Below are 56086 nucleotides of genomic sequence, written 5' to 3' on the forward strand. Positions count from 1 at the left end.
CATATCGGCGACCGGCGCCTCCGCGACGACCGGAACGCTGGCAGGCGCCTCGGTCATCGCGGCGTCATCCTCCGTCGGCTTGTCCGGCGCGACATCCCCATGCGGCGCTTCGGCATCTTCGGTTGGGCGCAGGACGAGATTGCCCTTTTCGAACCGAGCCTCGACGCGCCGTTCGATTTCGCGTTCGGCGATACGAGCGAGCATTTCGGCATCCGGAGTGGGTGGTTCGGCGCCGAAATAGCGATCATCCTGCGCGAGATCGCGGAAGTACTCCGCAATCGCCTTCATAGTGTCGAACGAGCGGTCAAACCCTTCGAGCGTACATGAGAAGGTGCCGTAGGATACGGTGAGTATCTTGTTCGAACTCATCATAACATCACTCGCTTTCCAAATCTCTGCATCTGCCCTGTTAGCATGTTTACCAAGACCAAAGCGCAACGAATCTGTGCCTCTGACGGTATCATTTCATGGCGCGATTGTGATTTGTTTCGCGAAGCGCCATTAAACCGCCATGAATGGCTCTATTGTTCGCTCCGATGGCACGGTGCTCCTCGTTGGTGGCGCCGGCGGCGACAATCGGCAACTTCGGCAGCTATTGGTCGAGGCGGCGCAGGTTGTCGCGGCCGATAGCGGCGCGGACTGGCTTCACGAGATCGGGCATACGCCGGATGCCCTGATCGGCGATCTGGATTCGGTGTCACCGGCTGCGCGCGGCGCGCTTCCGCCGGACCGTGTCCGCCACATCGCAGAGCAGGACAGCACCGATTTCGACAAGGCGCTGCGATCCATTGACGCTCCGCTGACCATCGGGATCGGGTTCCTCGGCCGGCGCGTGGATCATATGCTGGCGGCGATGACAGTGCTGTGCCGCTACCCGCAGCGCGCGGTTTTGCTGGTTGGGGAGGACGATGTGATCGTTCACCTGCCGCCGCATCTCGACATCTCCCTGCAGCCCGGAACGCGCGTTTCGCTTTTCCCGATGCGCGAACTTCGGGGCCGCTCTACCGGGCTGACATGGCCCATCGACGGATTGAGTTTTGCGCCGGATACGCGCACCGGCACGTCGAACCGGGCACTTGGCCCGGTTTCATTGACCATGCAGATGCCCGGGATGCTGCTTATTCTGCCGGCGTCGGAACGGTCGGCGTTGCAATCGGCTCTGGCGCAGTGCGACGCGATGTGGCCTGCTCCCTGAGCACGATATAGAGACCCGAGGCGATGGTGATGCTGATGCCGATTGTGGCCAGAGTGTTCGGCAGATCCCCGAACACGGCAAAGCCGATGACCGTCGCAATGGGAATTTCGAGATATTGCATCGGCGCCAGCGTTGCCGAAGGTGCATAGCGCAGCGACCAGGTCATGAGCAGATGCGCTGTCGTGCCGCTGAGCCCGATCGCGCCGAGCAGCGCCCAACTCGTCAGTCCCGGCGCGGCGTTCCATTCGAGCGCCGGCACGGGAGGGTGCGGCAGAACGAACAGGACAGGCGCGATGAGCACGACCGCCATCACACCGGACACCGCCTGCAACCCGATGGGATCGGTCTGCTTGGCGATCTGGCGCGTGATCAGCATGAAAAGCGAGAAGTTCAAAGCAACGCCGAGCGGCAGGAGCGCCGGCCAGCCGACCTGTTGAAACGACGGCTGCACGACCAGAAGCGTGCCCGCGAACCCGACGGCGCAGGCGATGAGCCGCCGCGACCCGACCTCTTCCTTCAAAACATAATGACCAAGCACGAGCATCATGAACGGCATGACGAAAGCGATCGCCACGGCATCGGCCAACGGTAAGTAATAGAGCGCCGTGACCATCATGCCGATCCCCAGGATCAGCATGAGCGTTCTGAGAAACGTCACCGCAAAAACGCTTGGCGACATCCTCCAGGCTCGGCCCGTCACCGCGACGATGGGAACCAGCACCAACGCCTGAACCGCGAAGCGGACCAGAAGAAGCTGCCCGAGCGACACCCGTTCGGAGAGGATCTTGGCCAGCGCGTCGCCCACCGGGGCGGCGATGCAGAAGCCGAGCATCAGGAGTATTCCGAGGAGGGGGCGATCTTGCGTCATTGAGCGACGCTACTCTCGGTTGAGTGCCGCTGTCAACGCTCCCGTAAGCGTCATTCCGCTAAGTCATGGTTTTGCGTCAAGGGGAAAGCATAACCCCTCAGCAATTGGGAATGTTCACTGCCAGACCGCCGAGCGACGTTTCCTTGTAGCGCTCATGCATGTCCTCCCCCGTCTGGCGCATCGTCTCGATGGCCGAATCGAGCGGCACGAAATGCGTTCCATCCCCGCGCAAGGACAGGCTGGCCGCAGACACCGCCTTGATCGCGCCAAGCCCGTTGCGCTCGATGCAGGGCACTTGGACCAGCCCCTTGACCGGATCGCAGGTCATGCCGAGATGGTGCTCCAGCGCGATTTCCGCCGCGTTCTCGATCTGCGCCGGCGTGCCGCCCATCACCGCGCATATCCCCGCAGCCGCCATCGCACTCGCGCTGCCGACCTCGGCCTGGCATCCGGCCTCGGCGCCGCTGATCGAGGCGTTGTATTTGACCAGCCCGCCGATTGCCGCCGCCGTCAGCAGGAATTCCGGGATCCGCGCACGGCTCGCGCCCGGCACATGGTCGAGCCAATAACGAATGGTCGCCGGCACCACGCCCGCCGCCCCGTTCGTCGGCGCGGTGACGACCTGCCCGCCGGCGGCGTTCTCCTCGTTCACCGCCATCGCGTAAACGCTCATCCAGTCATTGATTGTGTGAGGCGGGCTTTGGTTCAGCCCGCGATCGGCGATCAGCTTGTCGTAAATGCCCTTGGCCCGCCGTTTGACGCTCAGACCGCCGGGCAGCGTGCCATCGGTCCGAAGCCCGCGGGTGATGCAATCGTCCATCACGTCCCAAAGCCTTTGGATCCCGCTATCGAGCTCTTGCGCGCTTCGCCGGGACAGTTCGTTCGCCCGTTTCATCTGGGCAATGCTCAGCCCGGTCGCGGAGGACATGCGCAGCATCTCGGCGGCCGATTTGAACGGGTAGGGCACCGGCGGGCCGTCATCGGTGTCTTTGCCGGCGGCAAGTTCCGCCTCGGTCATCACGAACCCGCCGCCGATGGAGAAATAGGTTTCCTGAAGGATCACGTCGCCCTGCGCGTCCGTGGCCCTCAGCACCATCGCGTTGGCGTGGCCGGGCAGGTTCGGACCGAAATCGAAATGCAGATCGGTTTCCGGATCGAAACACAGCGGCTCAAGACCTTCGGGAATAAGCCGTTTTTCCTGCCGGATACCTGCCAATGCCGCTTCGGCAGCCGCGTTATCGTAGGTTTCAGGCACGAAACCGGCCAGTCCGAGTATCGTCGCCCGATCGGTCGCATGGCCGACGCCGGTGAAGGCAAGCGATCCGTGCAGCGTCGCGTTCACGCCCGATGCGCGGAACGGGGCCGCGCGGAGACGGTCGAGGAAGCGGGACGCGGCGACCATCGGTCCCATCGTGTGCGACGAAGACGGACCGATACCGACCTTGAACATCTCGAAAACCGATAGAAACATGCTCTTCGCGCTCCTTTCCCTGAAGGTTTCAGGCTCTTTACCGTGCCGCGCCCGCGTGCGTTGCACGGAAAACGTCATTCGGGGATGAAAATGCGTTGTGCCTAAACGCCCTGTTTACCTTCTCGGGCCAAGCTGACGGCATGACATCATCTGCGGGGGCACGCAACATGACGAACGGGATCGACAAACTCGCCTGGATCGGCACGGCGCTGGCGATACTGGCATGGGCCTTCGCGCCCCATCTGGTGAACGCGGAGCAGGTGGCGTTGCCTTTGGCAAGCCCCGTGACGACAACGCTCCTTCCGCCCGCCGGAAGCGCGGCGCCCGGCAGCGCCCCGGCCCCGGCATTCGCGCCGCCCTGATGGGTGTAGGCGCGGCTTTTCGGTCTCGCCCATTCGGCAACGAACCCCTATAAGGCGCGCAGATCGATCAAGGAGCTGCCCCATGACCGGAGAATTGTCACCCATCGACAAGGCCAAGTTCGTCGCCGCCAGACGCGCGGCGGATCTGGTGGAGAACGATATGCGTGTCGGGCTCGGCACCGGATCGACCGCCGCCTGGCTGGTGCGCCATCTGGGCGAGCGGGTGCAAAGCGAAGGGCTGCGCATCCAGGGCGTGCCGACCTCCAGCCGCACCGCCCGCCTGGCGCGTGACGTCGGGATCGAGATCATCTCGCTCGACGAAGCGAAAATGCTCGATCTGACGATCGACGGGGCCGACGAGTTCGATGCCGATCTCAACCTGATCAAGGGCGGGGGCGGTGCGCTCCTGCAGGAAAAGATCGTCGCGGCCGCCAGCGAACAGGTCGTGATCATCGCCGATGCCGCCAAGGAAGTCGGAACCCTTGGCGCCTTTCCCCTCCCGATCGAGGTGATCCCCTTTGGCTGGACGACAACACAGATGCTCGTCGAGGAGCTTCTGGTTTCGGCCGATGTGATGGGGCGCAAGATCACCCTGCGCATGAACGGCGAAGAGCCGTTCCGCACCGATGAGGGCAACCATATCCTCGATCTTCACCTGAGCCGCATCGGAAACGCGCGCCAACTCGCTATGGCGCTAAACCAGATGCCCGGCGTGGTGGAAAACGGCCTTTTCATCGATCTATGCGACAAGGTGATCGTCGGCTATCCCGATGGGCGGGTCGAGACGCGCGATATCAATGCCGGGACGGTGAGCGAGGATCGCGTAGATCTGGTCGAAGACGAAAACCTGTTCTCCGATCTGGGCGACTAGGGCCGCCGGCCCGGCCGTCTGGCAATCCCGGAGCGCCTGTGAAATATCTCTGCGAGGCGATCAAAGGAGCAGGGCATGAGCGAATTCGACTACGATCTATTCGTGATCGGCGGAGGGTCCGGCGGTGTGCGCGCCGCGCGCGTCGCGGCGGGCGAGGCCGGGGCGAAAGTGGCGCTGGCCGAGGAGGATCGCTACGGCGGCACCTGCGTCATTCGCGGCTGCGTTCCCAAGAAACTGATGGTGTTCGCCAGCGGCTATGCCGGCGTGACCGAAGAGGCGGCCAGCTTCGGCTGGAATATCGAGCCGGGCGCGTTCGACTGGCCCGCCTTCCAACAGCGGCTTCATGCCGAGCTCGACCGGCTCGAAGGGGTGTATCGCAAGCTGCTCGCCGGCTCGGGCGTCACGGCTTACGATGCCCGCGCCCGGCTGCGCGATCCGCACACCGTGGAGCTGTCCACCGGCGAGACGGTGACCGCGAAACACATATTGATCGCCACCGGCGGCCGCCCCGTCCGGCCTGACATGCCGAACGCGCATCTTGGCATCGTGTCCGACGATATCTTCGATCTGGAGAAGTTGCCCGAAACCATCCTTATCGTTGGCGGCGGCTATATCGCTTGCGAATTCGCCTGTATCCTCAACGGGCTGGGCGTGAAGGTCACGCAATATTACCGCGGCGCGCAGATTCTGCGCGGCTTCGATGAGGAGGCGCGCGGCCTGATAGCGGAATCGATGTGCGAGAACGGGATCGATCTGCACACCGGTACAAATATTGTCGAGATGCACCGCGTTGCCGATCTGGGCGAAAACGGCTCGGACGGGATGGGCGCGCCGGTCGAGGATGTCCAGTTCGGCGGCGCCGCGACGACCGACACCCCCGGCGGCGGCCCGATTCGCGTGAAGGCGACGAATGGCGCGGTCAACGATTTCGATATGGTGCTCTTTGCCACCGGGCGCCGGCCCAATACCGACGATATGGGGCTCGGCGAGCTTGGCGTGGCGCTTGGGCGCAATGGCCAGATCGAGGTCGACGAATACAGCCAGACCGGCGTGCCGTCGATCTTCGCGATCGGCGATGTGACCGACCGGGTCAACCTGACGCCCGTGGCGATCCGCGAGGGCATGGCCTTCGTCGAAACCGTGTTTCACGGCAACCCGACCCCGGTGGATCACGCGCTGATCCCCTCGGCAGTCTTCACGCAGCCCGAATTCGGCACGGTCGGATTGAGCGAGGAAGCCGCGCGCGAACAGGAGCCGGTCGAGATCTATTGCACGTCCTTTCGCCCGATGCAGACCGCGTTTGCCGGGAAGCCGGACCGCGTGCTGATGAAACTCGTGGTCAGCCGCCAGACACGCAAGGTTCTGGGCTGTCACATTGTCGCGCCGGCGGCGGGCGAAATGATCCAGATGGCCGGCATTGCCGTGAAAATGGGCGCCACCAAGGAAGATTTCGACCGCACGGTTGCGGTGCATCCGACGATGGCCGAGGAGATCGTGACCATGCGCAAACCGACGCGGACAGCTTGAAATCCGGGCAATCGCGCACAGCTTAGAAAGCGAAACTTACCATAAATGACTTCTGAGAGGGGAAAGCATCAGATGGCAGGCAATAGTGGCGGCCCGTGGGGCGGCGGCGGCAGAGGAGGCGATGATCGCGGCGGGGATCGCCCGCGTGGCGGTCAGAACGGCGGCGGGCGCGGCCCGCAGGACAATCAGCCACAAATTCCTGAAATCGATGAGTTGATGAAAAAGGGCCAGGAACGCCTGCGCGTTCTGATGGGCGGTCGCGGCGGCAATAATGGCACCGGCGGCTCCGGCGACGGGGGCGACGGGTTCAAGTTCACCGGCGGTACCATCGGGCTGATCGCCCTTGCGGCGGTCGCGCTCTGGGCCTGGACGAGCTTCTACCGCGTCCTGCCCGAAGAACAATCGGTCGAGCTTTTTCTCGGCGAATATTCCTCCACCGGCCAGCCGGGCCTGAACTTCGCGCCCTGGCCCTTCGTGACTGCAGAGGTCATTCCGGTCACGCGCGAGCAGACCGAGGATATCGGCGTGGGCGCGCGCGGCTCGGATGCCGGGCTGATGCTGACGGGCGACGAGAATATCGTCGATATCGATTTCCAGGTGGTCTGGAACATCAACGATCCTGCGAAATTCCTGTTCAACCTGCGCGATCCGCGCCCGACCATCCGCGCCGTGTCGGAATCGGCCATGCGCGAGATCATCGCGCAGTCCGATCTGGCACCGATCCTGAACCGGGATCGCGGCGCCATCGCCTCGCGTCTGGAGGAACTGATCCAGTCGACGCTCGACAGCTATGATAGCGGCGTGACGATTATTCGTGTGAACTTCGACAAGGCCGATCCGCCCGAGCCGGTGATCGCCGCGTTCCGCGACGTGCAGGCCGCCGAACAGGAGCGGGACCGGCTGCGCAATGTGGCCGACGCCTATGCCAACCGCGTTCTGGCCGAAGCGCGCGGTGAGGCGGCGCAACTTCTCGAACAGGCCGAAGGCTATCGCGCCCGCGTCGTCAACGAAGCACAGGGTGAGGCGAGCCGGTTCCTTGCCGTTCTGGGCGAATACAAAAATGCGCCCGAAGTCACACGCAAGCGTCTTTACCTCGAAACGCTCGAAGACGTGTTCGGGCGTGTGGACAAGATCATCCTCGACGAGAACCCCGAAAGCGGCGGCAATGGCGTCGTGCCCTATCTTCCGCTCAACGAATTGCGTCGCAACACGACGAACAACACTGAAGAGGCGAATTGATGCGCAAGACAACCTACCTGCTGCCGGTTGCTGTTCTGGTGATCGCGGGCCTGCTGTCGTCCATCTTCATCGTGGATGAGCGCGAGAACGCGCTGGTGCTGCAGTTCGGCCGTGTCGTTTCGGTCAAATCCGATCCCGGTCTGGCATTCAAGATTCCACTCATTCAGGATGTCGTGCGCTATGACGACCGTATTCTGAGCCGCGATATCGATCCGCTGGAAATTACCCCGCTTGATGATCGCCGCCTCGTGGTGGACGCCTTCGCGCGCTACCGCATCGCGGATGTCGAACGCTTCCGTCAGGCCGTTGGCCCCGGCGGGATTCCGGCCGCCGAAACACGGCTCGATTCGATCCTGCGCTCCGAAACGCGTGAAATTCTCGGTTCGGTCAGCTCGAACGACATCCTGAGCACCGACCGCGCCGCGCTGATGCTGCGCATCCGCAACGGCGCCATCGAGGAAGCCGAGGCGCTCGGCCTCGAGATCGTGGACGTGAGGCTCAAGCGGACGGACCTTCCGGCCGAGAACCTCGACGCGACCTTCGACCGGATGCGCGCGGAACGCGAACGCGAGGCGACGGACGAGCGGGCACGCGGCAACGAGGCCGCGCAGCGCGTGCGCGCGCAGGCTGACCGGACGGTCGTGGAACTGGTTTCCGACGCCAATCGCCAGGCCGAGATCATCCGCGGTGAGGCCGATGCGCGCCGCAACTCGATCTTCGCCGATGCCTTCAATCAGGATGCCGAATTCTTCGAATTCTACCGCTCCCTGACGGCCTATCAGCGTGCTCTGCAAGGGTCGAATTCGACCTTCGTGATGGCCCCGGACAGCGAATTCTTCAACTACCTGAAATCTGCGGAAGGCGCAGGCGGCGGGATCTCGGTAGAAGACGCGGCGCGCGTGGCCATTCCTGCGGCGCCAGGGGCGGAAAGCACCGCTGTGCAACTCGAAGGTGAGCCGGAATCGCTTGAAGACGTCGAGGCCGAGCCGGAGCCCGAAACCGAAGAGCCCGCACCCGAACCCGCGCCTGAGAGTCAGGCCGGGAATTGATCGACGCGGTTCTCACCGGGCTTGCGCTCGTATTGATCGTGGAGGGGCTGGCCTATGCGCTGGCCCCTTCGCTCATCGAACGTATGCTGGAAGCGATGCGCGACATGCCGCTGGACGCACGCCGGCTTGTCGGGCTCGCGGCTCTTGGCATGGGCATCGTGTTGCTGTGGATCCTGCGCGCGGTTTGACCCGGCGCAGGCGTTTCCGCTACAGTCACAATCAACTCACATCCGCTTGAAGCGCCACATTCGCGATTGCGTGTTGCCGGTCCGCACCTAAATTGGCCGCATGGAACGCCGGTGATGGTTTCTGCCGCATCACCCAAGACGAAGGAGTTTCCCTTGAACACACAGGCAATCACACTCGAACGGGATCGGACAACGCCGCTGCGCCTGTTCTGGCTGGCCTCGCTGTCGATCTTTCTCATCCTCGCGGGGTCGCTGAGCGCGAGCGCCCGCGAAAGTTTCGCCGATCTGGCCGACAAGGTCAGCCCGGCCGTGGTGAACATCACCACCTCAACAACCGTCCCCGGACGCACCGGGCCGCAGGGAATCGTGCCGCCCGGATCGCCCTTCGAGGATTTCTTCCGCGAGTTTCAGGATCGCGGCGGACAGGGCGACCGCCCGCGCCGATCCTCCGCGCTCGGATCGGGGTTCGTGATCTCCGAAGACGGCTATGTCGTGACGAACAACCACGTCATCGAAGGCGCGGATGAAATCCTTGTCGAATTTTTCGAAGGGTTCGAACTGCCTGCCGAAATCATCGGCACAGACCCGAACACCGATATCGCGCTGCTCAAGGTCGAAAGCGAGGAGCCGCTCGGCTTCGTCAGCTTCGGCGACAGCGACACCGCGCGTGTCGGCGATTGGGTGATGGCGATGGGCAACCCCCTGGGGCAGGGCTTTTCCGTCTCCGCCGGGATCGTATCGGCCCGCAACCGTGCGCTGAGCGGCACCTATGACGATTACATCCAGACCGACGCCGCGATCAACAGGGGCAACTCGGGCGGTCCGCTTTTCAACATGGATGGCGATGTGATCGGCGTGAACACCGCGATCCTGTCGCCCAATGGCGGCTCCATCGGGATCGGCTTCTCCATGGCGTCGAACGTCGTCACGCGCGTCGTCGACCAGCTCAAGGAATTCGGCGAAACACGCCGCGGCTGGCTCGGCGTGCGCATTCAGGACGTGACCGACGATGTTGCCGATGCGCTCGGTCTGGCATCCGCCAAAGGCGCGCTCGTGTCCGACGTGCCCGAAGGGCCGGCGATGGAAGCTGGCATGGAAGCCGGTGACGTGATCGTCAGCTTCGACGGTGTCGAGGTCGAGGACACGCGCAGCCTCGTGCGCCAGGTCGGCAACACCGCCGTCGGTAAATCCGTCCGCGTCGTCGTCAACCGCGACGGGGAAACCAAGACGCTTCTCGTCACGCTCGGCCGGCGCGAGGAAGCCGAGGCCGTTCCGGCCGCGCAACGTCTCGACGGTGACGAAACCCCATCGAGCAAGGACGTGCTGGGTCTGACGCTCAGCCCGCTGAACGCGGAAATCCGCGAACAGCTGGAACTGCCCGACAGCGCCAAGGGTCTCGCGGTCATGGATGTCGATCAGAGCTCCGAAGCCTTCGAGAAAGGCATGCGGGCCGGTGACGTGATCACCGAAGCCGGACAGGCACAGGTTCTTGCCTTTGGCGATCTCGAAGACCGGATCGACGAGGCGCGCGAGGCAGGCCGCAAGTCGATCCTGCTTCTGGTGCGCCGCGGCGGCGATCCGCGCTTCGTCGCGCTGTCTATCGAGAACAACGACTGAGCCAATTTGCGAAATCAAGCTGAAAAGGGGCGCCGCGCTTGGCGCCCCTTTTTATCGCGGCACATCAATAGCAGCCGGAATGATCCTCGCCCGCGCCGTGCAGATAGATCACCGATGGCGATGCGCCGAAGCCGCACACGAAAACGCCCACGAAAAACGGCTGACCGTTTCGCGCCATTTGCGCAAGGCTGCCGCGACCGTTCTGCCCGGCCGCGACCATCTGGGGAATACGCGCGCGCCAGCTGCGATCGGCAAAGACCGGATCGAACTCGTCCTGCGCGTGCCGGATGCCGAACCGATGGAAATTGGCACGGTCCTGCTGAAGCACCCCGCCCAGATTGCGCAGAGGCTGACCTTGGGAACTGCGCATGTCCTCGGGGCCGATATAAGCCAGATAATAGGCCAGTTGGTTCCAGTCCTGCGCTGCCGCAGGCGCGGCCAGGCAGGTAAACAAAGCTGTGATGAAAACGCGTAAAGACATGGCGACCTCGAAATGGCTGAAGAAATGCGCTGAGAAAAACAGCTCCAATCCTGCCGCAGAGTGAGAGTCGCTTCAAGAGACCGCGTCGCGCGCGCGGTTTTCCGACCTCGGAAAACCCTTGATGCGCCCAAGCATCAACACGCGCTATGTGCTGGCGTATCCCAATGCCCGCACGGCATCGCGGATCTCGTCCAGAATGGCCGGATCGTCAATCGTCGCCGGCATCTTGAAATCCTCGCCATCGGCGATCTTGACCATCGTGGCCCGCAATATCTTGCCCGAGCGCGTCTTGGGAAGCCGCTCCACCACGGCGCACAGCTTGAACGCCGCGACGGGTCCGATCTTTTCCCTGACCATGGCGATACATTCGCGCGCAATCTCTTCATGCGGGCGGTCCACACCGGACGTCAGGCAAACGAACCCCAACGGCAGTTGCCCCTTGAGCGCGTCGGAAACGCCGATCACCGCACATTCCGCAACATCGGGATGCGCGGCCAGCACTTCCTCCATCCCCCCCGTCGAGAGCCGATGGCCGGCCACGTTGATGACGTCATCGGTGCGCGCCATGATGTAGAGATAGCCGTCTTCGTCTACCATGCCCGCATCGCCCGTCTCGTAATAGCCGGGGAAATGCGACAGGTAGGATTTGCGGAACCGCTCCTCGGCATTCCACAGGTTCGGCAAGGCTCCCGGCGGCAGGGGCAGCTTGACGGCAATCGCCCCCAGCGTGCCCGGCGTGACCTCATGACCTGCCTCGTCGAGGATATGCACATCATAGCCGGGCATCGGAACCGCCGGCGATCCGATCTTGACCGGAAGCTTCTCGATCCCGACCGGGTAGCCTGCGATGGTCCAGCCGGTTTCGGTCTGCCACCAATGGTCATAGACCGGCTTGCCGCTGATTTTCATCGCCCATTCGATCGTATCGGGATCGGCGCGCTCGCCGGCCAGGTAGATCGCGTTCAGGCAGGAGATGTCGTATTTCTTTACGAACTCCCCCTCGGGATCGACCCGCTTGACGGCGCGGAACGCCGTCGGCGCAGTAAAGAAGCTGCGCACGTTATGCTCGGAAATGACGCGCCAGAACGTGCCGGCATCCGGCGTGCCGATCGGCTTGCCCTCGAAGACGATGGTGGTGTTGCCGTGAATGAGCGGCGCGTAGCAGATATAGCTGTGCCCGACGACCCAGCCCACATCCGACGCGGCCCAGAACACGTCGCCGGGATCGACATTGTAGATGTTCTTCATCGTCCAGTTGAGCGCCACAAGATGCCCGCCCGTATGCCGGATCACCCCCTTCGGCGCCCCGGTGGTGCCCGAGGTATAGAGGATATAGGCCGGGTGATTGCCCTCGACCGGCACGCATTCGGCAGGCTCGACACCGTATTGAAACCCGTGCCAATCCACATCGCGGCCTTCCTCCAGATGGGCGACCTCCTGTTCGCGCTGGAAGATCACGCAGAAATCCGGCTGATGGGTTGCCTGCTCCAGCGCGCCATCGAGCAGCGGCTTGTAATGCACAACGCGCCCCGGCTCGACGCCGCAGGAGGCGGCGATGATCGCCTTGGGTTTGGCGTCGTCGATCCGCACCGCCAACTCGCTCGATGCAAAGCCGCCGAAGACGACCGAATGGATCGCGCCCAGACGTGCGCAGGCCAGCATCGCCTCCAGCGCCTCGGGCACCATCGGCATATAGATGATGACCCGGTCGCCCTTTTCCACCCCCTTGGCGCGGAGCGCGCCCGCCAGTCGGGCCACGCGGTTGCGCAGATCGGCATAGGTGATCTTGTGCAGCGTGGCGGTGATCGGGCTGTCATGAATGATCGCGACCTGCCCGCCGCGCCCGGCCTCGACATGACGGTCAACGGCGTTCCAGCAGGTATTCGTCAGGCCATCGGCGAACCATTCATACAGGTCCTCGCCCACCCGGCTCAGCGCCTTTTGCGGCGCGCGTGTCCAGTCGATTGCCCCGGCCTGCTCCATCCAGAATCCTTCCGGATCGGCTTTCCAGGCGTCGTAAACCTCTGTGTATCCCATCCCTCGCTCCTCCACGGCTCGTTTTCCGATGGGTAAGGCGATGGACGCCATGCAGCAAGTGCCGCGCCGGACCGCGCGGCAGATCGCCGCAAAAACTTTGCAGATCAATGCCGCGCAGCAGCCACGGTTTTGCAAAGCCCGCCGGATTATACGCGCAACCACATGCCGGATCACGATTTTGCAAAACTGCAAACCCGAAACTGCAAAACAGCGCGACTCGCCACCCGGATCAAAGCTCCTGTCGCGGCGTGGCGACCAATCCCAGCGCCCGCGCCGTGGAGAGCGACAACAGCCCGCTCGGCAGGTTTCGCGCCGCCTGATAGCGCCGCACCGCCCGCCGCGTGGCAAGATCCATTTCGCCGCTGACAGTCCCGCGATACAGCCCGCGCGCCGAAAGCGCCCGCTGGAGCGACCGGACAAGCTCCGGCGTCAGCATGTCGGGGCAGGGGGTCTCGAAAATCACCTCGGCGCGCTCGCGCACGATCCGCTGCGCTGTCTCGGTCCGATAGCGCGCGCCCCCGCCATCCGCATCGCCCGGCATCACTTCGACCTGCCGCGTCACGGTTTCGATCTCGGCAGGGGCGATATCGCGCACCCAGCAACTGCCCGGCTCGGCCCCCGGCGGCGGGGCGATCCGCGCGGATGCGAAATCGGGCACGCCCGCAGAGGCTTCACCACCGCGATCGTCCGGCGCGCAACCCGCCCCGATCAGGCCGATCAGCGCGGCGCTCCAGAAGGCCCGGAACTTGGTCGGGGAACGGATCACGGAAAATCGCTGCGCCTGCTGCTTGTTGCTGCCCGCCCGCAGCCTAGCCGCTTTGTCTGCACGGCGAAAGCGCTTCCGCCCCTTCCTCGAGAAGCCGGTCGAGAAGCGCCGAGATATCCTCGATCTCTTCGGCGATGACATGGCAGACATCGCCCTCCCGTTGCACCCGCCCCGTCACGCGCAACATGCGCCCGGCGATCACCGCACGGCGAAACCGCTCATACATCTTGCGCCAGACGATGACGTTCACCGTGCCGGTCTCGTCCTCCAGCGTCAGAAAGATCACCCCCTTGGCCGTGCCGGGCCGCTGCCGCAGGATCACCAGCCCCGCCACCGCCACGCGCGCCCCGTTCGGCGGCAGCGGAAGCTGCGCGGCGGTCAGGCAGGACGGCGGGCGCGGCCAGTCCCGGCTTGGATCGGGCGCATATGAACAAAGATTCGACATGGGAACAAAAATAGAACACATGTCCGCCCATGCAAGCCGCTTCCGAACGCTCGAAAGGGGCTGGCACAGCGCGCCGCACCGCATTAGGTATAGCCGCGATCAGGAAACGGGAGAGCGCTGGAATGGCAAAGATCACCTATATCGAGCATGACGGCACAGAGCATGTCGTGGATGTCGCCAATGGCCTGACCGTCATGGAAGGCGCACGCGACAACAATATCCCCGGCATCGAGGCCGATTGCGGCGGTGCCTGTGCCTGCTCGACCTGCCATGTCTATGTCCATCCCGACTGGATCGAAAAACTGCCGCCGCGAGACGACATGGAAGAGGACATGCTCGATTTCGCCTTCGAACCAGACCCCGAACGCTCCCGACTGACCTGCCAGATCAAGGTCTCCGACGCGCTGGACGGACTTGTCGTGCAAATGCCGGAAAAGCAAATCTGACAGGCCGCCATCCGGCCTGCTTTCTTTCTTCTTGCCCCAAATATCCCGGGGGGTCCGGGGGGCTGGCCCCCCGGGTGCAGGTCACATCCAGCCCGAAGACCGGATCAAAGCTGCGCCATCACCTCGTCCGACGCCTCGAAATTGGTCGTGACGCGCTGCACGTCGTCATCGTCCTCCAGCGCATCGATGAGCCGCATAAGAGATTGCATCCCGTCCAGATCGAGCTCGGTCGTGGTGGTCGGCTTCCAGACGAGCCGCGTCGACTCCGACTCTCCCAGTTCCGCCTCCAGCGCGGTCGCCACCTCGTTCAGATCGGTATCGGCACACCAGATGACATGCCCGTCCTCGGAGGATTCCACATCCTCCGCACCGGCCTCGATCGCCGCCATCATCACCGTGTCGGCATCGCCCGCATCGGCGGGATAGGTCACTTCGCCCTTGCGGTCGAACATGAACCCGACCGATCCGGTCTCGCCGAGATTGCCGCCGTTCTTGGTGAAGGTGGAACGCACGGTCGAGGCGGTGCGGTTGCGGTTGTCGGTCATCGCCTCGACGATCACCGCAACGCCGTTCGGGCCATAGCCCTCGTAGCGGATTTCCTCGTAGTCCTCGCCCTCGCCGCCGGAGGCCTTCTTGATCGCGCGCTCGATATTGTCCTTCGGCATCGAGTTGGACTTGGCTTCCTTGATCGCCAGGCGCAGGCGCGGGTTTTTGTCCGGATCGGGGTCGCCCATCTTGGCGGCGACGGTGATTTCCTTGGAGAGCTTCGAAAAGAGCTTGGCGCGCACCTTGTCCTGACGGCCCTTGCGGTGCTGAATGTTTGCCCATTTGGAATGGCCGGCCATGGTGTTCCTTCGTGTCAGTGTCATGTATCGGAATATGCCGCGTGCTTACCGCAGAACGCGGCTCGGGAACAAGTGTTCGCGTTTTGCCGCTTGCGCAAGCCGCAGCGCCGCGTATGACGGCCCGATGAGACCCTTTCTGCTGCTGCAACTCCGCCCCGAGACCGATGCCAGCGATGGCGAATACCGCGCCTTTCTTGACAAGGGGGGCATGGTGCCGGAACAGGTGCACCGCATCTGCCTTGACCGTGAATTCTTGCCCAAAGATCTGCGCCTTGCGGATTATGCCGGTGTGATCGTCGGGGGCGGGCCGGGCTGCGTGTCGGACGCGCCGGGCGACAAACATCCCGTCGAAGCACGGATCGAGGCGGAAATCCTCTCGCTCATGCCGCAGATCACCGAGGATGATGTGCCGTTTCTGGGCTGCTGCTACGGGATCGGTATCCTCGGTCATCATCTGGGCGCCGATGTGTCCAAGCAGCGCTACGGCGAGCCGGTCGGGCCGGTGGCGTGCCGCATCACCGCCGATGGCTCGCGCGATCCGCTGCTCGGTGATCTTCCCGACCGGTTCGACGCCTTCGTCGGCCACAAGGAAGCCTTGCAGGCCTTGCCCGAAGGCTGCGTGCATCTTCTTGCCTCGGATCCGTGCCCGTTCCAGATGATCCGCTACGGGCAAAATGTCTATGCCACGCAGTTCCATCCCGAGGCCGATGCCGGCGTGTTCGAGGAACGCATCCGTATCTATCGCCACAAGGGCTATTTCGACCCCGCCGAAGCGGATGATCTGATCGCCATGTGCCATGCCGGCAATGTCACCGTTCCGGTCGAGATTCTGCGCCGCTTCGTGGCGCGCTATGGCTGACACCGTTTCGACCGGCGGAAACGCTCCGATGCGTCGACGCATCGGCGGGCTATAGCGGCCATATGAGCGGAATGAGGGCCGAGGCGAGCATACCCACGCTGAGGTTGAGCGGCACACCGACCTTGAGAAAATCCGAGAAGCTGTAGCCGCCAGGCCCGTAGACCAGCGTATTGGTCTGATACCCGATGGGCGTGGCGAAAGCGCAGGACGCCGCCACCATCACTGCGACGACGAGCGGGCGCGGATCGAACCCCATCGTCTGGGCAAGGCCGATGGCGATCGGGGTGATCACGACGGCGACCGCGTTGTTGCTGACAAGCTCCGTCAGGATGCTGGTCAAAAGGTAGATCGCCCAGACAATGGCCCAGGGCGGCAGGTTCGCCAGATAGGGCGCCAGTCCCTCCACGATCAGCGTGACAGCGCCGGAAGCTTCCAGCGCCGCACCAATGGCCAGCATCGCGAAGATCAGAGCGAGAAGCTGGCCCTCGACGAAGGAGAAGGCCTCTTCCGAATCGACGCAGCCGGTCAGCAGAACGACGGCGACCGCGATGATCGCAAGCGGCAGGATGGGCGCGACCCCAAGCGCGGCGAGCGCGACCAGCCCCACCAGCGCGGCCAGCGCGATGGGTGCGTGACTGCGCCGGTAGGCGCGGGCCGAGGGTTTGCCGACGTCCACGAGGTTGAGCTCTTCGGCCATGCGCTGGATATCCTCGGGCGCGCCTTCCAGAAGCAGCGTATCGCCGACCCGCACCACAAGATCGTCGAGTTGCCGGCCGATATTCTGGTTCCGCCGATGCACGGCGAGCGGGTAGACACCGTAGCGCCGGCGCAGGCGCATCGAACCGAGCCGACGCCCCACCAGCTTGCAGACCGGTGTGATCAACACCTCCACCGTGGTCGTCTCGACCGCTGAAAGCTGATCGACGCGGCGCAGCTCCTTGTTGCTCTGAAGGCTCAGAAGCTCGGCGATTTGCGTGCGCAGAACGACCCGGTCGCCGACCTGGAGCTGCACATCTTCCAGATTGCGCCGAAGCGACGCATCGCCCCGGATCACGTCGATCAGCCGCACGCCCTCGCGCTGGAAAAGCTGCACGCCAAGCACCTCGCGCCCGATCAGGTTGCTGTCGGGCGGGATCACGGCTTCGGTAAAGAACTTCATCTTCGAGCGATCCGAGAGCATTGCGGCCATGCTTGTTCTTTCAGGCAGCAGGTAGCGGCCGAAGGCCCAGAGATAGAACATCCCCCAGGCGATCAGAACGAGCGCGAGCGGTGTGACTTCGAAAATGGTGAACGGTGTGAGCCCCTGCGACCGTGCAACCCCATCCACAAGCAGGTTGGTCGAGGTGCCGATCAGTGTCAGCGTGCCGCCCAGGATCGCCGCATAGCTGAGCGGGATCAACAGCTTGGACGGCGCGACACCGAGCGTTTTGGACAATTGCACGAACAGCGGCAGCATCACCACCACCATTGGAGTATTGTTCATAAAGGCCGAGCCGATGATGACAACGGTGAGGATCCCCGCCATCGCGCGCTTCGGACGCCGCTCCGCCGCCCGCTGCGCGGCGGTGGTAAAGGCGGCAAGCGCGCCGGTGCGCACCAGCGCCCCCATGACGAGAAACATCGCCGCGATGGTCCAGGGCGCCGGGTTCGAAAGCACCTCCAGACCCGCGCTATAGGGCAGCACGCCGGTCGCCAGAAGAACCCCGACGCCGCCTATGGCAACGACCTCGGTCGGATAGGTCTCGCGCAGGAAAAGCACGAACATCACCGCCACCGTGCCCAGCGCGATCATCGCCTGGGTGGATTGCCCAATGTCGAGATAGGTCGTCAGCACCGGCGCCGGTTCCTCATCGCTGGAGCGTCACTCTGACCGGGATCGCAGGGTTGCACAAGGCTTCGCGCCGTGACCGCCCGGATCAAGGCGCTGTCGGCTGCAGCCGTCCGCCATCGCGGACCATGTGAATGGCTGTGGCGCGCCCCGTTCTGTCGTCGGTTTCGACCATCACGCCGCACAGTGTGGCATCTTCGAGCGCCGGCTGAAAGCGCGTCTTGCCCATGCCTGTCACGAAACGGCGCATCGGTTCGGTCTTTTCCATGCCGATGACGGAATTGTAATCGCCGCACATGCCCGCATCGCTCTGGAACGCGGTGCCGCCGGGCAGGATTTGGGCATCCGCTGTCGGCACATGGGTGTGCGTTCCCACGACGAGGCTGGCGCGCCCGTCGCAGAAATGGCCCATCCCCATCTTCTCGGAGGTCGCCTCGCAATGCATATCTACAAGGATCATCTGCGCCTGCCCGCCAAGGGGATGGGCGCGCAGCACCGCATCGACCGCCGAGAAGGGATCGTCGAAAGCGCGTTTCATGAACACCTGCCCAAGCACCTGCAGCACGAGGATCTTGCGACCCCGCGCATCGGTGAAAAGGCGATGCCCGCGCCCCGGCACCTGCTTGGCGAAATTCAGCGGCCGCAGGATGCGCGGCTCGCTGTCGATATAGGACAGCATGTCCTTTTGATCGAAGGCGTGATCGCCCAGCGTGAGGCAATCGGCCCCCGCATCGAGCAGGGCTTCGGCATGTTTGCCGGTCAAGCCGGTGCCGCCCGACGCGTTTTCCCCGTTCACCACGCAGAAATCGATCTTGAGCCGCTCGCGCAACGCGCGCAGCCGCTCCGTGATCGCCCTGCGGCCGCTGCGGCCCATCACATCGCCCAGAAAGAGTGTTCTCATGTCCAATGGCTTAAAAGCCGCCGCAGCGAAAGCAAAGCCCGAAATCGCCGCGCGCCGCCCGGATCAGAAAAGCGTTCCCTGTTCGGGCGGTTTCGGTCTGGCCTTGGGCGCGGGTTTCGAACCTGCTCCGATGCTCAGCCGACCGTCGGCGAACTCGATCTCAAGCGCTGCCGCGCTCTTGGCGGCCTTTTGCGTCGTGACCACCTCGCCATCGCCGCGCACCACGGCATAGCCGCGCCGCAGCGTTTCGCGATAGCCCAGCGTTTCGCGCAGCCGGTCGAGCGCATCGATCCGCGCGCGCCAGTCCCTGACTTGCGTTTGCCCTGCCGCCGACATGCGCCGCGAAAGTGTCTCCAGCCGCTCGCGTTTCACCGCCAGATCGCGTTCGATGGGCTTTATGGTCAGCCGGTCCGCCCGCCGCGCCAGCGCCTCGCGTTTTCTGTCGACAAGGCGCAAGAGGCAGGGTGCCAGACCCTTGGCGACATCCTCGAAGCGCCGCCGCTCTTCGGCCACGCTGCGCGCCAGAAGGCCGGGGCGCAGCGATGCGGCGCTTTCGATCAGCCGTCCGCGTCGCAGATCGACCGAGCGCGTCAGCGCGCGGGGCAGGCGGTCGGCCATCAGGTCGAGCCATTGCACCGGGCCGGACAGAAGCGCGTCGGGGCGCGGCAGGGCACGGGCCAGATCGCGCAGGCGCTGGTCGCGGGTCTGCATCCGCTGGAGCATCGCCCGGCTCATGCGTCCCTGCGCGTCGCCGACCCAGCCAAGCAGCTCCAGCCGCACCGGCACCGCGATTTCAGCTGCCGCAGTGGGCGTCGGCGCGCGCCGGTCCGAGACGTAATCGATCAGCGTCGTATCGGTCTCGTGCCCCACCGCCGAGATCAGCGGAATGTCGGACGCCGCCGCGGCGCGGGCCACGATTTCCTCGTTGAAGCCCCACAGATCCTCGATGCTGCCGCCGCCGCGCGCCACGATCAGCAGATCGGGCCGGGGCAGCGCGCCGCCCGGTGTCAGCGCGTTGAACCCGGCGATGGCGCGGGCCACCTCGGGCGCGCAGGCCGCGCCCTGCACGGCGACGGGCCAAATCAGCACCTTGCGCGGAAAGCGGTCGCGCAGGCGGTGCAGGATGTCGCGGATCACCGCACCGGAGGGCGAGGTGATGACGCCGATCACATCCGGCAGATAGGGCAGGGGCCGCTTGCGTGCCGGATCGAACAGCCCTTCGGCAGCCAGCGCCTTCTTGCGCTTCTCCAGCATCGCCATCAGCGCGCCTTCGCCCGCCACGGTGACTTCATCGACATTGAGATTGTATTTCGACTGCCCGCCGAACGCTGTCATGCGCCCGGTGACGACAACCTCCAGCCCTTCTTCGGGCACGACCGAAAGCTGGCCGATCTGGCCTTTCCACGTCGTGCAGGCCAGCACGTTCCGGTCATCCTTGACGTCATAGTAAAGGTGCCCCGAGCGCGCGCGGAACACGCGCCCGACCTCGCCGCGCACGCGGATGCGGCCGAACTCTCCCTCCAGCGTCTTCTTGACCGCGCCCGACACTTCCGAGACGGTGTATTCCGGCATGTTCTGTCCCGGTCGGGGATCGTCGATCAGTTCGGACATGGGGCCTCGCTTGCTCTTGCCTGCGCGCGACCCTAGAACGCACGCGCACAGAGGTGAAGCATCGACGAAGGGCGCGCGCATGAATATCCTGATCCTTGGCGGCGGCGGGCGCGAACATGCGCTGGCCTGGGCGGTGATGCAGAATCCCAAATGCGACAAGCTGATCGTCGCGCCGGGCAATGCCGGGATCGCCCAGATCGCAGATTGCGCGACGCTCGACATCGAGGATGGCAGCGCGGTGGTCGATTTCGCGCAGGATCACAGCATCGATTTCGTCATCATCGGCCCCGAAGCGCCGCTGGCCGCCGGCGTCGCGGATGACCTGCTTGATGCGGGGTTCAGCGTGTTCGGTCCTTCGGCCGCCGCCGCGCGGCTCGAGGCGTCCAAGGCGTTCACCAAGGAAATTTGCGCGGCCGCAGGTGCACCGACGGCGGACTACGGGCATTTCACCGATGCCGCTTCGGCCAAGGCCTATGTCCGCGCGCAGGGTGCGCCCATCGTGGTAAAGGCCGACGGTCTGGCCGCCGGCAAGGGGGTGATCGTGGCGCAAACCGTGGCCGAGGCGGACGCGGCGATTGACGAGATGTTCGGCGGCTCCTTCGGCGGCGCGGGGGCCGAAGTGGTGATCGAGGAGTTCATGGCCGGAGAGGAGGCCTCGTTCTTCGTGCTCTGCGACGGCACGGACGTTCTGCCCATCGGCACCGCGCAGGATCACAAACGTGTCGGCGAGGGCGATACCGGCCCAAATACGGGCGGCATGGGCGCGTATTCTCCCGCGCCGGTGCTGACCGATAAGGTGGCGCAAAAGGCGCTCGATGAGATCATCAAGCCGACCGTCGCCGAGATGGCACGGCGCGGCACGCCCTATCGAGGGGTGCTTTACGCCGGATTGATGATCGAGGACGGCGCCCCGCGGCTGGTGGAATACAACGCCCGTTTCGGCGATCCCGAATGTCAGGTGTTGATGATGCGGCTCGGCGCGCAGGCGTTCGATCTGATGCAGGCCTGTGCTGAAGGCCGGCTTGCGGGCGCGCGGGTCAACTGGGCGGACGATCACGCGATGACGGTGGTTCTGGCCGCCGAGGGCTATCCCGGTGCATACAGGAAAGGCAGCCCGATACGAGGCTTGCGCGATTACTCGGACGATCCGTTCCAGATGATGTTCCACGCTGGCACGGCGAAACGGGACGGCGAGATCGTTGCCGCCGGTGGCCGCGTGCTGAACGCCACCGCGCGCGGCGCGACGTTGCAGGAGGCCCGCGAGCGCGCCTATGCGCAGGCCGCCAGCGTCGATTGGCCCGAGGGGTTCTACCGCTCCGATATCGGCTGGCGCGCGCTCTGATGACGTCAGCGCTCGCGGGCTTCGCGCTCGGCTTTTCGCTGATCCTCGCCATTGGCGCGCAAAATGCGTTCGTGCTGCGGCAAGGCTTGCTCAGATCGCATGTCTTTGCCGTTTGCCTGACATGTGCCTTGTCCGATGCGGTGCTGATCGCCGCCGGGGTCGCGGGGTTCGGTGCGCTGACGCAGGCGGTGCCGGGTCTGGAACTGGCGATGCGGCTTCTGGGGGCGGCATTCTTGATCTGGTATGGCGCGCGCACCTTCCTCAGCGCGTGGCGCGGGGGGCAGGTGATGCAGGCGGGAGAGGCGGCAGGATCGCTGCGCCGGGCGCTCGTGACCTGCCTCGCGCTGACATGGCTCAACCCGCATGTCTATCTCGACACGGTGGTCCTTCTGGGTGCGGTCGCGGCGCAATACGACGACCGGTTGAATTTCGCGCTGGGCGCGATGACGGCAAGCTTCGTGTTCTTCTTCGGCCTCGGTTACGGCGCACGGCTCCTTGCACCGCTTTTCGCCAAACCGCGTGCGTGGCAGGTGCTGGACGTGGTGATCGGTTTGGTGATGTGGGCGATTGCGGTGAAGCTGCTTTCGATGTGACGGACGGCAGGTCGCCCGCCATCGCCAACTCGAGCCCGGAGATCCCCCTCGGGCCTGCTCCGAGCCCTTGCCATTGCCGCGCCCATCCGATCCATTGCCGGCATGAATACGGCGCGTCCTGCAAGTTCGGTGAATCCGGTCCGGGGCATCCTTTGGATGGTCGTGACAGGGCTGTGCTTCGTCGCGGTCACGGCGCTCGTGAAATCGCTGGGCGGGCGGATCCCGGCAGCGGAATCGGCCTTTCTGCGGTATCTGATCGGACTGCTCTTCCTGATTCCGGTCTGGCGCCAGCTGGCCGCGCTGCGGCTTTCGGGGCGGCAGAAACGGCTTTTCGCGGTGCGCGGGCTCTTCCATACCTTCGGCGTGATCCTGTGGTTCTTCGCGATGACGCGGATCCCGATCGCCGAAGTCACCGCGATGAATTACCTCAATCCGGTCTATGTCACCATCCTCGCCGTCTTTCTTCTGGGCGAGACATTGGCGCTGCGGCGCGCGTTGGCGGTGGTCGCGGCTCTCATCGGGGCGCTCATCATTCTCCGGCCGGGGTTTCGGGAGCTCGATGCGGGGCATGTCGCGATGCTGGGCACGGCGCTTTTCTTCGCCTTCAGCTATCTAACGGCCAAGATCCTGTCGGACGAAGTTCCGGCGAGCATGATCGTCGCGTTGCTGTCGATCACCGTCACCATCGGACTGGCACCCTTCGCAATCGCCGTCTGGGTTACGCCGAACCTCGTCGATCTGGGCGTTCTGGCGGCTGTTGCCTGTTTCGCAACAGCGGGCCATTTCACCATGACGCTTGCCTTCGCCGCGGCGCCCGTGACCGTGACCCAGCCGGTGACCTTCCTGCAACTGGTCTGGTCCGTCGCCATCGGCGTGCTGCTGTTCGCCGAGCCGGTCGATCCCTGGGTCATCTTGGGCGGTGCGGTGATCATGGGCTCGGTCGCCTTCATCACCTGGCGCGAGGCGGTGCTGCGCCGCGCGCGCGTGACCCCGGTGGTGAACGAAACGAAAGGATGATCCGAGAGTCATCTTTCGGCCCCATTCATTGTTTCCGTTTCCGAAAAACACCCTTTTTTGTTCCAAAATCGGCCAAGTTCCGCCGCCAGAAGAGAGGGGTAACGTACGAGGAGACACCATGTTTGCGGAAACCAGCACACAGACCGATCTGGGCGCACTGCGCCACTTTCTTGTCGCCGAGCGGCAGAAAACCCTGTCAGACACCGAATGGAAATTCCGCATGCGCGGCTATGGCTATCACGTCAAGCGCGTGTCGGGCGGGGTGATGGTGGCGCGGATACCGCAGAACGAAATCCTCGGCTGCGTGAAAATGTAGGGCACGTGTCGCAATCCGTCTCGCGCACGCGGCCGGGCTGGTCTATAGCGCGGGAATGGAACGGTATATCGATATCCCGAAGGTCTGGCTTCTCGCCGCGCTGATCTTGGCATGGCTGCAAAAGACATTTGTCGGCTTCGGGCTAAGTTTCGGCCCGGTCTGGGCCGATCTGGTGGGCGGATTGCTTGTCGGCGGCGGGCTGGTGCTGATGGCTCTTGCGGCCTACGAACTGCGCCGCCATCGGACCACCGTCATGCCGCATGAAACCGCAAGCGCGCTGGTGACGAGCGGCATTTATTCGCGCAGCCGCAATCCGATCTATGTCGCCGATTCGCTGATCCTGACGGGGATGATCCTCTTTTGGGACGCGGTGTTATCGCTCCCACTCGTTCCCATCTTCGTCTGGGTTATGGAAACGCGCTTTATCATCCCGGAAGAAAACCGCCTGCGGCGCAATTTTCGTGCGGATTATGCCCGTTACGAGAAACAAACGCGACGTTGGCTCTAGAAGCCTGCGACCAGTTGTTCTAAACGCCCTCTTCAGACGGCAGGCGCATTGTGCGCTTTAGGTCAGCATTATAGACCCAATGCCGGAAAACGTGTCGCAACGGCAATGCGCAATGAAGCATAGGGGGACGGTTCAGGTGAAAATCGGAACGCCAAAGGAAGTGAAGAAGGGCGAGGCGCGCGTCGCGATGACGCCTGATTCCGCCCGTCAGCTGCAAAAGCTGGGGTATGACTGCATCATCGAAAGCGGCGCGGGCGCCGCGGCAGGCTATGACGATGCTGCCTACAAGGATGCCGGGGTCGAGATCGCCAAGACCGCCGCCGCGCTCTGGGAAGCCGCCGACGTGATCGCCAAGGTCGCGCCCCCCACCGAGACCGAGGTGAAGCGCACCCGCGAGGGACAGCTGCTCATCTCCTTCTTCTACCCGGCGCAGAACGAAAAGCTGATGAAACAGGCCGCCGAGAAGGGTGCGTCGGTCATCGCGATGGACATGGTGCCGCGCATCAGCCGTGCGCAGAAGATGGATGCGCTTTCCTCCATGGCCAATATCGCCGGGTATCGCGCGGTGATCGAGGCGGGCAACAATTTCGGACGTTTCTTCACCGGGCAGGTGACAGCCGCCGGCAAGGTGCCGCCCGCCAAGGTTCTGGTCGTCGGTGCAGGTGTGGCCGGGCTTGCCGCCATCGGCACCTCGACGGCGCTGGGCGCGATCACCTATGCGTTCGACGTGCGCCCCGAAGTGGCCGAACAGGTCGAATCGATGGGCGCGGAATTCGTGTTCCTCGATTTCGACGAGGAACAGCAGGATGGCTCCGCCTCGGGCGGCTATGCGTCTGTCTCCTCACCGGAATTCACCGCAGCCCAGCTTGCCAAGTTCCGCGAACTGGCGCCCGACATGGACATCGTCATCACCACGGCGTTGATCCCCAACCGCGAAGCGCCCGAGCTTTGGACCAAAGACATGGTCGAGAGCATGAAACCCGGCTCGGTGATTGTGGACCTCGCGGCGGAGAAGGGCGGCAATTGCAAGCTGACGGTCAAGGACGAGAAAATCGTCACCGACAATGGCGTGACGATCATCGGCTACACCGATTTCCCGTCCCGCATGGCGACGCAATCGTCCAACCTTTATGCCAACAACATCCGCCACATGATGTTCGACCTCACGCCCGATAAGGACGGACAGGTCAATCACGACATGGATGACGATGTGATCCGGGGCGCGACAATCGCGCACAACAAGGAAGTCACCTTCCCGCCGCCGCCCCCCAAGGTGCAGGCCATCGCGGCCAAGCCCAAGGAAAAGCCCAAGGAGCTGACGCCCGAGGAAAAACGCGCGAGCGAGATCGCCGAATTCAAGGCGCAGACCAAGCGGCAGGTGGGCCTGCTCGCTCTGGGTGGCGCGCTGGTTCTGGCGGTCGGGCTCGTCGCGCCGGCCAGCTTCATGCAGCATTTCATCGTCTTCGTGCTGTCGGTCTTCATCGGCTTCCAGGTGATCTGGGGCGTCGCCCATTCGCTGCACACGCCGCTGATGGCGGTGACGAACGCGATTTCCTCGATCATCATCCTGGGCGCGCTGATCCAGATCGGCTCGAATTCGTGGCTGATTATGTTCCTTGCCGCGCTGGGCATTTTCATGGCCGCGATCAACATCTTCGGCGGCTTTCTCGTCACGCGGCGCATGCTCGCCATGTTCCAGAAATCCTAAGGAGGCCGCATCATGGAATTCGGATTCACCATCGCGGCCTATGCGGTCGCCGCTGTTCTCTTCATCCTGTCGCTGGGCGGCCTGTCGAACCAGGAAAGCGCCAAGCGCGCGGTCTGGTATGGCATCGTCGGCATGGCGATTGCCGTTCTGGCCACGCTGTTCGGGCCGGGGCAGGGGCTATGGCTCGTCTCGCTGGTGCTGATCGCGCTGGGCGCGGCGGTAGGCTATCAGCTTGCCACGCGCGTGCAGATGACGCAGATGCCCGAGCTTGTGGCGATCATGCACAGCCTTGTCGGCCTTGCAGCGGTCTTCGTCGGCTTCAACGCCGATCTGATGATCAACCACATCGCGCAGGTCTACGAGGCAAACGCGCTCATCCTCGGCGCGGTCGGACCTGACGGCTACACTGCCATCGGCCTCCCGGCGGCGGTCTATAACGAGCTGTCCTCCTTCGGCCAGCTCATCGCCAAGAAATCCTCGGTCGAGATCACCATCCTTCGGGTCGAGCTGGTGCTCGGCATCTGGATCGGAGCCGTGACCTTCACAGGCTCAGTGATCGCCTATGGCAAGCTGGCCGGAAAGGTCGATACCTCCGCCAAGAAACTGCCGGGCGGGCATCTGCTGAACGCCGGCGCGGCGGCACTGTCGCTGATCCTGGCGCTGATGTATCTCGGCGGCTCGGGCAGCTGGACGCTGATCCTGCTGACCCTGCTGGCGCTCTTCATCGGCTATCACCTGATCATGGGCATTGGCGGCGCGGACATGCCGGTCGTTGTCTCCATGCTCAACTCCTATTCCGGCTGGGCCGCGGCAGCCATCGGCTTCAGCCTCGGCAATGATCTTCTGATCGTGGTCGGTGCGCTCGTCGGCTCGTCCGGTGCGATCCTCAGCTACATCATGTGCAAGGCGATGAACCGCAGCTTCATCTCGGTGATCCTCGGCGGCTTTGGCGGCCCGGCGGGCGAGCAGCAGGCGGTCGAGGGCGAACAGGTGCCGATCGACGCCGACGGCGTGGCGCAGGCATTGGACGAGGCTGACAGCATCATCATCATCCCCGGCTACGGCATGGCGGTGGCACAGGCGCAGCAGAACGTCGCCGAACTCACCCGCCGTCTGCGCGCCAAGGGAAAGTCGGTGCGTTTTGCCATCCACCCCGTCGCGGGCCGGTTGCCCGGCCACATGAATGTGCTTCTCGCAGAGGCGAAAGTGCCCTATGACATCGTGCTGGAAATGGACGAGATCAACGACGATTTCCCCGACACGGATGTCGCCATCGTCATCGGCTCCAACGACATCGTGAACCCGGCGGCGCAGGACGATCCCAACAGCCCCATCGCCGGAATGCCGGTGCTGGAATGCTGGAAGGCCAAGCAGGTATTCGTCTCCAAGCGCGGGCAGGGCACCGGCTATTCGGGTATCGAGAACCCGCTGTTCTTCAAGGACAACACGCGGATGTTCTACGGCGATGCCAAGAAGTCTCTCGAAGATCTTCTGACCCGGATCGACTGACGATCTGTCACAGCGCATCGACACAGCCCCGGCCTCGCGCCGGGGCTTTTTCGTCCGGCATTGCCGATTGCATACCAAGGTGCACCGATAACGCGCTGGAAACAAAAGGGATTTTTCTTTACTTACCCCCCCGGCTGCGCCTATTTCGAACCCTACCCAACCGGAGCGCCCCATGCCCCCGATCCAGGACCACCCCCTGCGCTACGCTCTCGCGAATGAACTGCACGCGCGCCCTTTTCCGGCGCTCGACGCGCCCTGCCGCGCGGTCTTTCTGGCGATCAAGCAACCCAAATCCGCCGCCGCACGCGACAAGACCCAGGATATCGAACATCTCAAGGCGCTGCTCGATCGTTACGGCACCGCACATCCGCAACCGGGCGCCACGCATTTCTCGGGGCAGATCGGCCAGCATGTCCTCAAATGGGAACAGCATACCGAATTCGTCACCTACACCGTCTTCCTAAACGGCCTCGCGCCCAAACCCTTCGATCCCGACGATATGAACGTCTTTCCCGAGGATTGGCTGGCCGGTGCCCCCGGCACGCGCATCACCTCTGCCCTGATCCGCGTGGAGGACCGGCCCGAGGAAACACGTATCGCGTCGCTGCTGACCGATTGGTTCGTGCCCGAAAGCCTCGCCGTCAGCCGGGTTCTGGACGATGAGGCGATCATCGCCGGCGATTTTCGCATCGATCCGGCCGGTCATCTGCGCTTCGCCGTTTTCGTGCGCCAAGGCATCGGCCAACGCCGTGCAGGCCGCATCGTGCAGCGGCTTTGCGAGATCGAAACCTACAAGACCATGTCGATGCTCGGCTTCACCCGCACGCGCGAAATCGGCCCCCGCATGGGCGAGATCGACAATGAACTGACCCGGCTGATGGCGACGATGACCAATGGGGACGGGCAGGAAGAGGACCGCCTGAAGGCGCTGCTCGCCGTTTCGGCCGAACTGGAAAGCCTCTCGGCGCAGACCTCCTTCCGCTTCGGCGCGACGGGTGCCTATCAGGCCATCGTTTCTCAGCGTATCTCGGTCTTGCGCGAAACCCGCTTCGAGGGGCGCCAGACCTTTGCGGAATTCATGATGCGGCGCTACGATCCGGCAATGCGCACGGTCACATCCGCCGAAACCCGGCTTTCGGCCATGGCCCAGCGCGCCATGCGCGCGGGCGATCTTTTACGCACACGTGTCGAGGTCGCGCGCTCCGCGCAGAACCAGCAATTGCTCCAGAGCATGAACCAACGGGCGGATCTCCAGCTGCGCCTTCAAAGGACGGTCGAGGGTCTTTCGGTGGTCGCGATCAGCTATTATGCGGTTTCGCTTGCGGGCTATCTACTCTACCCGGCCGCCGAGCGCCTCGGCATCGGCCGCGGCACGTTGATCGCGGCGGTCACGCTGCCGATAATTACGCTTGTCTGGCTGGCGATCCGTCATATTCGAAACAAGGTGGAACGGCGTTAAGTATCCGGTCCTCTGGCTTCTTTGGGCGCTAAATACCTCGGGGGGTGGCGCTTTGCGCCGGGGGGCTGGCCCCCCATTTTCCATTGATGGAAAATCCGGATGCGTCACGCATCCGATCCGCACCCAAGGCGCACGTCCGTTTCGGCATTCAGCGATGCGGCCAGCGACAGGAACCGCGCTTCGGCAACCTCGCCGTAAAGGGGCGCGGATTTAGGCGTCAGCTTGAGCCGCAACAGACGTTTGCGCGGCTTCCATTCCAGAACCGTGCCATCCGCGCTCGTATCCGACATCCAGAGCATCGCTCCGAAGCGCAGCGCCTTGCCGAGCACCTCGGCCTCCTGCGTTTCCTTGTCGGAAATCAACCCCTCGAGATCCTCGAACCGCGTGCCCGTGCGCTTGTTCTTGTAGCGGTGCAAGAGCGCGAGCCCGAGAAATACCCGTTCGGAATGTTTCAGCCCGCCCAGATTGGCGCGCGTTGCGTTGTCGAAGCAGGTCTCCGCGCGGTAATCGGGATGCGCGCGCCAGCTTACATCGTGGAGCAGGCAGGCGGCTTTCACGAGCCGGATCCGGGCGGGATCGGCGCCCGAGAACAGCGGCGAGACAAAGCGGTAGAGCTTCTTTCCGAACCCGGGCAGCCGCGCATCCTTGGATTCGGCGAAGCGGCAGGATTCGATCAGCGGATCGCGCTCGCGCAATTCCTGCGGCATCTGCTCGTAGAGCAGCCCCTCGCGGATACCATAGCTTGATATCGCGATATCCTTCGGTCGGAAGGTTTGCACCAGTCGCTTCAGAACGTCCGCGGCATAGGGCACAAGGCTCATCCGCGCATAGGATATACCGCAGGCCTGCCGCAGCTCCTCTATATCGGAGGATTTGATGAACTTGACGGTGTCGCTGACGGAACGGCGGTCCATCCGGTATTCGTGCAGGACATGCAGCGGGTAGTCGCGGCGCAGCATGTCGACCCGCGCGATCGCCCGCCAGGAGCCGCCAACGAGGAACAGCCGGTCCGGTTGCGGCCCCATGTGATCTGCAAGCTGCTGCATGACGTCCCGGATATGCGCGTCGCGGCCCTTTTGCCCTCCGGGCAGATCGCGCAGTTTCAGCGGGCCGAGATTCGAGCTGATGCGCCGCCCGACACGTCCTTCGGCCATCTCGGCCAGTTCCATCGAAGAGCCGCCAATATCGCAGACCAGCCCGTAGCTGCCGGGCCAGCCCAGCAGAACACCCTGCGCCGAAAGCCGGGCCTCTTCCTCGCCGCCGATGACCCAGATGCGCAGGCCCGTCTCGCGCAGCACATCGGCGCGGAAATCCGGCCCGTCCTTCGCCTCGCGCACCGCGGCGGTCGCGACGACCGTGAGCGGCGGCAGGTTCATGCCTTCTGCCAGCGCCTTGAACCGGCGCAGCGCATTGAGCGCGCGCGTACGGCCCTCGGGGTTGAGCCGGCCCGTTTCCGACATGCCGGCCCCCAGCGCGCACATCAGCTTTTCGTTATAGAAATAGGCGGGCGAGCGCGCCGCGCCGTCGAAAACCACGAGTCGCACCGAGTTCGAACCGATATCGACGACACCGACGCGCGCGAGCGCGCGCGCTTTCGGTCCATCGAAGAGCGGCCTGCCGAACGGGCCATGCGGGTCACCGTCGGGGTCTGAGATCACGCCCATAAGGCCTCCCGGTCAGATCGCGTGCAAGTTGTCAAAGCGGGCGCAGCAGGTCAAGGAAACTCGCCTGCGGGACCGGCTTTGTTTTCGGCCGTTGCACGGGGAATAAAATAAGTATTTGCCATATCAATTCGCGCCTGCTACCGAATAGGTAAATTCTATACTGATTAGAGGGGCGCCGACATGACACTTTCCGAAGCATTTCTCTGGCCGGGAACCAAGGTATGCGAACGCCTCGGCGTCGATCCAGAGGGCGAAGCCGGACTCATCCGCTGGATGGTCAACACGCTGGTCTACCTGATCGTCAGCCTGGCGCTGGTATGGGTGCTGGTCGTTTGATCTGCGCCCGGCTGCGCCTGTTACCCTGCATCCCGGCGGGCGAGATATCCGGCGATCGCATCGAGCGCCGCGCGCACGGGCTCTTCCCGCCGCGTATCGTGGTGCGAAACGAGCCATTGTTCACTGCGTAGCGCAGCGATCGGATCGGACAGGCGGACCAGACCGTCCATCCGGCTCCCGATGAACATCGGAAGCACGACACGTCCGACCCCGGCCCGCGCAAGCGTGCAAGCCAGATGCGGGCTGTTGGCCTTTGTGACGATGCCGCTGCCGTGGTTTTCCGTGATCCAGCGGCTAGACGGCGTTGCGGGAGCGCCCCATGATGGACCGATCCACCCCGTGACAGTGGAGTTCGCGCCATAGACGGCGTAGTCGACCCAGCCGATCTGCTGGCGTGCCACCCAAGGCTGTTCCGGGCGCCGATTACGCACCCCGATATCGATCTCGCGACGGGCGATATCGAGGTCGAGATCGCAATAGACAAACTCGGGAACCCATGGCGCGCTTTCGCGCCAATACTCCGGCAACCGCTCGGCCAGATCGAGCGCTGTCCAGGTGCCTGCGGAAATGCGAACACAGACCGGCCCATCGGCTGCGTCGCGCCACTGGGTAATCTGACGCGCCGCTGCTTCCATGCCTCGTGTCTTCTGGACGAGCGCCTCTCCGTCGCGGGTCAACGCGTATCCTTCGGCGCCGTGGCGGAACAGGCGCCGTCCGAGATCGGCTTCGAACGCCTTCATCCGGCGGCTCAGCGTGGCAGCGCTGATGCCGAGCTCAGCTGACGCCCGCGCAAGGCCGCCATGTTGCGCGATCGCCGAGAAATACGCCAGATCGTTCCAGTCGGGGCCGGCTTTCATTTTCAAAACTCCACATCCGGTTTTCCGGTCTGATCGAGGCTGACGCGTATGGCTAGCTTGCAACGGGCAACCGGACACCGGAGACACCCAATGATGCCCGTCATTCGACCCATTGATATACCGCGCCAGCCGCTTACAGAATATCGAAAGGAACAGGCGGCCTTTGCGAAAATGAAACTCGACTTGCAAAATGGCCCGCCGCCCGATCCACGACCGGCGCGCCTGTGGCACTGGCTTTTTCGGCGGCAGCCGGGGTCGGGCGCGCGTGGATCGACGGGCGCCTGACATACGGGCCTGAACGCATCAATCGTCCGACGTATGCGTCAGCTTGGGCACATCGGATGCGCCCGCCGAACCGCGCCCCGAAAGCGACGGGTTCTCCATGAAGAAACGGTGGCAGTTGAAGGCGAAGCTGCCTTCGTCCCATTGGGCGCGGCGGAAATGGCCGTCCGGCTGCATGACCCAGCTTTGCGCGACATCGGCGAGGTTCGCCGCCATGATCTGGCTGACGATCTGCGCCTTGACGGTCGCGTTCTCGATCTCGACCAGCGTTTCGATCCGGCGGTTGAGATTGCGGCCCATCCAGTCGGCCGATGACATGAACACCCGCGCCTTCTTGTGCGGCAGCCCGTGGCCGTTGCCGAAACAGACGATGCGCGAATGTTCGAGAAACCGTCCGACGATGGATTTGACGCGGATATTCTCGCTCAGCCCCTTCACGCCGGGGCGCAGACCGCAGATGCCGCGAATCACGCAGTCGATCTGCACGCCGTCCTGACTGGCTGCATAAAGCGCGTCGATCATGTCCGGCTCGATCAGCGAGTTCATCTTCAGCCAGATCCGCGCCGGTTTGCCCGAACGGGCGTGTTCGGCTTCCGCCGCGATCATCTCCAGCATTTTCGGCTTGAGCGAATGGGGCGAGATGGCGAGGTTTTCCAGCCCTTCGGGCTGGGCATAGCCGGACAGGTAATTGAACACCTTGGTGGCATCGCGCCCCAGCTTGGCGTCGCAGGTGAAAAGGCTCAGATCGGTGTAGATGGTTGCGGTGATCGGGTGGTAATTGCCGGTGCCGTAATGGGTGTATGTGACCAGCCTGTCGCCTTCGCGGCGCACGACGATGGAGATCTTGGCATGGGTCTTCCATTCGAGAAAGCCGTAAACCACATGCGCGCCAGACCGCTCCAGCCGCCGCGATTGCCGGATATTCGCAGCCTCGTCGAACCGGGCCTTGAGCTCGACCAGCGCGGTGACGGATTTGCCATCCTCCGCCGCTTCGCAAAGCGCCGCGACGATGGGCGACTGGCGCGAGGTGCGATAAAGCGTCTGCTTGATCGCCACCACGTCGGGATCGCGCGCGGCCTGTGCGAGGAACCGCACCACCATGTCGAAGGTCTCGTAGGGGTGGTGCAGCAGCATGTCCTTTTGCCGGATCGCGGCGAACATGTCGCCGTCATGATCCTGCACCCGTTCGGGCACGCGCGGGCTGAAGCTGGGCCAGAGCAGATCGGGCCGCGCATCGAGCACAAGCTCGCGCAGGTCGGCGACGCCGATCATTCCGGTGAGTTCGATGACGTCATCCTCGCGCACCCGCAATTCCTGCATCACGGTGGCGCGAAGCCCTTTTGGCGCACCGGCCGATACGGTCAGCCGCACGACCTCCCCGCGCCGCCGCCGCTTGAGCGCGACCTCGAACTCGCGCACCAGATCCTCGGCCTCTTCCTCGACCTCGATATCGCTGTCGCGCAGGACGCGGAATCCGAAATGATCGCGCAGCTTGTAGCCGGGGAACAGCCGGTCGAAATGCAGCAGCAGCACATCTTCGAGAAACACGAAGCGATGCTCGCCCTCCGGCGCGGGCAAGGCCACGAACCGCGCCACTTGCGCCGGGATAGGAAGAAGCGCTTGCAGACCCGTCTTGTCGCCGCGCCGCTCAAGCTGCAACGCGAGGCAGTAGCCGTTATTTGCAATGAACGGAAAAGGATGCGCCGGATCGACCGCAAGGGGCGAGAGCACCGGAAAGACCTGGTTGAGAAACACGTCCTCGAGATGCGCGAGGTCGGCCTCGTCCAAATCGTCCCGGTTCACAATGGCGATACGTTCCGCCTCCATCTGCGCACGCAGATCGCCGAGGATGCGCTGTTGAGAGGCCATCAGCTTGCGCGCATCCTCGTTGATCAGAACGAGCTGTTCCGCCGGGGTCAGCCCGTCCGCCGCCGGTGTGGTGTTCCCGGCCTGCGCCAGTTCGCGAAGCCCCGCGACCCGAACGGTGTAGAACTCATCGAGATTGGTGGCCGAGATCGACAGGAAACGCAGCCGTTCGAGCAAGGGCACGCGCGGGTTCTCGGCCTCTTCGAGCACGCGCCAATTGAACCCCAGCCAAGACAATTCGCGGTTCACGAAACGTCCCGGCCCGGCGAGATCGCTATCGGCAAGCTTCACCGGGGCAGGGCGTTCGGCGTTCAGAAAATCCGCACTGGTCATGCTATCCCCCGCTATTGGCGTCATGAACGGCACCGCTGCGGGGCCGCCCCTAGTCTGGCGCGCTTTGCTCGGGGAATTCAAGCGCATCCATCGCCTTGCGCGCGAGGGCGCGTGTCACACCCTTCGGCGTGCCAAGCGCCTCGCGGTCCAGATGCTCCACGATCCGCCCTGCCGCATCGAAGGAGCGCGGCATCCTGCGGACCAGATAGGGGATGACATCGGCCATCGGCACGATCTGGCGGTCCGCGAACAGCTTCGCCAGAACGGCCGAAAGCAGCAGATCGTCCGGCGGTGCCATGCGGGCGACGGTGCTGCCGGCCATGCGGCTTGCCAGATCGGGCAGCGCCAGCCCCCAGCGCGATGGCGGCGCGCTCGCTGTCAGAAGAAGCGTGCGGCCATTCGCCAGCACAAGATTGTGCAGATGAAAGAGCGCCGCCTCACCTTCTGCGTTCCCCGCGATGCGCTCCACATCCTCGACGCAGATGTCGCTTGCGGCAAGATCCGGGATTCCGGCCTCCTCCAGATCGGTTGCGGCAATCTTGCGCCCGCCGCTCTCCGCGCTCCAGACATGGACGAGATGGGTCTTGCCGGATCGGGGCGGCCCGGTCAGCACCAGCTTGCCGCCCGGCCAATTCGGCCAGGTATCGATCAGCGCGAGCGCGACCGCGTTGCTTTGAGTGACGTAGAAATCCCCACGCCCCAGAGCCGGCCGGGAGGGGATTTCGAATTTCATCTGCTCGGGCATCTAACCGTTATCCTGCCCGCTCTCGCCGCGATAAAGCTGGCTTTGCTTGTAGCGCTCGGCGGCAAAGCGGGCGATCACGCCGATCGCGGCAGCCACCGGCACCGCGACAAGCATGCCGACGAAGCCGAAGAGCGTGCCGAAGATCGAAAGCGCGAGGATCAGCCAGACAGGGTGCAGACCCACCGAAGATCCGACCAGCTTGGGCGTCAGGATATTGCCCTCGACCACTTGGCCGAGCACGAAAATGCCCGCGACGAGCCCGATGGGCACCCAATCGCCCCAGAACTGGAAGAGCGCCAGTCCGATGGCCAGCGCCCCGCCGATGAAAGCGCCGAGATAGGGGATGAAGGTGAGCAAACCGGCAAGAAAGCCGACCACCAGCCCGAATTGCAGCCCAACCGCCATGAGCGCCAGCGCGTAATAGGTGCCCAGGATGATGCAGACCGTGCCCATTCCGCGAATGAAACCGGCCAAGGTGCGATCGATATCGCGGGCGAGCCGGCGGATGGTGGGCGCATGATCGCGCGGCAGCAGGCTGTCGATACGGGCGACCATGTTGTCCCAATCGAGCAGCAGATAGACCGCCACGACCGGCACGACGACAAAAAGCAGGATGACGTTGATGATCCCGGCAGCAGAACTCAGGACGGTATTCAGAAGCTCTCCGCCGCGCGCCTGTATCGTCTCGCCCAGCGACACGAGCGATCGGCGCAGGGCGCTCTCTGAATTCATGACGTCGGGAAACCGCTCGGACAGGAAATCGCGCAGGCGGTTGAACACGCTCGGCGCAACTTCGATAAGCTCGTTGGCCTGGCGGATCAGCGTCGGGATGAGATAGAGCAGCATGATGGTGAAGGCGACGATGCCGATCACCGTGATCAGCGCGGTAGCAGCGACGCGCGATAGCCCCAGCTTTTGGAGCTTGTCCGCCGCCGGATCGAGGAAATAGGCGATCGCGCCGCCCAGCACGAAGGGCAGCAGCACATCGCCCAGAAGCCAGAGGATCGCCACGAAGACGAGCGCGGCGATGCCCCAGTATTTCAACTGTTCCCGCGCCGAAAGCGCCATGATGCGACTGCCTTTTCCTGGGGTCCGGCCTGCTCTTGCACGCGGCCGGACGGATGCGATGCGTAGGTTCCCCGATGCGTTAACGCATCGGGCGTTTTGCGTCGACGCAAAAACGCCCCGCCCGCAATCTCTTGCCCGCCCCCGGCCAACCGGATAGGACGGCGCAAACCACCCCCGAGAGGCCTTTGAAGATGCGTTTGTCCCGTTATTTCCTGCCCGTGCTCAAGGAAACGCCCGCCGAGGCGCAGATCGTCAGCCACCGCCTCATGCTGCGCGCCGGCATGATCAAACAGGCGAGCGCCGGCATCTATTCCTGGCTGCCGCTCGGTTTCAAGGTGCTGCGCAAGATCGAGGATATCGTCCATGAGGAGCAGGCGCGGGCCGGGCATCTGGCGATGCTCATGCCGACGATCCAGTCGGCCGATCTGTGGCGCGAAAGCGGGCGCTATGACGCTTACGGCGACGAGATGCTGCGTATCACCGATCGCGGCGGGCGCGACATGCTCTTCACGCCGACCGCCGAGGAGTTGATCACCGATATCTTCCGCGCCCATGTCGGCAGCTACAAGGATCTGCCGCTGACGCTCTACCAGATCCAGTGGAAGTTCCGCGACGAGATCCGCCCCCGTTTCGGCGTCATGCGCGGCCGCGAATTCCTGATGAAGGACGGCTACAATTTCGACCTGACGAAAGAGGACGCTCTGCACGCCTATAACCGCCACCTTGTCAGCTACCTGCGCACATATGAACGCATGGGGCTTCAGGCGATCCCGATGCGCGCCGATAGCGGCCCCATCGGCGGCGACAACACGCATGAATTCCTCGTGCTGGCCGAAACAGGCGAGTCCGAAGTGTTCTACGACAGCGAGATCACCGATCTGACCTTTGGCGACCGGGAAATCGACTACAGCGACAAGGCCCAATGCCAGGCCGTTCTCGAAGAGTTCACCTCGCGCTATGCCCGCACCGATGAGACGCATGACGAGGCCGAATTCGCCAAGGTGCCCGAAGCGCGCCGCCGCACGGCGCGCGGGATCGAGGTGGGACAGATCTTCTATTTCGGCACCAAGTATTCCGACGCGCTGGGCGCCACCGTCACCGACCGGGAGGGCAACAGGCTGCCCGTCCACATGGGCAGCCACGGCATCGGTGTTTCCCGCCTTCTCGGCGCGATCATCGAGGCGAGCCATGACGACAAGGGCATCATCTGGCCCGAGGGCGTCACGCCCTTCCATGCCGGCATCGTCAATCTGAAACAGGGCGATTCCGAGGCCGATGCAGCTTGCGAGGTGCTTTACGACAGCCTGAAGGCGCTCGGTCTCGATCCGCTCTACGACGATCGCAACGAACGCGCGGGCGGCAAATTCGCCACGATGGACCTGATCGGCCTGCCATGGCGCATCACCGTCGGGCCGCGCGGGCTCAAGAACGGTGTCGTGGAACTCACCTCGCGCCGCACGGGCGAGAGCGAGGAGATGGCCCCCGAACAGGCCATACAGCGCATCGCGAAGATCTACGGCACATCGCAGGCCTGACTTTCTTCTTGCCTGAAATATCCCGGGGGTTTGGGGGCTGGCCCCCAATCCTCCTCACGTTCACGCCGTCGCGCCGACCTCGGCCACGATCCCGTCGACCAGCTCCGCAAGCAGCGCCTCGTCCTCGCATTCCGCCATCACCCGGATCAGCGGTTCGGTCCCCGATTTGCGGATCAAGAGCCGCCCCGTTCCATTCAAACGCGCCTCGGCCTCCGCAATCGCCGATTTGACTGACGCGCGTTCGAGCGGTGCATCGCCCTCGGAATAGCGCACGTTCTTCAGAAGCTGCGGCACCGGCTCGAAATTGCGGGCGAGCGCACTGGCCGGTTGGCCGGAGCGGCACATCTCGGCCAAAAATTGCAGCCCCGCCATGAGCCCATCGCCGGTGGTCGCGTAATCGGTCATCACGATATGACCCGATTGCTCACCCCCGAGGTTCCAGCCACCGCGCCGCATCGCCTCCACGACATAGCGGTCGCCGACGCCGGTGCGCTCCAGCCGCAGCCCGCGCGCATCGAGGAACCGCTCCAGGCCAAGGTTCGACATGACCGTCGCCACCAGCACGCCGCCCCGGAGGCGGTCTTCCTCGGCCCAGCGTGCTGCCATCAATGCCATGATCTGGTCGCCATCGGCCACCTGCCCGGTCTCATCGATCAGGATCACCCTATCGGCATCGCCATCGAGGCAAATGCCCACGTCCGCGCCATGCGCCACCACCGCCTCGGCGGCAAGCCGCGGCTCGGTCGAGCCGCAGCCGCGGTTGATGTTGAGCCCGTCAGGCGCAACGCCGAGCGGCACGACATCCGCGCCGAGTTCCCAAAGCACCTCGGGCGCGGCCTTATAGGCGGCGCCATTGGCGCAATCCACCACGACCTTGAGCCCGTCGAGCCGTTTGCCGGATGGAAAGGTCGATTTGACCCGCTCCTGATACCGGAACCGGCCATCGTCGATCCGTTTGGCGCGGCCGATATTGCCGGCTTCTGCCAACTCGACCCCGGAATGGATCAGCGCTTCGATCTCGGCCTCATCGGCATCCGACAGCTTGAACCCGTCCGGGCCGAAGAACTTGATCCCGTTATCGGCAGCCGGGTTGTGACTGGCCGAGATCATGATCCCCAGATCGGCCCGCATCGAGGGTGTCAGCAGCCCGACCGCCGGCGTCGGCACCGGGCCGAGCAGCAGCACGTTCATGCCGGTCGAGGTCAGCCCGGCGGTCAGCGCGTTTTCGAACATATAGCCCGAAAGCCGCGTATCCTTTCCGATGACCACGCGGTGCACGCCCTGGGAATCACGGCGGAAATGCCGGCCCACGGCAGCGCCGATCCGAAGCGCCATCTCGGCCGTCATCGGAGGCGTGTTCGCGGTGCCGCGCACCCCGTCGGTTCCGAACAGTTTGCGCGCCATCATCCCTCTCCCGTATTCACCGCGCGCCAGGACGCGAGCGCCTGGCGGGTTTCCAAAACATCATGCACCCGCACGATCTGCACGCCCTGCGTGGCCGCGTGCAAGGCGATTGCGACCGAGCCGGGCATCCGCGCATCCGCCGCCTCCGCGCCGGAAATCGTGCCGATGAACTTCTTGCGCGAGGCACCCAGCAGGATCGGGCAGCCCAGCGCATGAAACAGCGCGATATCGCGCAGCAACGCGAGGTTGTGCTCCAGCGTCTTGCCGAAACCGATACCGGGATCGACGATAATCCGCTCGCGTGCGATGCCCTGCGCAACGAGTGCATCGACCCGTTCGCTGAGGAAATCGTAGACATCGAGACGCACATCGTCATAGCGCGGGGCGTCCTGCATGGTTTCCGGATCACCCTGGGCATGCATGACGCAGACAGGCACGCCGCGTTCGGCGCATAGCGGGGCAAGCGCGGGATCGAAGGTGAAGCCCGACACATCGTTGACGATCGCAGCGCCGGCGTGTAGCGCGGCGCGCGCCACCTCGGCCTTGCGGGTGTCGATTGAGATCGGCACATCGAGCTGCGCCGCGACGTCCCGGATCGGCGCGGCGACCCGGTCGATCTCGTCCGAAACGCTCACCGTTCGCGCGCCGGGCCGCGTGCTTTCGCCGCCCACATCGATGATATCGGCGCCATCCGAGTGCATCCGGCGTGCCTGGACCAGAGCGGCATCGCGGTCCTGATATCGTCCACCATCGGAAAAACTGTCGGGCGTGACGTTGAGGATCCCCATGATGCGCGTTCGGCGCATATCGCATCCCGCGATGGGCGCGCGCGCCGCAGTCAGTCGCTCCAGCACAGCGTGCGGCGCCTCTCGTGCCGGGACGATTTCGGGCGCGCGGCCACGCTGCTCAAGCGCAATGTCGGCGAACCAGAACGACCCGCCAGCCAGCGGAAGCGCCCCGCCGGGCCGCAGCGGGCCGGAGCGGGGGAGGGGGCGATAATAGGCGCTCATGCCGGTTCAATGAAACGCCGGGGGCGATTTGGCAAGGTCTCAGAGCACGGTTTCGCCAATGGGGCGGTTGTGAACCGGCACGCTGCCGCCCGGCGACGCCGTCTCACCAATGCTCAGAATCTCGCGGGCTTCGATCAATGCGGCAAACCAGAGTGTCAGATCCACCGGGCCGGTTGCGTCCAGCGCAGGCCGCTCGACAGCGTCGAGGACGATTTTCGACGGCGCCCAGACGCAGACCTGTCCGTTCTTCATCGCCCAGTCGAGTTCGGTTCGGGTCGCCACCACCTTGCAGCGGGCATCGCGGGCCGCCAGACACCAGGCATTCTGTTCGATGGAGAGAAGATCGATCCGCCGCTGCGCCATCCTGTGCGGCACTTGCGGCGGTGCCACGTCCGGCCGTCCGATGCAAAAGATCACCGGTGCGTCCCGCGCGCTCAAGGCATCGATCCAACCGCCGAGATGCGGTGAGGCGATGGCCTCATTGGACAGGTGAACAACGCGCGGATGTGGCCGTTCCTGCGCCGTGCCGATCGCGCGGCCCAGATCGTCGCGCGAGCGCACGATCTCCACCCCAAGCGCGCCGGGGCCGCGATCCAGTTTTTCGATCCGCACGAAGGTGCGCCGCGCCTGCGGCTCTTGCAATATCCGCTCCGCAATCCGCGCTGCGAGCGTTTCGAGAAGGTTCACCCGCTCGGCCGCAAGCTCCGCGGCGATGGCTTCGGTCACGCGGTCATAGGACAGGATGCGATCCACATCGTCGTCGATCTGCTGCGTTTGCGGCTCGACCTCGACCACGATGTTGAAGCAAACGCGCTGCGTCGTGCCGCGCTCGGCCTGGAAGGCGCCAATTTCGACCTGCACGATATGATCGCGCAGCGAAATGCGGTCCACGGGGCCGTCCTTGGCCGTGGCGATGGCCCGCTCGGTCGGATGTGCGAAGGCTTCGCGGATTTCGCTGCTCATGGCCGCCCCGGATCAGATGCTGTCACTCCGACCTAGCAGAGCCGGCGTGCGACCGGAACGCCGCGAACGGGCGTTTTTCGCCCCGATCACGACATTCGGCGCAATGGCAGCCGGTCAGCTGTTCGCGCTGACCCGCCAAGTGTGGCGATAGAACAGATGCACACCGATGGAGGCGGTTTTCGTATAGGTCCGCGACCAGCGCGGGCTCACGGCCTTGGTGTGGTAATGCGTGGCCCCATCGGTCAGGTTGAGCGGGGCGACGCCATCGAGGATGGCCCGCGCGATCTTGCCGACCTGTTTCCAGGCTCGCGGTTCGCGGATGCGTTCGGGGATGCCGTCGCAGGTGTAGGTGAACTGGCACTGGTATTTGCGGCCCGTGCCCTGGTTGACCACACCGCAGACCGTATCGGGGAACCGGCCGCTCTTGACGCGGTTCATTATCACTTCGGCAACGGCGAACTGGCCTTTGATCGTTTCGCCGCGCGCTTCGAAATAGAGCGCTTCGGCCAGGCACTCCCATTGCGCGCCGCCACCGGCGGTTTTCTGGCTGTTGACCCAAGCGGCGGAATAGACGGCGGATTTCCGCGACACGGGGGTCACGAGTGCGTTCAAATGGGACTTGCCGGCAGCGTTCAGTCCATTTTGTTCTTCGACCAGCAGCGATGCGACGTCATCATCCGCGCGATCGGCCAGGGTAGGCGTGGCCAGCATGGCCGCCGCCAGGAGCAGAGCAAGAAATCTTGTCATGACGAGTGTTCATCTCGCGATGTTGTTGGTGGCGGCAGAACACACTTGACAATGGCAGCGCCGCGCAGACGAGCGGGCTGTTAGCGAAGATCCGCCCAGATCACAAGGCAAGGGGGCGCACGGCCAAGCGCAAACCTGCCGCCGTATTGAACGGCATGGAAGATATCGCGGGCCAGCGAGGGACTCGCTACTTCATCTTGTCGGAGAGCGCCAGTTGTGCCGCCGCAAGCCGCGCCACCGGAACGCGAAACGGCGAGCAGCTGACATAGTCGAATCCGGCGGCGCGGCAGAAGGCTATCGAATCGGCATGCGCCGCATGTTCGCCGCAGATCGACAGGATCACATCCGGCCGGGCGGCCCGCCCGCGCGTGGCACCCAGCGACAGCAATTCGCCGACGCCTTCGCTGTCGAGCCGGTGGAAAGGATCCTCGTCAAAGACGCTCTGGCGCACATATTCCGACATGAACCGCCCGGCATCATCGCGCGACAGACCATAGGTCATCTGAGTCAGGTCATTGGTGCCGAAACTCAGGAATTGCGTATGCTCGGCGATATCCCCGGCGCGCAGGCAGGCGCGGGGCGTTTCGACCATAACGCCGAGGCGGAAGGTGAAATCGGCACCGCGTTCGGCGCGCACGGAAGCGGCGACCGCTTCGATCCGCGCGCGGACAAGCTCCACTTCGCGCTTGGCCGACACGAGCGGCAGCATGATTTCCGGCACGATCTGCACGCCCTCGCGCCCCGCCTCGACCGTAGCCTCGAAAATGGCGCGGGCCTGCATGTCGTAGATCTCGGGCACGGTGATGCCCAGCCGCACGCCGCGCATGCCCAGCATCGGGTTGTATTCGGTGAGGCCATCGATCCGGCGGGTGACATCGCTAACGGGGATATCCAGCGCCTCGGCAAGTTCGCGTTGCCCGGAGCGCGAGGTGGGAAGGAATTCGTGCAGCGGCGGGTCGAAAAGCCTGATGCAGACAGGATGGCCCTGCATGATGCGAAAAAGTTCGAGGAAATCCGCGCGCTGCATCGGCAGCACGATTTCGAGCGCGGCTTCCCGGTCCTTTGCATCCTGCGCGAAGATCATCTCGCGCATGGGGGTCAGCCGTTCGGTCTCGAAAAACATATGTTCGGTGCGGCACAGCCCGATACCCTGCGCGCGGAAATGCACGGCCGCGCGCGCATCGGCCGGCGTGTCGGCATTGGCGCGCACGCCGATATCGCGCTCGGCATCGGCCCAGCTCATGAAGCGGCGAAAGGTCTCGTCGAGATTGGCCTCGATCGTCTCTACCGCACCCACAAGCACCTGCCCGCTGGTGCCGTCGATGGTGATTTCGTCGCCCTCGTTCAGCACGCGCCCGTCCTGTGCCAGAAGCGTCTTTTGGTCGGGGCTGTAGCGCAGGTTGGCGGCGCCGACGATGCAGGGCAGACCCAGACCGCGCCCGATCACCGCTGCGTGGCTGGTCATGCCGCCGCGTTCGGTCAGGACGGCGGAGGCCGCATGCATTCCGCGAATGTCCTCCGGGCTGGTCTCCCGGCGCACCAGAACGCAGGGCTCGCCGCGCGCGGCGCTGGCCTGCGCGGCTTCGGACGTAAAAACGATCCGCCCGGTCGCGGCGCCCGGACTGGCTGCGATGCCGGAGCCGACGATATCGCGCTTTGCCGACGCCGCCACTTGCCGGTGCAACAGCTCGGGCAGGGCGCGGGGCTCTATCCGCATCAGCGCCTCCTGCCGGGTGATGATCCCGTCATCCGCGAGACTCACCGCGATCCTGAGCGCGGCGCGGGCGCTGCGCTCGACCCGAACGCCGTCGAGGATATGCAGATCGCCATCGGCGATGGTGAACTCGATCTGCATTTCCTCGCGCAGCCGCTCGCGCATCCGCGCCGCGTGATCCTTGAGCGCCGCGAAGGCGTCCGGGGCCAGCTCTTCCAGCGACGCGCCGCGCGGATCCTTTTCGAGATAGATGGACCGCGCATCCTCCTCGACAGCCTCCCGGCCTTGGCTTCGGCTGAGATAGCGTCCCGTGACCTGCGGTTTGCCGGTTGTGGAGTCGACCAGTTGCAGCACGCCTGCGCCGCTTTCGCCGGTCCCGCCCCCGAGGGTCATTTCCTGCACGACAAGCCCGAGCCCGGCATCCACCGGCGCGCCCTTGGCCTGCCGCAACAGCCGCGCCGTGGTGCCCTCCCAGGCCCGCGCCATCGAGCGCAGGATCTCGGCAAGCTGCACACCGCGATCCTGTGGAAACGGCTCCTCGGCCTCGTCCTCGAACCGGCGCAGCGCCCGTTTCAGCGCCTCCGGCCCCGTGCCGCCAAGATCGTCGAACATCTCCGCATCGAGCCGCGCGACATCGACGGCATAGGTCTGGATGAAGCGCAGGTAGATCTCCGTTGCCCCGCGCGCGCCGATGCGCTTGCACAGTTCGGAATGGCGCGCATCGTTCATCCCGATATTGAGCACCGCGCGCGGCCCGCCCCAATCGGGATCCTGCGACGACGGGCGCACGCAGAGCAGCGCGCTCGGTGCGAACTCGGCCAATATGCCCGACACGTCGGGGCGGTAACCGCTGGTGAACCTGTGAACCGTATCGAAGGACAGCGCCACGGTGCGCGGCACCGGCAGGTCGAGCCGTATCAGACGTTGCAGGCATTTGGCCCGCCCGCCATGCGTCGGCTCCGACACGGGGGAGGTCGGCGTGATGACGGTCACGTCCGGGTTGTCGAAAGCCGGTTTCTGCACTGCGGCACCCTCTGGTTCGCGCGCAGCATAAAGCCGCTGCGCGCTCTGGCAAGGGGTTTGCCGCGCTACCTGTCAGCCTTCGATGCGCGTCAGGTCGGCCACTTGCAGGCAGGTCTGCCTGATGGTGCTGAGCAGGTTGAGCCGGTTGCGCCGCAGCACGTCGCTGTCGGCATTGACCTGCACGGCCTCGAAGAACGCATCGACCGGCGCGCGAAGGTCGGCCATCGCGCCCATCGCGGCACCGAAATCCTGCGCCTCCATCGCCGGCTTGATCTTTGCTTCGGCCTTTTCCAGCGCGTCGAACAGCGCGGTTTCAGTGGGATCTTCGGCGAATTTCGGATCGGCCCCGAAACTGTATTCGACGCCATCCTTCTCCTCGGCCTGCGCCAGAATGTTATTGGCGCGCTTGAACCCTTGCACGAGGTTTTCGCCATCGTCGGTCTCAAGAAACGCCTGCAACGCCTTGGCTCGCTTGACCAGAAGCGCCAGATCGTCGTTCTCCGGCATCGCGATGCAGGCGTCGATCACGTCATGCCGGATGCCCTGATCGCGCAGGTAGACCTTCAGGCGGTCGTGGAAGAAGGAGAGGAGGTCACGCGCAATGCCGGTATCCTCGATATCCTTGCGCGCAAGACCCGACACAAAGAGCGGCTCAAGCGCGAGCGTCAACCCATTCTCCAGCACCAGCCGGATCACCCCCAAAGCCGCCCGGCGGAGCGCGAAGGGATCCTTGGACCCGGTCGGCTTCTCGTCGATTGCCCAGAACCCCGTCAGCGTGTCGATCTTGTCGGCCAGTGCCACGGCCACCGATACCGGCGCGGTGGGCACGTCGTCCGAGGGGCCGAGCGGCGAGTAATGTTCTTCACAGGCCGCAGCCACTTGGGGTGCGAACCCTGCGGCATCGCTGTAATAGCGGCCCATAAGCCCCTGAAGTTCCGGAAATTCATAGACCATCTCCGACGCCAGATCGGCCTTCGCCACCCGTGCCGCGCGCTCTGCCAGATCCGGTTCCGCGCTGACCGCGGGCGCCAGTTCACGCGCCAAAGCAGCGACGCGGTCCACCTTGTCCTTCACGCTGCCCAGCTTGTTGTGAAAGGTCACGCTCTCCAGCGCATCGAGCCAGGGCTGCATCTTCTCGCCCTTGGCAATGCGCAGATCGTTCTCCCAAAAGAACTTGGCATCAGCGAGTCGCGCGGACAGCACCTTCTGGTTGCCGGCGAGGATCGTCGCGCCATGATCGGGCGTTGCGATATTCGTCACGGTGACGAAGCGTTCGATCCGGGCCGTCTTGGGATTGCGGACCGAAAAGAACTTCTGATGCTCCTTCATCGAGGTTTGCAGCACCTCCGGGGGCAGGTCCAGAAACTCCGCGTCGATCTCGCCCATCAGCACCACGGGCCATTCGACCAGCCCGGCGACCTCGGACAGCAAACCCTTGTCCTCCACGATCTCCAGCCCGCTGGCGAAAGCCTGATTGGTCGCCTCCTGCCAGATCGCGTCCGCGCGTTCGGCACCGTCCAGCACGACATGCGCGCGTTTCAGCTTGGCGTCGTAATCGTCGAAGCCGCGCACGTCGAACGCATCCGGCGCCATGAAGCGATGGCCGCGCGTCTGCCGTCCGGATGCGATCCCGTCCACCTCCAGCGGCACGACCTCGGAGCCTTCCTCGGTCGTCAGGATGCAGAGGATCGCGTGCAGCGGGCGCACCCAGCGCAGGCTGCCCGCGCCCCAGCGCATGGATTTGGGCCAAGGGAAGTTGCGGATCGTCCGTTCCAGCACTTCGGCCACGATCTCGGCGGCGGGACGGCCGGGTTTCTCGATCACGGCATAGAACACGCGGCCTTTCTTCTCGTTCCGCTCGATCAATGCCTCGCGCGCCACGCCCGCGCCGCGCAGGAATCCTTCGATCGCCTTCTCGGGCGCATCGACGCGCGGCCCCTTGCGCTCCTCGGTCACGTCGGGCGAACGGGCCGTCAGGTCATCGACCCGCAGCGCCAGCCGGCGCGGGGTGGCGAAGGCGGCGGCGCCGGCATAGGTCAGCCCGGCCTCGACAAGCCCATCGGTGATGCGCGCCTTGAGATCGGCGGCGGCCTTGGCCTGCATCCGCGCGGGGATTTCCTCGGAAAATAGCTCGATCAGAAGGTCTGGCATCAGTTGCCTCCGGTATTGGGTTGCGGGCAATCCTCGCCCAGCGGCGTGCCGTCATAGGCCTTGTCGCCGCAATCGTTGACTTCGTGCCAGACATAGCCGCGCCCCGCCTCGGTGATCGCAACCACGCGGTCGATCCCGAATTCGCGGTTGCGCTCGCTGACGAACACATGCGCGGTTCCGTTCTGGATCGCAGCGCCGATGGCCTCGGCGTCGAAGCAATCGAACCAGCCCGGCGCATTGCGCGGCGCCGCGCCTTCATAGGGTTCATAGGTCGCCAGAAGCGTCGAAAGCGGCGTGCGCGTGGTGAAACAGGCGCGGTAGCGAATGGGCGAGCTTTCCGCATCGATCGCCTTGAAATCCTCGTAAAGGATCGTCTCGCGCCGCCCGTCCAGCGTTGTCAGTTGTACATCGTCGGTGCCGGTCGGCTGAACCTCCTCGTAGAAGGCATAGACCTGCAGATAATACATCGCCGCGCCCGCGATAACGGCCGCAAGAAGGATTGCACCTGCGAGGATTTTGCCTGTCATGGGTTGCCCGTCCTGAACTCGCCCGTCCTATAAGCAAGGCGCCCGGCGGTGTAAACGGGCGTGCGAGGCTGGAAGAGCGGAGGTGGGGCTGCTATCCCGCCTTATCCCATTCGCCCCTCAAGAGGTACCGTGCCGCTTTACCGTATCCATGATCGAAACGTGCTTTTCTTGCATGTTCCCAAAACCGGGGGCAGCTCTGTCGAGCGCTGGCTGGCCAACCATGCCCGGCCGTCGATGATGCGCGCCCACAGGGACGGTCTGCTCCCGGCGCCGGCGCAGCATCTTCATGCTGCGGCGTTGGCGCAATTGTTCGATCCGTCCTTCATCGACTACGCCTTCTGTATCATCCGCCATCCCGTTCACCGCCTGCAGAGCGAGTTCGTCTGGCGCATGACGGGCAAGAAGATCCGGCGCTTCATGGGGCTGCACCGAACGCCCTTCGCCGATGCAACGCCCGAACAGCGCGCTCAGGCGTTCAGCCCCTGGTTCGACAAGGCGCTGACCCGGCGCGCGCGAGATCCCTGGTATCTGAGCAATCATCTCCGCCCGCAGGTGGAGTTCACGGAATGGCCGGGCATCGAGGTTTTTCGTTTCGAAAATGGCATAGACGGCATTCTGAGGCGTATTGCGGACCGGGTCGGATTGCCTGCGCCGGCGGTGGCGCCGCATGAAAAATCCAGCAGAAGCCAAACGCTGGAGATCGGCGCGTCCGACCGCGCGCGCATCGCGCGTGTCTACGCGCGCGATTTCGAAGAGTTCGGCTACGACCCGGAGGATTAAGCAGCGAACCCGCCGGCATCCGTCTGAACGAAGGCATCGGCACACATCTTGGCAAGCGCGCGCACGCGGCCGATATAGCTTTGCCGTTCCGTCACCGAGATCACGCCGCGCGCGTCGAGCAGGTTGAAGATGTGGCTGGCCTTGATGCACTGGTCATAGGCCGGATGGGCCATGACGATGCGGCGGCCCGTCTTGGGGTCTTCGTCCGGCTGCGCGAGGATGCGCGCGCATTCGGCCTCTGCCTCCTCGAAATGACGCAGCAGCACGTCGGTATCGGCCACGTCGAAATTCCAGCGGCTGTATTCCTGCTCCGTCTGGCGGAACACATCGCCATAGCTGAGCGGGATCGGCGCGCCTGGATCGTTGTAAGGCATGTCCATGACGTGATCGACGCCCAGCACATACATCGCCAGCCGCTCCAGACCATAGGTCAGCTCGCCCGAAACAGGCGCGCAATCATGCCCGCCGACCTGCTGGAAATAGGTGAACTGCGACACTTCCATGCCGTCGCACCAGACTTCCCAGCCCAGCCCCCACGCGCCGAGCGTCGGGCTTTCCCAATCGTCCTCGACGAAGCGGATATCGTGCAGGCCCATATCGATGCCGATGGCCCTCAGCGAGCCGAGATAGAGTTCCTGCAGATCGGGCGGCGAGGGTTTGATGAGCACCTGATACTGGTAATAATGCTGCAGCCGGTTGGGGTTCTCGCCATAGCGCCCGTCAGTGGGACGGCGCGAGGGCTGGACATAGGCCGCCGCCCAAGGCTTGCTGCCGAGCGAGCGCAAGGTCGTTGCCGGATGGAAAGTGCCTGCGCCGACCTCCATGTCGTAAGGTTGCAACATCGCGCAGCCCTGGCCGGCCCAGTAGGTTTGCAGCCGCAGGATGATTTCCTGGAAACTGCGCGGCTTTTGAACGGTCTGGTCCATGATGTCGGCGCCCCTGCTTGCGTTGGCGTCTGATTAGGCGGATGGCGGGCAAGGGTCAATCACGCGGACAGGCCAATTTTCACGTTCCGGTCGTTCGGTAATCTTGCTAATGCAGGATGTCGAAGCGGTTTTATGCAGGTGCCCCCGGATGATGCGCAGTCTTGTCTTTTCCATGCTGGTCGGTCTGGCGCTCTGGGCCGCGCCCGCTGCGGCGCAGGATCGCGCCTATATCCAGATCGAGGCCCGGCCCAGCCTGTCGGCGGCGCAATCGCGGCTGCGCGACTATTCCGCCGAGCTTGCCGATGTCAACGGGTTCGACCTCGGGCGCGGCTGGTACGGGATCGCGCTCGGCCCCTATTCGCGCGAAGAGGCGGCGTCGCTTCTGCGGAGCCTTCGCGCCCGTGGGCTGATCCCGAGCGACAGCTACGTCGAGGAGCCGGGCCGCTATGGCCAGCGCATCTGGCCGATCGGGGCCGGCCCCGCCGGCGCTGCGCCAACCGCAAGCCCACCGGACCGTCTCGACACGCCCGCCGTGCAAAGCACCGACGAGACCCCGCGCGAGGCACGCGCGGCCGAGGCGCGGCTCAACCGCGTGGCGCGGCAGGATGTGCAGATCGCGCTGAAATGGGCCGGGTTCTATGACGCCGCCATCGATGGCGCCTTCGGCAGCGGCACCCGCGCGGCGATGCGCCAGTGGCAGCGCGCGAACGGTTATCCCGATACCGGCATCCTGACCACCGCGCAGCGCGACGCGCTTTTCGAGCAGTATAATTCGGTGCTCGACGGTATGGATATGCAAACCGTCCGCGACACGCGCGCCGGCATCCGCATAGACCTGCCGCTCGGGGCCGTCGCGCTTGACCGTTATGAAAGCCCCTTCGCTATTTTCGCCCCGACCGGAACGGTCGAGCAGGCGCAGGTGCTGCTCATCAGCCAGCCCGGAGATCGCGAACGGCTCGGCGGGCTTTACGAGATCATGCAGACCTTGCAGATCGTCCCCCGCGAGGGCGAAAGGGAGCTTGGCCGGAATGGCTTTACCCTGACCGGGCGCAATGACCGCATAGTCTCGCATAGCGAGGCGCGGCTTTCGGATGGCGCGATCAAGGGGTTCACCCTGGTCTGGCCCGCCGGAGACGAGGAGCGCCGCACGCGTATCCTCGCCGCGCTGCGCAGCAGTTTCGAGCCGATCGACGGCGTGCTGGATCCTGCAGCCGTGACGGAGGACGCGCAAAGCGTCGATCTGGTGGCCGGGCTCAAGATCCGTCAACCGAAACTCACCGCATCGGGAATTTTCGTGGATCGGCAAGGCCACGTTGCCACCACCAGCGCGGCGGTCGCCTCATGCGGGCGCATCACGCTCAACGGCGAATACGAGGCGCGTGTGCTGGCATCCGATTCCGGTGCCGGAGTGGCGGTGCTGGCCCCTGCGGCGCCGCTCGCCCCCGGCGAGGTCGCGCGGTTCCGTGATGGCACGCCGCGCATCGCATCCGAAATCGCCGTTTCCGGCTATTCATTCGGCGGCGTGCTATCCACGGCGACGTTGACTTTCGGCCGCCTCGCCGACCTGCACGGGCTGGACGGGGAGGAGGGCATCAACCGTCTGGCAATCGACACGATGGAGGGCGATGCGGGCGGCCCGGTTCTCGACGATGGCGGCGCGGTCGTCGGGATGTTGATCCCTCGCGACGCGGGCGGTCGCCGTTTGCCCGACGACGTCGGTTTCGCCGTCAAGGCGGACCGCCTGCGCTCGGTGCTGGAACAGGCCGGGATCGTGGTTCAAACGGCCGAGGGATTCGATCGGCTCGACCCGGTGGACCTTACGGAGCGGGGCGTCGCGATGACTGCGCTTGTCAGCTGCTGGGAGTGACGCGCCTTGCGAACAGGCGCTTCAGCGCGCCCCATTGGCTGATGAAGAGCCCGCTCAGGATCAGCCCCATCGCCAAGAGCAGGATCGGCTTGAAGGGCTCGCCCAGGATGAGGATGCCAAGCAGGACCGACCACATCGGCACCTGGTAGTTGACCAGCGACAGGAAAACCGGCCCCGCGCTGCGGATCACGAAGACCCTGAGCAGGTTGGCCCCCGCTGTCGGGATCAGCCCCAGTATCGCGATGATGACAAGAATATCGGTCGCGGGCAGGGGCGGCGGCCCTTCGACCACCATGGCCGCGGGAATGACCACGAGCGAGCCGAAAATCAGCGTCGAGGCGGCCAGCCCGAAGGAATCGACCGGCGGCAGCTTGCGCACGAGGATGGAACTCGCGGCGTAGCACGCGGCGGCACCGAGACAGGCAAGGCGGCCGAAAGGCTCCATCGGATCGCCAGTGGAGGCGAAGACCTGTCCGCCTAAAAGCACCGTCACTCCGGCGAAGCCGACCGCGAAGCCCAGAACACGGCGCAGCGTCATCCGCTCGCCGGGAACGAAGACATGCGCCAGCGGCAACACCATCAGCGCGACCGCAGCCATCGACACGCCCGCAAAGCCCGACGTGACCGTCTGCTGGCCCCAGCTGAGCAGCATGAACGGCACGGCGGAATTGAGAATCCCCGAGACAATCAGCGCGCCCCAGGCGGTCTCGTCCGTCAGGAAGATGCGCCCGCCGCGCAAAAGCCACACCGCGACCGTCAAAAGACAGGCGAACCCGATCCGCCCGGCGGCGAGCCAGAACGGCGTGATGCCGGTCAGCGCGATTTCGATAAATAGAAAGGTCGCCCCCCAGACCAGCCCGAGCGCGGCGACCATCACCCAGTTTGTCGCGGTGATTTCAGGGGCTTGCATGACGCGCGACATCCTTTGAAACCGGCATTGCCATCGCGGCGCCCGAGTTACCTCGCCGCACCGGCGAAACCGAAACGCCGCTGTGACGTTGCCCCCATGTGACCGAAGGAGGCAACTTCATGGACTATCCCATCGTGATTCTGCTCATTGTGGTGACACTCGGCGCCGCCCTGGCGTTTTCGCTCTATAGCCGGAAGAAAACCCGCGAGGAGCTCAAGGACGAGAACGCGCCGAAATCGACACTGGCAAAGGACAAGGACAGCACGGGCAAGCCCAAACTATAGGATGACTCCAGCCCGCCTCGCGCGGGCCGGAGCCGCGGGCCGCATCAGTTCTTCTGCTTGTCGACCATCTTGCCGGCCGAGATCCACGGCATCATGCCGCGCAGCTTCTCGCCGGTTTCCTCGATCTGGTGCTCGTCATTGATCCGGCGGGTGGCCTTGAACATCGGCTGGCCGACGGCGTTTTCCTGCATGAAATCACGCACGAATTTGCCGGTCTGGATGTCGGTCAGAACCTCTTTCATGCGCTTCTTGGTTTCCTCATAGGGCAGGATGCGCGGGCCGCTGACATATTCGCCGTATTCGGCGGTGTTCGAAATCGAGTAGTTCATGTTGGCGATGCCGCCCTCGTAGATCAGATCCACGATCAGCTTCACCTCGTGCAGACACTCGAAATAGGCCATCTCCGGCTCGTAACCGGCCTCGACCAGCGTTTCGAACCCCATGCGGATCAGTTCGACCAGACCGCCGCACAGCACTGCCTGTTCGCCGAAAAGGTCCGTCTCACATTCCTCGCGGAAATTCGTCTCGATGATCCCCGAACGCCCGCCGCCGATGGCCGAGCAATAGCTGAGGCCGACCTCCAGCGCCTTACCCGACGCGTCGTTATGCACCGCCACAAGGCAGGGCACGCCGCCGCCCTTGGTATATTCGCCGCGCACCGTGTGACCCGGACCCTTCGGTGCCATCATGATGACATCGACGCCGGGCTTCGGCTCGATCAGTCCGAAATGCACGTTCAGACCGTGGGCAAAGGCAATCGCAGCGCCTTCGCGCAGGTTGTCATGCACGTATTTCTTGTAGGTATCAGCCTGCAATTCATCGGGCATGGTGAACATGATCAGATCGCACCACGCCGCCGCTTCGGCGATGCCCATGACCTCGAGCCCCTCGCCCTCGGCCTTCTTGGCTGACGGAGAGCCCTCGCGCAGCGCCACGACAACATTCTTGACGCCGCTATCCCGCAGGTTCAGCGCATGGGCATGGCCCTGACTGCCATAGCCGAGAATGGCGACCTTCTTGTCCTTGATGAGATTGATATCGCAATCGCGATCGTAATAAACGCGCATGATCATGCCTCTGCATTGATGGTTTCGTTGAGCGCAGATTACCGGCGATGCACGAGAGCCGCTTGGCAAAACGCGCGGATTATGCCGGAATTTTGCGTATTCCATTCGCCAAAAAGCTTTGATACGAAAATTTCATGCTCAGCGACACCGATCTGCGAATTCTGCGGCAGTTTCAGGCCGCCCCCCATCTGCCCGCTGCCGAACTGGCGGAGCGTGCAGGCGTAACGCCCAGCACGCTCGCGCGCCGCTTGGCGGGGTTGCGCGAGGCTGGGATCATCCGTGCCGTGCGCGGCGTCATCGACTGGGCGGCGCTGGGCTATTCCGTCGAAGTCAGCCTGCGCGTCACGCTCGACAAGACCCAGCCGCGCGCCTTCGATGATTTCCTCGCCGCCGCGCGGCTCGTGCCGGAGGTGACGGAAGTGCAAACCTTCCTCGGTCAGGTGGACACGCGCCTTTCTGTCGTGGCGCGCGACATGCCGCATTACCAGGAGGTCTATCGCGGCAAGTTGCTCACCCTGCCGCACATCACCGATATCGAGGCCTTGATGCATATCGCGCGCGTGAAATTCGACGAGACGCTGCCGATATGATCGAGCTTGATGAGATCGACCGCGCGATGATCCGCGCCGTTGCGCAGGATGCGTTGATCGGCGCCGGCGCTCTGGGGCGGCAGCTGGGTCTGTCGCAACCGGCAGCGTGGCGCCGGCTCAAACGCTTGCGCGAAGCGGGCGTGTTCCGGGGCTACCGGCTCGATCTGGACGCGCAGGCGCTGGGCTTCGGCGTGACGGTCTTTCTTGGCGTCAAGATGGCCGCGAAGGGCCGCGTGGGCGTTGAGGATTTCGAACGCGCAGTGACAGCAATCCCGGAGGTGCAGACGGTCGAGCACCTGCTCGGCGCCTATGATTACCGGCTGCGCGTCATCGCGCGCGACATCGCCGATTTCGAACGCGTCCTGCGCCGCCGCATCATGACATTGCCCGGTGTCGGGACGGTCGATGCTAACGTCCTGCTGAGCGAGGAGCGTTTGCCCGGCCCGATCGGGTAGAGGCAAAACATCGCTTTGCCAAACGGCTCGCAGCAGGCTAACTCTGCGGCAACTCAAGGAGGTGCGCAAATGGCATTGCTCGATACAATCGATCCCGACGGTCTCGAAGAATTCTCGGTCGTATTCACGGACCGGTCCCTCAATCATATGTCCAAAGCCTACCAAACGGTGATGACGGACATCTCCTCCATGCTCAAGGAGGTCTACAACGCCGATGCGGTCGTGCTCGTGCCCGGTGGCGGCAGCTACGGCATGGAAGCGGTCGCGCGCCAGTTCGGACAGGGGGCCAAAGCGCTGATCGTGCGCAACGGATGGTTTTCATACCGCTGGAGCCAGATTTTCGAAATGGGACAGTTCGGCGGCGATACGATCGTGATGAAGGCGCGTCAGACCGGCAACGATGCGCGCGCGCCGTTCGCCCCGGCCCCGATCGAGGATGTGACCGCCCGTATCCGCGAGGAAAAGCCGGATATCGTCTTCGCACCGCATGTCGAGACGAGCTCCGGGATCATCCTGCCGGACGACTATATCACTTCGCTTGCGGACGCGGCTCATGAGGTCGGTGCGCTGATGGTCCTTGATTGCATCGCGTCGGGCTGCGCCTGGGTGAACATGAAGGCCACCGGGGTCGACGTGTTGATCTCCGCGCCGCAAAAGGGCTGGTCGGCCACGCCGTCGGCCGGTCTGGTGATGCTGTCCGAGCGAGCGCTGGCACGGATGGAGGAGACCTCGTCCAACAGCTTCGTCACCGATCTGAAGAAATGGCACCAGATCATGCAGGCCTATGAAAACGGCGGCCATGCCTATCACGCGACGATGCCCACCGACGCGCTGCGCGCCTTCCGCGACACCATGCTGGAGACGCGTGACTACGGGTTCGAAAAGCTTCGCGAGGCGCAATGGGAGCTCGGCAACCGCGTTCGCGCGCTGCTGGCTGACAAGGGCGTGCGTTCGGTTGCCGCGGACGGGTTCGGCGCTCCCGGCGTGGTGGTGAGCTACACCGACGACCCCGAAATCCAGTCCGGCCGCGCCTTCGCGCAAAAGGGCATGCAGATCGCGGCCGGTGTGCCGCTGCAATGCGACGAGCCGCCGGAATTCTCGACCTTCCGGCTGGGTCTTTTCGGACTCGACAAGCTGTATGACGTGGATGGCACGGTCAACCGGTTGAAAGCGGTCCTTGACGATGTTCTTTGAGCTTTGAGCGCGGTGCTGGCGCGGCCGTCATGAAGTGAGTATTTGAAACGAGAAGAAGCCGGGGAGGGGAACCTTTCCGGCTTCTCTTCGTCATAAATACTCAATTACCGAGCGGCGGCACCGAGCCCCGCAGCCAGATCATTTGAAATTCCGGCTTTCCTTGATCTGGTCCCAGGCCCAGACGACCTGTTGCAGCTGCTCTTCCTGGCTCCGGTCACCGCCGTTCATATCGGGATGCAGCACCTTGATCAGAGCCTTGTAGGCTTTGCGCACCTCGGCCTTGGACCATGTGTCGCGGGCATCGAGGATTTCGATCGCGCGCCGCTCGGTCGGTGGCAGGCGCTTGGTATGGCCCGTGCCGGCGCCGCTGCGTCCGGGATTGCGCGTGGCGTTCTCGCCCAGCACCTGATGCGGGTCCTCGATGCCGAGCCGCGCCCAGGCCTTGGCCTCGGGGTCACGGAAATCCTTGGTGCGGCGCTCCCAGACCTTGTCGGAGGTCATCTGCGCGTTCATTTCCGCTTCGGTCTTGCCGTCGAAAAAGTTCCACTTGAGGTTATATTCGCGCACATGCTCCTGGCAGAACCAGTAATAGTCATCCAGAACATCCGGTGCCTTCGGCGCGCGGAACTTGCCCGGCTCGCGGCATCCCTCGTGATCGCACAGCCGCATCGAGGTTTCGGATGCGCCCGACATGCCCCTGCGACCGCGGGGGTTTTTCTTCTTGGCCGAT

The 56086-nt window shown here is 64.2% G+C and carries 53 protein-coding genes (2 of these 53 only partly in view); 26 read left to right on the forward strand and 27 right to left on the reverse strand.

Features of this window, described 5'->3' with window-relative positions; genetic code table 11:
- Positions 1–372 carry the beginning of a hypothetical protein gene (locus M3465_RS08735; RefSeq protein WP_502846104.1) on the reverse strand. 1791 nt of this gene lie to the left of the window's left edge, so the window shows 372 of its 2163 coding nt (coding positions 1–372); it begins with the start codon at positions 370–372; its stop codon lies beyond the left edge, outside the window.
- Between the two features lie 139 nt (positions 373–511).
- Here M3465_RS08735 and M3465_RS08740 point away from each other — a divergent pair, with 139 nt between their 5' ends.
- Entirely contained in the window at positions 512–1195 is a 684-nt protein-coding gene (locus tag M3465_RS08740; protein WP_249501347.1) for a thiamine diphosphokinase, read from the forward strand.
- Here M3465_RS08740 and M3465_RS08745 read toward each other — a convergent pair.
- Both M3465_RS08745 and M3465_RS08750 read right to left on the reverse strand, forming a co-directional pair.
- Positions 1119–2063, reverse strand: coding sequence for a DMT family transporter (locus M3465_RS08745; protein ID WP_249501348.1), 945 nt, complete (start codon positions 2061–2063; stop codon positions 1119–1121). The two genes, M3465_RS08740 and M3465_RS08745, sit on opposite strands and share 77 nt — an antisense overlap.
- A 97-nt stretch (positions 2064–2160) precedes the next feature.
- Complete coding sequence (locus M3465_RS08750; RefSeq protein WP_249501349.1) at positions 2161–3534, reverse strand: L-serine ammonia-lyase; 1374 nt, start codon at positions 3532–3534, stop codon at positions 2161–2163.
- A 140-nt stretch (positions 3535–3674) separates the two neighbouring features.
- On the opposite strand from M3465_RS08750, the gene M3465_RS08755 reads away from it, so the two are divergent.
- The 7 genes from M3465_RS08755 (at position 3675) to M3465_RS08785 (ending at position 10387) form a co-directional block, all read left to right on the forward strand.
- Positions 3675–3896 carry a hypothetical protein gene (locus M3465_RS08755; protein ID WP_249501350.1) on the forward strand — a complete coding sequence of 74 codons (222 nt, stop codon included), beginning with the start codon at positions 3675–3677 and terminating at the stop codon, positions 3894–3896.
- A gap of 82 nt (positions 3897–3978) precedes the next feature.
- On the forward strand, positions 3979–4767 hold the full coding sequence (gene rpiA / locus M3465_RS08760) for a ribose-5-phosphate isomerase RpiA (protein WP_249501351.1): 789 nt from the start codon (positions 3979–3981) through the stop codon (positions 4765–4767).
- Positions 4768–4842: 75 nt separating this feature from the next.
- The gene (locus tag M3465_RS08765) at positions 4843–6294 is read left to right on the forward strand and encodes an FAD-dependent oxidoreductase (protein WP_249501352.1); all 1452 of its coding nucleotides are present in this window, start codon (positions 4843–4845) and stop codon (positions 6292–6294) included.
- A 72-nt stretch (positions 6295–6366) separates the two neighbouring features.
- Complete coding sequence (hflK, locus tag M3465_RS08770) at positions 6367–7533, forward strand: FtsH protease activity modulator HflK (protein ID WP_249501353.1); 1167 nt, start codon at positions 6367–6369, stop codon at positions 7531–7533.
- Entirely contained in the window at positions 7533–8582 is a 1050-nt protein-coding gene (gene hflC, locus M3465_RS08775) for a protease modulator HflC (protein WP_249501354.1), read from the forward strand. The genes hflK and hflC overlap by 1 nt, the downstream gene beginning before the upstream one ends.
- Positions 8582–8770: a DUF2065 domain-containing protein gene (locus M3465_RS08780; RefSeq protein ID WP_249501624.1), complete on the forward strand. Its 189-nt coding sequence runs from the start codon at positions 8582–8584 to the stop codon at positions 8768–8770. The genes hflC and M3465_RS08780 overlap by 1 nt, the downstream gene beginning before the upstream one ends.
- A 114-nt stretch (positions 8771–8884) precedes the next feature.
- Positions 8885–10387, forward strand: a complete 1503-nt coding sequence (locus M3465_RS08785; RefSeq protein ID WP_249501355.1) for a DegQ family serine endoprotease — start codon at positions 8885–8887, stop codon at positions 10385–10387.
- A 64-nt stretch (positions 10388–10451) separates the two neighbouring features.
- Here the strand turns inward: M3465_RS08785 and M3465_RS08790 are convergent, their stop codons facing one another.
- From M3465_RS08790 to M3465_RS08805, 4 genes are all read right to left on the reverse strand, one after another.
- Positions 10452–10868, reverse strand: coding sequence for a hypothetical protein (locus tag M3465_RS08790; RefSeq protein WP_249501356.1), 417 nt, complete (start codon positions 10866–10868; stop codon positions 10452–10454).
- A 144-nt stretch (positions 10869–11012) separates the two neighbouring features.
- Positions 11013–12905 carry a propionate-CoA ligase PrpE gene (gene prpE, locus M3465_RS08795; protein ID WP_249501357.1) on the reverse strand — a complete coding sequence of 631 codons (1893 nt, stop codon included), beginning with the start codon at positions 12903–12905 and terminating at the stop codon, positions 11013–11015.
- A gap of 229 nt (positions 12906–13134) precedes the next feature.
- Positions 13135–13671 (reverse strand): peptidoglycan-binding domain-containing protein, encoded by a 537-nt coding sequence (locus tag M3465_RS08800; RefSeq protein ID WP_249501358.1) that lies wholly within the window; start codon positions 13669–13671, stop codon positions 13135–13137.
- Positions 13672–13714: 43 nt separating this feature from the next.
- A complete protein-coding gene (locus tag M3465_RS08805) occupies positions 13715–14116 on the reverse strand; it encodes an OB-fold nucleic acid binding domain-containing protein (protein ID WP_249501359.1) in 402 nt (133 codons plus the stop codon).
- A gap of 122 nt (positions 14117–14238) precedes the next feature.
- Between M3465_RS08805 and M3465_RS08810 the strand changes: the two genes are divergently transcribed.
- Entirely contained in the window at positions 14239–14562 is a 324-nt protein-coding gene (locus M3465_RS08810; protein WP_249501360.1) for a 2Fe-2S iron-sulfur cluster-binding protein, read from the forward strand.
- Positions 14563–14666: 104 nt separating this feature from the next.
- Here M3465_RS08810 and M3465_RS08815 read toward each other — a convergent pair whose 3' ends face one another.
- On the reverse strand, positions 14667–15407 hold the full coding sequence (locus M3465_RS08815; RefSeq protein ID WP_249501625.1) for a YebC/PmpR family DNA-binding transcriptional regulator: 741 nt from the start codon (positions 15405–15407) through the stop codon (positions 14667–14669).
- Between the two features lie 124 nt (positions 15408–15531).
- Here M3465_RS08815 and M3465_RS08820 point away from each other — a divergent pair, with 124 nt between their 5' ends.
- Positions 15532–16266 carry a glutamine amidotransferase gene (locus M3465_RS08820; protein WP_249501361.1) on the forward strand — a complete coding sequence of 245 codons (735 nt, stop codon included), beginning with the start codon at positions 15532–15534 and terminating at the stop codon, positions 16264–16266.
- A gap of 49 nt (positions 16267–16315) precedes the next feature.
- Here the strand turns inward: M3465_RS08820 and M3465_RS08825 are convergent, their stop codons facing one another.
- From M3465_RS08825 to xseA, 3 genes are all read right to left on the reverse strand, one after another.
- Positions 16316–18058 carry an SLC13 family permease gene (locus M3465_RS08825; protein ID WP_249501626.1) on the reverse strand — a complete coding sequence of 581 codons (1743 nt, stop codon included), beginning with the start codon at positions 18056–18058 and terminating at the stop codon, positions 16316–16318.
- 124 nt (positions 18059–18182) lie between these two features.
- Positions 18183–18995: a TIGR00282 family metallophosphoesterase gene (locus M3465_RS08830; protein WP_249501362.1), complete on the reverse strand. Its 813-nt coding sequence runs from the start codon at positions 18993–18995 to the stop codon at positions 18183–18185.
- A 63-nt stretch (positions 18996–19058) separates the two neighbouring features.
- Positions 19059–20606: an exodeoxyribonuclease VII large subunit gene (xseA, locus tag M3465_RS08835; protein ID WP_249501363.1), complete on the reverse strand. Its 1548-nt coding sequence runs from the start codon at positions 20604–20606 to the stop codon at positions 19059–19061.
- Between the two features lie 79 nt (positions 20607–20685).
- On the opposite strand from xseA, the gene purD reads away from it, so the two are divergent.
- From purD to M3465_RS08875, 8 genes are all read left to right on the forward strand, one after another.
- On the forward strand, positions 20686–21948 hold the full coding sequence (gene purD / locus M3465_RS08840) for a phosphoribosylamine--glycine ligase (protein ID WP_249501364.1): 1263 nt from the start codon (positions 20686–20688) through the stop codon (positions 21946–21948).
- On the forward strand, positions 21948–22541 hold the full coding sequence (locus M3465_RS08845; RefSeq protein ID WP_249501365.1) for a LysE/ArgO family amino acid transporter: 594 nt from the start codon (positions 21948–21950) through the stop codon (positions 22539–22541). Before purD ends, M3465_RS08845 begins: the two co-directional genes overlap by 1 nt.
- Before the next feature lie 102 nt (positions 22542–22643).
- A complete protein-coding gene (locus M3465_RS08850; RefSeq protein ID WP_283254973.1) occupies positions 22644–23558 on the forward strand; it encodes a DMT family transporter in 915 nt (304 codons plus the stop codon).
- Between the two features lie 118 nt (positions 23559–23676).
- Entirely contained in the window at positions 23677–23874 is a 198-nt protein-coding gene (locus M3465_RS08855; protein WP_249501367.1) for a hypothetical protein, read from the forward strand.
- Between the two features lie 55 nt (positions 23875–23929).
- Complete coding sequence (locus M3465_RS08860) at positions 23930–24382, forward strand: methyltransferase family protein (protein ID WP_249501368.1); 453 nt, start codon at positions 23930–23932, stop codon at positions 24380–24382.
- Between the two features lie 136 nt (positions 24383–24518).
- Positions 24519–26090, forward strand: a complete 1572-nt coding sequence (locus M3465_RS08865) for a Re/Si-specific NAD(P)(+) transhydrogenase subunit alpha (protein WP_249501369.1) — start codon at positions 24519–24521, stop codon at positions 26088–26090.
- 12 nt (positions 26091–26102) lie between these two features.
- Positions 26103–27599 (forward strand): NAD(P)(+) transhydrogenase (Re/Si-specific) subunit beta, encoded by a 1497-nt coding sequence (locus tag M3465_RS08870; RefSeq protein ID WP_249501370.1) that lies wholly within the window; start codon positions 26103–26105, stop codon positions 27597–27599.
- A 172-nt stretch (positions 27600–27771) separates the two neighbouring features.
- Positions 27772–29058 carry a DUF3422 family protein gene (locus M3465_RS08875; protein WP_249501371.1) on the forward strand — a complete coding sequence of 429 codons (1287 nt, stop codon included), beginning with the start codon at positions 27772–27774 and terminating at the stop codon, positions 29056–29058.
- Positions 29059–29162: 104 nt separating this feature from the next.
- Here M3465_RS08875 and M3465_RS08880 read toward each other — a convergent pair whose 3' ends face one another.
- Positions 29163–30722: a Ppx/GppA family phosphatase gene (locus tag M3465_RS08880; protein ID WP_502846105.1), complete on the reverse strand. Its 1560-nt coding sequence runs from the start codon at positions 30720–30722 to the stop codon at positions 29163–29165.
- A 180-nt stretch (positions 30723–30902) separates the two neighbouring features.
- Between M3465_RS08880 and M3465_RS08885 the strand changes: the two genes are divergently transcribed.
- A complete protein-coding gene (locus M3465_RS08885; protein ID WP_249501373.1) occupies positions 30903–31058 on the forward strand; it encodes a hypothetical protein in 156 nt (51 codons plus the stop codon).
- 20 nt (positions 31059–31078) lie between these two features.
- On the opposite strand, the gene M3465_RS08890 is transcribed toward M3465_RS08885, so the two are convergent.
- From M3465_RS08890 to M3465_RS08905, 4 genes are all read right to left on the reverse strand, one after another.
- Positions 31079–31915 carry a LysR family transcriptional regulator gene (locus tag M3465_RS08890; protein ID WP_249501374.1) on the reverse strand — a complete coding sequence of 279 codons (837 nt, stop codon included), beginning with the start codon at positions 31913–31915 and terminating at the stop codon, positions 31079–31081.
- A gap of 303 nt (positions 31916–32218) precedes the next feature.
- Positions 32219–34396, reverse strand: a complete 2178-nt coding sequence (locus M3465_RS08895; RefSeq protein WP_249501375.1) for an RNA degradosome polyphosphate kinase — start codon at positions 34394–34396, stop codon at positions 32219–32221.
- 49 nt (positions 34397–34445) lie between these two features.
- Complete coding sequence (locus tag M3465_RS08900) at positions 34446–35141, reverse strand: P-loop NTPase family protein (protein WP_249501376.1); 696 nt, start codon at positions 35139–35141, stop codon at positions 34446–34448.
- Positions 35142–36209, reverse strand: a complete 1068-nt coding sequence (locus M3465_RS08905; RefSeq protein WP_249501377.1) for an AI-2E family transporter — start codon at positions 36207–36209, stop codon at positions 35142–35144.
- Between the two features lie 191 nt (positions 36210–36400).
- On the opposite strand from M3465_RS08905, the gene proS reads away from it, so the two are divergent.
- Positions 36401–37744 (forward strand): proline--tRNA ligase, encoded by a 1344-nt coding sequence (proS, locus tag M3465_RS08910; RefSeq protein WP_249501378.1) that lies wholly within the window; start codon positions 36401–36403, stop codon positions 37742–37744.
- A gap of 60 nt (positions 37745–37804) precedes the next feature.
- Here proS and glmM read toward each other — a convergent pair whose 3' ends face one another.
- The 7 genes from glmM to M3465_RS08945 all read right to left on the reverse strand — a co-directional run bounded on the left by glmM (position 37805) and on the right by M3465_RS08945 (position 47283).
- Positions 37805–39148 carry a phosphoglucosamine mutase gene (gene glmM / locus M3465_RS08915; protein WP_249501379.1) on the reverse strand — a complete coding sequence of 448 codons (1344 nt, stop codon included), beginning with the start codon at positions 39146–39148 and terminating at the stop codon, positions 37805–37807.
- Entirely contained in the window at positions 39148–40158 is a 1011-nt protein-coding gene (gene folP / locus M3465_RS08920) for a dihydropteroate synthase (RefSeq protein WP_249501380.1), read from the reverse strand. The genes glmM and folP overlap by 1 nt, the downstream gene beginning before the upstream one ends.
- A 39-nt stretch (positions 40159–40197) precedes the next feature.
- Complete coding sequence (locus M3465_RS08925) at positions 40198–41121, reverse strand: dihydroneopterin aldolase (protein WP_249501381.1); 924 nt, start codon at positions 41119–41121, stop codon at positions 40198–40200.
- Between the two features lie 114 nt (positions 41122–41235).
- Positions 41236–41868 carry a cell wall hydrolase gene (locus tag M3465_RS08930; protein WP_249501382.1) on the reverse strand — a complete coding sequence of 211 codons (633 nt, stop codon included), beginning with the start codon at positions 41866–41868 and terminating at the stop codon, positions 41236–41238.
- 187 nt (positions 41869–42055) lie between these two features.
- Positions 42056–44605 carry a putative PEP-binding protein gene (locus tag M3465_RS08935; RefSeq protein ID WP_249501383.1) on the reverse strand — a complete coding sequence of 850 codons (2550 nt, stop codon included), beginning with the start codon at positions 44603–44605 and terminating at the stop codon, positions 42056–42058.
- Positions 44606–44677: 72 nt separating this feature from the next.
- The gene (glyS, locus tag M3465_RS08940) at positions 44678–46756 is read right to left on the reverse strand and encodes a glycine--tRNA ligase subunit beta (RefSeq protein ID WP_249501384.1); all 2079 of its coding nucleotides are present in this window, start codon (positions 46754–46756) and stop codon (positions 44678–44680) included.
- On the reverse strand, positions 46756–47283 hold the full coding sequence (locus tag M3465_RS08945) for a DUF6446 family protein (protein WP_249501385.1): 528 nt from the start codon (positions 47281–47283) through the stop codon (positions 46756–46758). Before M3465_RS08945 ends, glyS begins: the two co-directional genes overlap by 1 nt.
- A 129-nt stretch (positions 47284–47412) precedes the next feature.
- Here M3465_RS08945 and M3465_RS08950 point away from each other — a divergent pair, with 129 nt between their 5' ends.
- On the forward strand, positions 47413–48063 hold the full coding sequence (locus M3465_RS08950) for a sulfotransferase family 2 domain-containing protein (RefSeq protein ID WP_249501386.1): 651 nt from the start codon (positions 47413–47415) through the stop codon (positions 48061–48063).
- On the opposite strand, the gene M3465_RS08955 is transcribed toward M3465_RS08950, so the two are convergent.
- Positions 48060–48989 (reverse strand): glycine--tRNA ligase subunit alpha, encoded by a 930-nt coding sequence (locus M3465_RS08955; RefSeq protein ID WP_249501387.1) that lies wholly within the window; start codon positions 48987–48989, stop codon positions 48060–48062. The genes M3465_RS08950 and M3465_RS08955 overlap by 4 nt on opposite strands.
- 148 nt (positions 48990–49137) lie before the next feature.
- Here M3465_RS08955 and M3465_RS08960 point away from each other — a divergent pair, with 148 nt between their 5' ends.
- A complete protein-coding gene (locus M3465_RS08960) occupies positions 49138–50856 on the forward strand; it encodes a serine protease (RefSeq protein ID WP_249501388.1) in 1719 nt (572 codons plus the stop codon).
- Here the strand turns inward: M3465_RS08960 and M3465_RS08965 are convergent.
- Positions 50840–51766: a DMT family transporter gene (locus M3465_RS08965; protein ID WP_249501389.1), complete on the reverse strand. Its 927-nt coding sequence runs from the start codon at positions 51764–51766 to the stop codon at positions 50840–50842. The genes M3465_RS08960 and M3465_RS08965 overlap by 17 nt on opposite strands.
- Positions 51767–51885: 119 nt before the next feature.
- Between M3465_RS08965 and M3465_RS08970 the strand changes: the two genes are divergently transcribed.
- A complete protein-coding gene (locus tag M3465_RS08970; RefSeq protein ID WP_249501390.1) occupies positions 51886–52050 on the forward strand; it encodes a hypothetical protein in 165 nt (54 codons plus the stop codon).
- A 44-nt stretch (positions 52051–52094) separates the two neighbouring features.
- Here M3465_RS08970 and ilvC read toward each other — a convergent pair whose 3' ends face one another.
- On the reverse strand, positions 52095–53117 hold the full coding sequence (gene ilvC, locus M3465_RS08975; protein WP_249501627.1) for a ketol-acid reductoisomerase: 1023 nt from the start codon (positions 53115–53117) through the stop codon (positions 52095–52097).
- 134 nt (positions 53118–53251) lie between these two features.
- Here ilvC and M3465_RS08980 point away from each other — a divergent pair, with 134 nt between their 5' ends.
- From M3465_RS08980 to M3465_RS08990, 3 genes are all read left to right on the forward strand, one after another.
- Positions 53252–53707, forward strand: coding sequence for an Lrp/AsnC family transcriptional regulator (locus M3465_RS08980; RefSeq protein WP_249501391.1), 456 nt, complete (start codon positions 53252–53254; stop codon positions 53705–53707).
- Complete coding sequence (locus M3465_RS08985; RefSeq protein ID WP_249501392.1) at positions 53704–54162, forward strand: Lrp/AsnC family transcriptional regulator; 459 nt, start codon at positions 53704–53706, stop codon at positions 54160–54162. Before M3465_RS08980 ends, M3465_RS08985 begins: the two co-directional genes overlap by 4 nt.
- A gap of 69 nt (positions 54163–54231) precedes the next feature.
- Positions 54232–55356 carry an aminotransferase class V-fold PLP-dependent enzyme gene (locus tag M3465_RS08990; RefSeq protein ID WP_249501393.1) on the forward strand — a complete coding sequence of 375 codons (1125 nt, stop codon included), beginning with the start codon at positions 54232–54234 and terminating at the stop codon, positions 55354–55356.
- Between the two features lie 138 nt (positions 55357–55494).
- On the opposite strand, the gene M3465_RS08995 is transcribed toward M3465_RS08990, so the two are convergent.
- On the reverse strand, positions 55495–56086 hold the 3' portion of the coding sequence (locus M3465_RS08995) for a J domain-containing protein (RefSeq protein ID WP_249501394.1). 41 nt of this gene lie beyond the right edge of the window; only the last 592 of its 633 coding nucleotides appear in the window; the start codon falls outside the window, past its right edge; its stop codon occupies positions 55495–55497.

The sequence above is a fragment of the Marivita sp. GX14005 genome, from assembly GCF_023370775.1.
GTDB lineage: Bacteria > Pseudomonadota > Alphaproteobacteria > Rhodobacterales > Rhodobacteraceae > Marivita.

What these genes read in the sequence shown, in the direction of transcription:
- M3465_RS08740 (WP_249501347.1), top strand. Translation starts at nt 512, where the DNA reads ATGAATGGCTCTATTGTTCGCTCCGATGGCACGGTGCTCCTCGTTGGT.
- M3465_RS08745 (WP_249501348.1), bottom strand. Translation starts at nt 2,063, where the DNA reads ATGACGCAAGATCGCCCCCTCCTCGGAATACTCCTGATGCTCGGCTTC.
- M3465_RS08750 (WP_249501349.1), bottom strand. Translation starts at nt 3,534, where the DNA reads ATGTTTCTATCGGTTTTCGAGATGTTCAAGGTCGGTATCGGTCCGTCT.
- M3465_RS08755 (WP_249501350.1), top strand. Translation starts at nt 3,675, where the DNA reads ATGACATCATCTGCGGGGGCACGCAACATGACGAACGGGATCGACAAA.
- rpiA (WP_249501351.1), top strand. Translation starts at nt 3,979, where the DNA reads ATGACCGGAGAATTGTCACCCATCGACAAGGCCAAGTTCGTCGCCGCC.
- M3465_RS08765 (WP_249501352.1), top strand. Translation starts at nt 4,843, where the DNA reads ATGAGCGAATTCGACTACGATCTATTCGTGATCGGCGGAGGGTCCGGC.
- hflK (WP_249501353.1), top strand. Translation starts at nt 6,367, where the DNA reads ATGGCAGGCAATAGTGGCGGCCCGTGGGGCGGCGGCGGCAGAGGAGGC.
- hflC (WP_249501354.1), top strand. Translation starts at nt 7,533, where the DNA reads ATGCGCAAGACAACCTACCTGCTGCCGGTTGCTGTTCTGGTGATCGCG.
- M3465_RS08785 (WP_249501355.1), top strand. Translation starts at nt 8,885, where the DNA reads ATGGTTTCTGCCGCATCACCCAAGACGAAGGAGTTTCCCTTGAACACA.
- M3465_RS08790 (WP_249501356.1), bottom strand. Translation starts at nt 10,868, where the DNA reads ATGTCTTTACGCGTTTTCATCACAGCTTTGTTTACCTGCCTGGCCGCG.
- prpE (WP_249501357.1), bottom strand. Translation starts at nt 12,905, where the DNA reads ATGGGATACACAGAGGTTTACGACGCCTGGAAAGCCGATCCGGAAGGA.
- M3465_RS08805 (WP_249501359.1), bottom strand. Translation starts at nt 14,116, where the DNA reads ATGTCGAATCTTTGTTCATATGCGCCCGATCCAAGCCGGGACTGGCCG.
- M3465_RS08810 (WP_249501360.1), top strand. Translation starts at nt 14,239, where the DNA reads ATGGCAAAGATCACCTATATCGAGCATGACGGCACAGAGCATGTCGTG.
- M3465_RS08815 (WP_249501625.1), bottom strand. Translation starts at nt 15,407, where the DNA reads ATGGCCGGCCATTCCAAATGGGCAAACATTCAGCACCGCAAGGGCCGT.
- M3465_RS08820 (WP_249501361.1), top strand. Translation starts at nt 15,532, where the DNA reads ATGAGACCCTTTCTGCTGCTGCAACTCCGCCCCGAGACCGATGCCAGC.
- M3465_RS08825 (WP_249501626.1), bottom strand. Translation starts at nt 18,058, where the DNA reads ATGATCGCGCTGGGCACGGTGGCGGTGATGTTCGTGCTTTTCCTGCGC.
- M3465_RS08830 (WP_249501362.1), bottom strand. Translation starts at nt 18,995, where the DNA reads ATGAGAACACTCTTTCTGGGCGATGTGATGGGCCGCAGCGGCCGCAGG.
- xseA (WP_249501363.1), bottom strand. Translation starts at nt 20,606, where the DNA reads ATGTCCGAACTGATCGACGATCCCCGACCGGGACAGAACATGCCGGAA.
- purD (WP_249501364.1), top strand. Translation starts at nt 20,686, where the DNA reads ATGAATATCCTGATCCTTGGCGGCGGCGGGCGCGAACATGCGCTGGCC.
- M3465_RS08845 (WP_249501365.1), top strand. Translation starts at nt 21,948, where the DNA reads ATGACGTCAGCGCTCGCGGGCTTCGCGCTCGGCTTTTCGCTGATCCTC.
- M3465_RS08850 (WP_283254973.1), top strand. Translation starts at nt 22,644, where the DNA reads ATGAATACGGCGCGTCCTGCAAGTTCGGTGAATCCGGTCCGGGGCATC.
- M3465_RS08855 (WP_249501367.1), top strand. Translation starts at nt 23,677, where the DNA reads ATGTTTGCGGAAACCAGCACACAGACCGATCTGGGCGCACTGCGCCAC.
- M3465_RS08860 (WP_249501368.1), top strand. Translation starts at nt 23,930, where the DNA reads ATGGAACGGTATATCGATATCCCGAAGGTCTGGCTTCTCGCCGCGCTG.
- M3465_RS08870 (WP_249501370.1), top strand. Translation starts at nt 26,103, where the DNA reads ATGGAATTCGGATTCACCATCGCGGCCTATGCGGTCGCCGCTGTTCTC.
- M3465_RS08875 (WP_249501371.1), top strand. Translation starts at nt 27,772, where the DNA reads ATGCCCCCGATCCAGGACCACCCCCTGCGCTACGCTCTCGCGAATGAA.
- M3465_RS08880 (WP_502846105.1), bottom strand. Translation starts at nt 30,722, where the DNA reads ATGGGCGTGATCTCAGACCCCGACGGTGACCCGCATGGCCCGTTCGGC.
- M3465_RS08885 (WP_249501373.1), top strand. Translation starts at nt 30,903, where the DNA reads ATGACACTTTCCGAAGCATTTCTCTGGCCGGGAACCAAGGTATGCGAA.
- M3465_RS08890 (WP_249501374.1), bottom strand. Translation starts at nt 31,915, where the DNA reads ATGAAAGCCGGCCCCGACTGGAACGATCTGGCGTATTTCTCGGCGATC.
- M3465_RS08895 (WP_249501375.1), bottom strand. Translation starts at nt 34,396, where the DNA reads ATGACCAGTGCGGATTTTCTGAACGCCGAACGCCCTGCCCCGGTGAAG.
- M3465_RS08900 (WP_249501376.1), bottom strand. Translation starts at nt 35,141, where the DNA reads ATGCCCGAGCAGATGAAATTCGAAATCCCCTCCCGGCCGGCTCTGGGG.
- M3465_RS08905 (WP_249501377.1), bottom strand. Translation starts at nt 36,209, where the DNA reads ATGGCGCTTTCGGCGCGGGAACAGTTGAAATACTGGGGCATCGCCGCG.
- proS (WP_249501378.1), top strand. Translation starts at nt 36,401, where the DNA reads ATGCGTTTGTCCCGTTATTTCCTGCCCGTGCTCAAGGAAACGCCCGCC.
- glmM (WP_249501379.1), bottom strand. Translation starts at nt 39,148, where the DNA reads ATGGCGCGCAAACTGTTCGGAACCGACGGGGTGCGCGGCACCGCGAAC.
- folP (WP_249501380.1), bottom strand. Translation starts at nt 40,158, where the DNA reads ATGAGCGCCTATTATCGCCCCCTCCCCCGCTCCGGCCCGCTGCGGCCC.
- M3465_RS08925 (WP_249501381.1), bottom strand. Translation starts at nt 41,121, where the DNA reads ATGAGCAGCGAAATCCGCGAAGCCTTCGCACATCCGACCGAGCGGGCC.
- M3465_RS08930 (WP_249501382.1), bottom strand. Translation starts at nt 41,868, where the DNA reads ATGACAAGATTTCTTGCTCTGCTCCTGGCGGCGGCCATGCTGGCCACG.
- glyS (WP_249501384.1), bottom strand. Translation starts at nt 46,756, where the DNA reads ATGCCAGACCTTCTGATCGAGCTATTTTCCGAGGAAATCCCCGCGCGG.
- M3465_RS08945 (WP_249501385.1), bottom strand. Translation starts at nt 47,283, where the DNA reads ATGACAGGCAAAATCCTCGCAGGTGCAATCCTTCTTGCGGCCGTTATC.
- M3465_RS08955 (WP_249501387.1), bottom strand. Translation starts at nt 48,989, where the DNA reads ATGGACCAGACCGTTCAAAAGCCGCGCAGTTTCCAGGAAATCATCCTG.
- M3465_RS08960 (WP_249501388.1), top strand. Translation starts at nt 49,138, where the DNA reads ATGATGCGCAGTCTTGTCTTTTCCATGCTGGTCGGTCTGGCGCTCTGG.
- M3465_RS08965 (WP_249501389.1), bottom strand. Translation starts at nt 51,766, where the DNA reads ATGCAAGCCCCTGAAATCACCGCGACAAACTGGGTGATGGTCGCCGCG.
- M3465_RS08970 (WP_249501390.1), top strand. Translation starts at nt 51,886, where the DNA reads ATGGACTATCCCATCGTGATTCTGCTCATTGTGGTGACACTCGGCGCC.
- ilvC (WP_249501627.1), bottom strand. Translation starts at nt 53,117, where the DNA reads ATGCGCGTTTATTACGATCGCGATTGCGATATCAATCTCATCAAGGAC.
- M3465_RS08980 (WP_249501391.1), top strand. Translation starts at nt 53,252, where the DNA reads ATGCTCAGCGACACCGATCTGCGAATTCTGCGGCAGTTTCAGGCCGCC.
- M3465_RS08985 (WP_249501392.1), top strand. Translation starts at nt 53,704, where the DNA reads ATGATCGAGCTTGATGAGATCGACCGCGCGATGATCCGCGCCGTTGCG.
- M3465_RS08990 (WP_249501393.1), top strand. Translation starts at nt 54,232, where the DNA reads ATGGCATTGCTCGATACAATCGATCCCGACGGTCTCGAAGAATTCTCG.